Genomic DNA, 57,671 nt, shown 5'->3' on the forward strand with positions numbered 1-57,671 from the left:
TCTTATCGCGCTGCCCTATTTTCTGCTCCGGAACATCCGTGAAAAAACCCTTTCTGCTCCTCTTTCCAGCCATTGCGGCGCTCGCCCTGACCACCCAGTGCCAGACAAGCAAACCGGCCGTAACTACAACCTCGACAGCGCCCACGGCCGCCCCGCAGGCGCCGGTTCTGAAAGAGAAAGAATACAAATACGAAACCGTTGCAGGCGACCCGCTCAAGGCGCGCATCTACACCCTCGACAACGGGCTGACGGTTTACCTCTCCGACTACGAAGATGCCCCGCGCATCCAGACGTATCTGGCCGTGCGTGCCGGCTCCAAGAACGACCCGAGCACGGCCACGGGCCTCGCCCATTACCTGGAGCATATGGTGTTCAAGGGCACCTCAAAGCTAGGTACCCAGAACTGGCAGGCCGAAAAGCCAGAGCTTGACAAGATTGAAGCGCTCTACGAGAAGTACCGCGCCCAAACCGACCCCGCCGTTCGCAAGAAGCTGTATCACCAGATCGACTCGGTTTCGAGCGTGGCGGCCAAGTACGCCGTAGCCAACGAGTACGATAAGGTGATGGGCGCCATCGGCGCGAAGGGCTCCAACGCTTACACCTCGGTGGAACAAACGGTGTATCAGGAAGATATTCCGTCGAATCAGATTGAGAAGTGGGCGGCCATCCAGAGTGAGCGGATGCGCGAGATGGTGCCGCGTCTGTTTCACACCGAGCTGGAAGCCGTGTACGAGGAGAAGAACCGCGGCCTCGACAACGACTTCTCGAAAGAGTACGAAGCGCTGAACGCTAGCCTCTACCGCAAGCACCAGTACGGCACCCAGACCACCATCGGCACGATTCAGCACTTGCAGAATCCGTCGATTACGGAGATTAAGAACTACTTCGGCAAGTACTACGTGCCCAACAACGTGGCGCTTTGCCTGAGCGGCGACCTGGACTACGACCAGACCATCCGCATCATTGACAAGTACTTCGGGCAGCTGCCGAACAAGCCGGTACCTGGCTTCACCGTCGCGAAGGAAGAGCCGATTACGGCTCCCATCGTGAAGGAAGTGGTGGGGCCTAGCTCCGAGAACGTGATGATCGGCTTCCGCTTTCCCAGCACCGCGTCGAAAGATGCCAACGTGCTGCGCATGATCGACAAGATCCTGACCAACGGGCAAGCCGGCCTCATCGACCTGAATCTGAACCAGAAGCAACTCGTGTTGCAAGCGGCCTCGTTCACCGATTTAAACAACGACTACTCCTCGCACATTCTGTATGCCACGCCGCGCCAGGGCCAAAAGCTGGAAGCTGTACGCGACTTATTGCTGGCCCAGCTTGATCAGGTAAAAAAGGGCAACTTCCCCGATTGGCTTATTCCGGCCATCATCAACAACGAGCAGCTGCAACGCACCAAGAGCTACGAGAGCAACGAGGCCCGCGCGGGTGCTTTCGTGTCGGCGTTCATTGCCCGCGAGGATTGGAAGGATTACCTGAAGCAAATCGACGACTTCTCGGAAATCAAGAAGGCGGATGTGCTGCGCGTGGCCAACCAATATTACGGCAACAACTACGCTCTCGTGTACAAGCGCACGGGCAAGGACACCAGCACGCCCAAGGTGATTAAGCCGGCCATCACGCCAGTGCCGGTGAACCGGGAAGCCTCGTCGGAGTTCTACAAGGAAGTAACCGCACTGCCCACGCCGCCGCTGGAACCGGTGTTTCTGGATTACAAAAAGGATATTCAGGAGCTAGCCCTCAAGCCGGGCCTGCCGGTGTTCTACACGAAGAACACCGAAAACAACCTGTTCAACCTGTTCTACGTGCTGGACATCGGCACGAACAACGACCCCAAGCTAGGTCTGGCCGCCGACTACCTCCAATACCTAGGCACCGACAAGTACACGGCCGCCCAGCTTCAGCAGGAGTTCTATAAGCTAGGTTGCTCCTTCGGCGTATCGAGCGGCCAAGACCGCGTGTTCGTGAGCCTGAGTGGCCTCGACAGCAACTTCGAGCCGGCCTTGCAGCTCTTCGAAACACTGCTAGCTAATCCCAAGCCCGATGCGCAGGCGCTGAACGCTATGGTGGCCGGCGTGTTGAAGTCGCGCCAGGATGCCAAGCTTAACAAGCAGGTGATTCTGAGCCAAGCGATGGTGAACTACGCCAAGTACGGCACGAAAAACCCGTTCACAAGTCAACTTTCCGAGAAAGAGCTGAAGGCTCTGAAGCCGGCTGACCTTACGGCGCTGACCAAGAAGTTGACTAGCTACCAGCACCGGATTCTATACTACGGTCCGCGTCAAACGGATGGCTTATTGACGGTACTTAACACGGGTCACCGCATTCCAGCTAAGCTCACGCCCACCCCGCCGCAGAAAGATTTCGCCGAGCAGCCCATGAAAGACCGCAAAGTGTATTGGGTGGACTACAACATGGTTCAGGCCGAAATCCTGTTCCTGACCAAAGGCGACGTGTACGACAAGAGCCTGGTGCCCACGGTGAGCCTCTACAACGAGTACTTCGGTGGCGGCATGGGCAGCATTGTATTTCAGGAACTGCGTGAAAGCAAGGCCCTAGCTTACTCGGCTACGTCGCGCTACGCAAACGCCGACAAGCAAGGCCGCTCCAACTACCTACTCTCCTACATCGGCACGCAGAATGACAAGCTGCCCGAGGCCATGGCCGGTATGGAAGCTCTGCTCACGGATATGCCGATGGCCGAGGCCAACTTGCAAATCGCCAAGAACGCCATTCGCAACAGCATTGCCACGGAGCGCATCACCAAGTCGGACGTACTGTTCAGCTACGAGCGCGCCAAGCGCCTCGGCCTCGACTACGACGTGCGCCGCGACGTGTACGAAAAGACCCAAAACATGAGCTTCGACGACTTGAAGAAGTTTCAACAAGCCAAAGTGAAAGGCCAAAGCCAGACGATTCTGGTTATTGGCTCGAAAGATCGGCTAAACTTTAAAGAGCTGGCCAAGTATGGTCAGGTACAACAGCTTACCCTAAAAGAGATTTTTGGGTATTAATCCAAGCGGGCGCCCCACCCCTAGCCTACTCTCCTTCCAGGGAGTGGCTAGGGGTGGGGCCCACCGTTGAACAGTGCTAACGTAATTCATCACTCTACATTACCGTCACCTAATCCCTGACGCGACCTTTTAAAATGGCAGGACAAAAGATCACCATCAAAGACGGCAAGCTGAACGTTCCCGACCAACCCATTATTCCCTTTATCGAGGGGGATGGCACGGGGCCAGATATTTGGGCAGCTTCCGTACGCGTACTTGATGCCGCAGTAGAAAAAGCCTACGGTGGCGCACGTAAGCTGGTGTGGAAAGAGGTATTGGCAGGCGAGAAGGCATTTAAGCAAGTCAATAACTGGCTGCCAAACGATACGCTGGAGGCATTTCGCGAGTATCTGGTGGGGATCAAAGGTCCGCTGACGACGCCCGTGGGTGGTGGTATTCGTTCGCTGAACGTGGCTTTGCGCCAGGAGCTAGACCTGTACGCGTGCGTGCGCCCGGTGCGCTGGTTTGAAGGCGTGCCGTCGCCGGTGAAGCGCCCCGAGCTGACCGACATGGTGATCTTCCGCGAAAACACCGAAGACATCTACGCGGGCATCGAGTACATGAACGGCACCCCACAGGCCCAGAAAATGCTCGAATTCCTGCAAGACGAGATGAGCGTGAAGAAAATCCGCTTCCCCGAAACTTCGTCGTTCGGCATCAAGCCGGTGTCGAAAGAGGGCACGGAGCGGTTGGTGCGAGCCGCCATCGAGTACGCCATCGAGCACAAGAAGCCTTCCGTAACCATCGTGCACAAGGGCAACATCATGAAGTTCACGGAGGGCGCCTTCAAAACCTGGGGCTACGAGCTGGCCGAGCGCGAGTTTGGCGACAAAGTGTACACCTGGGCGCAGTACGACAAGGTGTTAGCCAAGCAAGGCCAGGAAGTAGCCGACGCCCAGCAGAAAGCAGCCCTCGACGGCGGCAAAATCCTCATCAAGGACAGCATCGCCGATGCCTTCCTCCAGCAGATCCTGCTCCGCCCCGCCGACTACTCGGTAATCGCCACCCTGAACCTGAACGGCGACTACATCTCCGACGCCCTGGCGGCCATCGTGGGCGGTATCGGTATTGCGCCGGGTGCTAACATCAACTACACCACCGGCCACGCCATCTTCGAAGCGACCCACGGCACCGCGCCCAAGTACGCGAACCAAGACAAGGTGAACCCCGGCTCGGTGGTTCTGTCGGGCGCCATGATGCTGGAATACCTAGGTTGGCAGGAAGCCGCCGACCTCATCTACAAAGGCCTCGAAGCTGCTATTGCCTCGAAGCGCGTCACCTACGATTTCGAGCGCTTGATGGAAGGCGCCACCCTGCTGAAGACCTCGGAGTTTGGGGATGAGATTATCAAGGATATGTAATACATGGGCTTAGGCCAATTACAAAGAAACCCCGCGTTGGCTGTGAGGCTGGCGCGGGGTTCTTTGTTAATAGCCGCATATACTTTTTGAAACAATTACAAACTATACCCGTATAATTATACTAAATATACAAGTTAATCAATTATTTAATAAAATTAATATGAGCTACTATCTAATAAGTTTAGACATCAGCACGAGACCACATACTGCAATGGTATATACGAGGTATATACATGACGATATGTTTTCAAGAATATCTATAAATAACAAGAGGATTTAATTAAGAGAGGCTAGCATAATTAACTATAAAATGGCATGCGAAAATTTAACAAAATATAACATAATTTTTCTTACTATAAATACTTTGAATGACGTAAAAAGCTACTCTGTAACAGGTGGAATAGCTCTCGTAGAGCAACAAATAGCAGAGACTTATTTACCAGCCCTAATCAAAAGGGGCCTCTATGGTTTCGAAGAAAACAAGCCTAGAGCAAGCAAATACAATAGCAGATTTGTAACAGGAGATTACAAGAGGAAGCTACTGGAAAGAGATGAAAACAAATGCATGATTTGCAAGGCAAATCCAAAGAAAAACAAGCATGTATATTTACAAATGCATCATATAATTCGATGGACAGATAAAGGGATTTCAAACCCCGAGAATATTATTACTCTATGCAAAATATGCCATGACAAAGTACATAGATCTAAAGCTCCTTTAGAAGAGATTAATAGATTGCATAAAATAAATAAAAACACATACAATTTTAGTGAATACGAAATGACCATAAAACTGCATACACAAGATCATTTTACAGATGAAGATATTGATAGAATGATGTTCATTAACAATATCAAGTCTAATTGCATTTGTATACAAGAACACGGAAAAACAAAATTTTTCCACAATATAAACCTCAACTAGCGCGAGTTTAGCAAAGCGTAACTCGTGCCTAGTTTTGAGGATGAGGTTATACCTCATCTGCCGCGTAGCGGCAAGGGGTTTGCATGGTCAGAAGGTCTGGGGAAAATTGACCTTTCTTCACAGCTTTCGTATGTTTGCAATGCAGTACTATACAGCAGGTCTAGCACACAAACGGCGGCCAGCACCTAGGTACTAACCGCCGCCATCCTACGGATGTCCGAGCCAGTGACTCACCACGGCTCGAATTGCTCCTCCTACTGCTGCTTTGAGCAGTTCCAAGGAGACGTGAAACCAACTAGCTTTGCTAGTGCGTTTCACTTTCGCACGTTTCCTCATAACTGATCGGGTTGTAGGGTGTGCATGCACCCACTTCCTGAAGCCCTGGCTGTCGCAACCAGCCGGGGCTTCGTCTTTTTACAGACGACGCGTTGGCGGGGTGACGACCGTGCGAATGGCTCAAAGATACCACGCCCGCCACAACCGTAACTAGTAAGAGTGAACCTCGGTAGTACATAAGTTTCTCGCCAACCTTTCAAAGCTGCGAATGGTCATCCGTGAAATACAAGCTGACCTTGAGGCTATAGAGCGGAACGCTGCACTCTACGAGGAAATAAATTTCGATAGCCGGGTAGAAGCCTTGGACTTCCTAGATTTCCACGTCCTTGATCGGCTTGAAGGGCTACTTCAAGCGTTAAATCCCTCAACAGAACTGCTCCCGCTACAACGGCGTGCAGAGGACGTAAAGCGCCAACTAGAAGCCGTTGATGCGGCCTTGTTTCAGCGGTTGCGGGCAGATATTCGCGCGGGCCGTTGCCGAGGGGCCTCCCTCCTAGCCCTGATTAATACGTATGTCGGGCGCGGCGCCAGTGGCGAGCAGGCACAGCAGGAGATTGGGTATGATAACCTCGATGTGTTTACGAACGGCTTGTTTCCTAACCTAGCTTTTCCGTTGGAGACGCAGGAGCGAGAACCGGAGATGGTATTTTACCAGAAAACGCCCGCCCGTATCATTCTCGAATTGGTAGAGCAAGCCCAGCTTACCAGCGCAGACGTGTTGTATGACCTAGGTTCTGGCTTGGGGCACGTGCCTACCCTAGTGAATCTGCTCAGTGGCGCTACCACCAAAGGCGTGGAAGTGGAGCCCGCTTATTGCGTGTATGCAAACGCCTGTGCGACCGACCTAAACCTGTCGCGGGTAATGTTCATCCAGGCCGATGCCCGCACCGCCAACTACTCCGATGGCACCGTTTTCTTCCTATACACGCCCTTTCAGGGCCGCATCCTACAAGAAGTATTGGCAAGACTGCAAGCAGAAGCACGCAGCAGAAGTATCAGGCTCTTCACGTACGGGCCTTGTACGCTCCACATAGCCCAGCAACATTGGTTGAAGTGCGTGGACTCAGTGGACCATACGATCTATAAGCTGGCTGAATTTAGCAGCTTACCCTAACGAAAGCGCATCAAAAAAGCCCATCTGGCGACCAGATGGGCTTTTTCGTTATTGACGCTTAACGCTTACTGACCTAGCTTGGCTTTCAGGTTTTGGTCGAGAGCTTCCAGGAATTCCTCGGTGTAGAGGTAATCCCGGCCGTGCTCCACTTTGTTGCCGTGGATACAAACGGCGAGGTCTTTCGTCATTTTGCCACTTTCTACGGTCTCAACGCACACTTGCTCGAGAGCGTGGCAGAAGTCGATGAGCTCTTGGTTGCCGTCGAGCTTGCCGCGGAACTCCAGGCCACGCGTCCAAGCGAAAATCGAGGCGATGGGGTTCGTAGAGGTAGGCTTGCCCTTTTGGTGGTCGCGGTAGTGGCGGGTTACGGTGCCGTGGGCAGCTTCTGCTTCCATCACCGTTCCATCGGGGGTTACCAGTGTCGAGGTCATCAGACCTAGCGAGCCAAAGCCTTGCGCAACGGTGTCGCTTTGTACGTCGCCGTCGTAGTTCTTACAAGCCCACACGAAGTTGCCATTCCACTTCAGCGCCGAGGCCACCATGTCGTCAATCAGACGGTGCTCGTAGGTGATGCCAGCAGCTTTGAACTTCTCTTGGTAGTCTTGCTCGTAGATCTCCTGGAAGATGTCCTTGAAACGACCATCGTACTTCTTCAGGATGGTGTTCTTCGTGGAGAGATACAGGGGCCAGCCTTTCATCAGGGCCTGGTTGAAGCACGAGTGCGCAAAACCACGGATCGACTCGTCGGTGTTGTACATGGCCAGGGCCACGCCATCGTTCTTGAAGTTGAACACTTCAAACGACTGCACGTCGCCACCGTCTTCGGGGGTGAAGGTGATGGTGAGCTTGCCTTTGCCTTTGGTGACGAAATCGGTAGCGCGGTACTGGTCGCCGAACGCGTGACGGCCGATGCAGATCGGAGCCGTCCAGTTGGGCACCAGGCGGGGTACGTTGTTCGTCACGATTGGCTCGCGGAACACGGTGCCGTCCAGGATATTGCGGATCGTGCCGTTCGGCGACTTCCACATTTGCTTTAGGCCAAACTCTTCTACGCGCTGCTCATCGGGGGTGATAGTGGCGCACTTGATGCCCACGCCGTACTGCTTCACCGCATTGGCCGCGTCGATGGTTACTTGGTCGTTGGTTTCGTCCCGGTACTCCATGCCTAGATCGTAGTACTTGATATCCAGATCCAGATACGGGGTAATCAACTTGTCCTTGATGAATTTCCAGATGATGCGCGTCATCTCGTCGCCATCCATCTCCACAACGGGATTTGCTACTTTAATTTTTGCCATTGTCCTCTAGGGGTTGTTTATACTGACTACTGTTCACGTTGGGGCCGCTGCCGGCTGTGCGCGTGCGCCAAAGATAGAAGGTCAGGGGTAAAATGCCTTGTGCAAGTTTATCGGTTGTGTAAGGCAATACCTAGGCTCACCTCTTTTTCCGGATGTTGCCTATGCTTGTATTGTCATGACAAACAACAGGTCTGTGATACACAAACGGCGGCCAGCACCTAGGTCCTGACCGCCGACATTCTAGCGGATGTCCGAGCCAGTGACTGTTGGCGGGATGACAACCGGACGAATACATCAAAGACAAACGACAAAAAATCCCTGCCGATTGCCTGCTTGGGCTCTCGACAGGGATGCTCATCGTACCTTCTCTAAAGCTAGGTTGTTGCGTAAGCTGGCGCTTTGGCTTGTCTCAGCCACGCATCCAGCTGCACGGCATCGGCGTAGCGGCTAGTTGGCGGGAGGCGTCGAATCTGGGAGGGCGTCACGCCAAACTTGCGCCGAAACGCCGTAGCGAAGTGCGCGGGGTTGGAGAACCCCACCGACTCGGCCACTTCCTGAATTGGCTGCTCGGTGAGAGTCAGCAGCTGCTGGGCCACGCGCAGGCGCTGCTCGGCGATGTAGCCGAACACGGTGGTGCCAAACACTTCCCGAAATCCTTTTTTGAGCTTGAAGTCGTTGGTACCAAACAAGCGAGCCAGCTCCAGCAGGCTGGGCGGATCGGCGTAGTTTTTATCCAGGAAGTCGCGGATGCTATAGAGCAGTTCCCGCTCGCGGGAGCTAGGTTTTGGCATTCGGCGGCTCAATTCGGCTTGCTGTTCCATAAACAGGTCCAGAATACGTGCTTCCAAAAACATCTTCTTCAGGGGCCCGCTGTAGGGGCACTGCACAATTTGCTGAATGAGTGCATGTTGCGCAGGACTGATGGCCGTGCCGGGCGGCAGCATCACGAAGGGCTCTGAGCGACCTAGGTGCTTTTCGTGCAGCGCTATCCACTCGATATTGCTGGCCAGCAGCTCGGTAAAGAACTTCGGCGTGAGGTGCAGGCAAAAGTTGCGGAAGCGTGTTTGCTCGCCCCGAAACGTGTAGGTGTTCACCGGCGCCTCGTCGGCCATTACGTTCTGGTGCCCCTTGCCTACGTGCAGCGGCCGTAGCGCGCACCGGCGCGACGCCATGTCACCTTCGAGCTGATAGTAGAACGCAATCCAGGGTTTCTCGACCAGCAGTTCGGCTTGTAGTGGTTTATCGAGCTGTCCTTCCAAATAGGTCATTTGCAGCCCATCCATGAAGTAGTCCGTGAAGTTCAGCGAACCACCGTCGGGGCTGCGCCACGTAGTGTCTGCCTGGAGCAGACCGGTTTGCTGCTGAAGGTTGGTTTGGCAATTATCCAGCAACTCCGCCGTACGAAACTGAAAGAAAGGCTCCATGAAGGCGAGCAAGTATAACTAGTTGATTAGCAACGATGTCATAAACATCCGCAATCTTCAGCAGGGAACAAAAATCCGGCAGAGAAAAAAATAAAATCCGTTTCACGAAAGTGGTTTATCGGGCGAAATGCCACTTTTGTCGTGCAATTAGCACTTGTCACCTAGCTATACCACTCTTTCTACTGCTATGAACCAAACGAGTCTTTCCTCCGTCTCGCGTAGCCAGTCGATGTCGCAGTTGCTGCGCTTCGTAAGCACGTGGCGCGTGGCCCTACAAAACGTCTGGGAACCCGAAATTTCAAACCGGCTGCACTATTCGCCTTACTCCACAAAGCTCCGCCAACAGCTTATCCGCGTAACCCGAATTTTCTGGCTGGCCACTTGCCTGTTGGCGGTTGCCATGCTCATCAGTTGGGCGCTGCTGTAGCTGTTTTGTCTTTCTCAACAGTTTTTACCTACTCAGCGTCCGACGCTCTATCACCTTATTTAATTATTCACAAACAACGCTCCGACCGAATGTCAACCTAGCTTGGTGGCATTCGGTCGGAGCGTTGTTCGTGGTAGACTCTCACAAAACCTAGGTTTGTACCCGCCGCCCTTGTTCCAGCTGCAACGTCTGCGTCACGCTGGCCGGAATTTCCTGCTGATAGTGGCTCACATAGATCAGCGTGGCATTGCTGACCTGGCAAATGGTATCCAACACGTGCTTGAAGTGCGCTTGCTGTCCCGCATCCAGCCCCTGACAAGGCTCGTCGAAAATGAACAGGGGCGGATTTTTGACCATCGCGCGAGCCAGCAGGCTCAAGCGCTGCACGCTGGCCGATACCTGCCGGAACGGGGTAGCGGCGTACTGCTCCAGGGCCAGCACCCGCATCCAGCGCAGGGCCACGGCGGCGTTGGCGGCCTCGCTTTTCCGGAGCAGCCCGAGCGTGTCATAAAAGCCGGATTCGATGACGTGCAGGCAGGTATTCTGGGCCGGGAAGTACTGAAAAAGCTCCGGCGACACAAACCCGATCTGCTTTTTGATGTCCCAAATAGATTCGCCGCTGCCGCGCTGGCGGTCAAACAGCTTGATCTGCTTGCCGTAGGCTTGGGGGTTGTCGCCGTTAAGTAGGCTCAGCAAGGTCGATTTGCCGGCCCCGTTCGGCCCGACCAACGCCCACCGCTCGCCCTGCCGCACTTCCCAGCTGATCTGGTCGAGCACGCGCTTGCCGCCGTAGGTCACCGATACATTTTCCAGCCGCGCAATTACCTCAAACGCTGGCGCGGTGGTAAGCGACAACAAGGCGCGCAGCTCTTCCGTGTCCAGCGGCGGCAGTTCAGTGGTAACGGGTTGGCGGGCCTGAAACGCCTGCCGGGTGCTGGTTGCCACAATCCGGCCGCTCTCCAGCTCGGCTACGTGCGTGATGCTGCTAGGTATTTCGTGGGGCGACGTGGCCATAATCACGGCAGTGCCCGATGCCGTAATGGCGGTAAGGATGTCGTCGAAGGCGGCGCGGGTTTGCTTGTCCAGCCCGGTTAGTGGGTTGTTGAGCAGCAGCAGCAACGGATTCTTCAGCAGCGCCGCCGCGATGAGCAGCCGCTTCGTTTCGCCATTGGAAAGCTTGATGAGCTGCTGCTGCTGCAAATGACCTAGGTTCAGCGTGTCAATGGTGCGCTCGTAGGTCCAGAAGGGCTCGTCGGCGTACGACTGAATGGTTGCCAAATAGCCCTGCACGGTCAGCGCGTCTTCCGAGTCGTGAGCATTGAAGCGCTGCTGGTAGTAGAACTCGGTGGTGTTGGAGAGGTTCCGAAACGCGTACTTCGCCCCGACCCGCCCAATGAGCTTACGCGGCGTCAGGAACGGATCGGTGGCCGTGTGCTGCTGCACTACCTCTTCCAACCCAGGATAGCTGACCCGGCCGCCCATGATGTTGAAATTGCCGGCAATCGTGTCCAGCAACGCACTTTTGCCCGAACCACTTTTCCCGATCAGCGCCCAGTTTTGCCCTTGCTCCACCCGAAAAGTAAGGTCGGCGAATAACGTCTGTTGCAGGTGCCGAACCGTGATATGCTCAAACGAAAGAAGCGTCGTACTCATAAGCTAGCCTGGTAATACAGGGCGCAAAGCTACATGCCCCGGCAGGAATGCAACAAAAAAGCCCTTCCAGTGGAAGGGCTTTCTGAGTTTGAATAAGCTAGGTTTTAGCGGATGCGGCCTCGGCCACCGCCGTTATCGTTGCGGCCGCCACGATCATCACCGCGCCCACGGTCGTTGCCGTTGTCATTGCGCCCGGCGCGGTCATTGCCGTTGTCGTTTCCACGGTTGTCGTAGCCGCCCCGATTGTCACCGTAGCCAGGGCCGCGGTTGTCGTTGCGGCGGTTATCATAGCCGCCCCGATTGTCGCCGTAGCCGCGATTATCGTAGCCACCCCGGTTATCAACGTAGCCGTTGCGGTTGTCATAGCCGCGGCCGTAGCCGGGGCCCGGATTATAGCCTTGGTAAGGACGATTTATGATGACAGGCGGACGATTGCCATAAACCCGCGTCGGAACGGGGTAGCGCCAGCCTGGTGCGCTGGCATAGCCGTAGCGCGTGTAGTAAACCGACCGGTGGTTGCCGAGGTAGCTCCAGGGCTGCCGGCCTCGGTAGTCAATCACGACGGGATGGAAGAAACGGGGGTCGTAGCCGGCGTAAATCGGCGGCAGATAGGGCGAGCTAACCCAATAGCCGTTGTCGAGGTACACGTACTGCTGCGAGTAGATATTATAGTAGCCGTCGATTTCGGGGATGTAGTAGTACTCCACGTTTGGGCCTACGGCCGGACCCCAAACCGGCGCCCCGACGTTGACGTTTACCCGAACCTGCGCCTGCGCGGTGCTACTGGCCAGCAGCACACCCAGTGTCAGGGCCAGGAACGATTTTATGAGCGGTTTCATACGTGCAAAAGGTGAAGTGAGAGACAGGTATACTACAGCAATTTCAGCGCCATATTCCCGTTTTTCATAGGAAATATCCAATCGTGCTTGCCTGTCCGTATTGTTCTACAAACGAGGTTTTTGGACGGAAGTTGTTTTAGCGCCGATTGCCTAGCAGCAGCCTGACTTATGGCTGTTTAGACTGAATTTATGGGTCAAAGATTAACGTGGCCTGAGAGATTTTTTAGCTGGGTTTATAACCTAGGTTAGACGAGTGTGAGCAGAAAGCAAAAAGGCCATTATACTGAGCTGACCGGAGCAGCTTTATCACTTCGCTGAACGTCAGATACTGAGGCTTACGCGTTCCTTCGGCTCGGCCAACGAAACACGCCAGACTTGATTGTTGCTACTTTTACCGCTCGCCTATCTCCTCTCCGGTGCGCAGGGCGCTACTGTGAAAGCGTTATTACCAGCTAAAGCAATTCCTTCTTCAAAAGAACTCTTATGGCCTCAAGTCCAGACCTCTACGCCTTCGTTCGTGGTGAAATCGTGCCGCTGACCCGCGCTTATCTGCATGTGAGCGACCTGGCTATTCAGCGAGGCTACGGCATCTTCGACTACTTCCGCGTGCACGAAACGCAGCCGCTGTTTGTGGAAGATCACCTCGACCGTTTCTACGAATCGGCGCGGCTGATGCAGCTCGCCGTGCCGCTCACCCGCGCCGCACTTCACGAGGTGATTCTGGAACTGGCCCGGCGCAACGACCTAGCTTTGTCGGGCATTAAGATCCTACTGACCGGCGGCTACTCGCCCGATGGCTACACGCCCACACCCGGCGAAGCTAGCTTGGTCCTGATTCAGCAGCCCCTGACGATGGTGGAGCAGGCAGCCGTCGACTGCGGCATCCGGATTATGAGCCACGAGTACGTGCGCGAGGTGGCGCAGGCCAAAACCATCAACTACACGATGGGTATTCGCCTGATTCAGCGGCTTCAGGAAACCGGGCTGGATGATGTGCTCTACCACCAGCAAAGCGTGGTGAGCGAGTTTCCGCGCAGCAACTTCTTCATTGTGCGTCAGGATAATACCGTCGTGACGCCCGCGGAGAATGTGCTGTTTGGCATCACGCGCAAGAAGGTGTTGCAGTTGGCCAGCCGCCGCTACCCGGTGGAGGAAGGGCCGGTTACGCTAATGGATATCTGGCAAGCCAAAGAAGCCTTCCTGACCAACACCACCAAGCGCCTGCTGCCCGTAGTGGAGCTGGATGGCAAGCCCATCGGCACCGGCAAGCCGGGCGAGGTGACGCTAGCCTTGCTGGCTGCGTTTCAGGAGTTGGAGCAAGCGGAGCTGCACGTGGTGCGGCTGTAGCGCGAAGCTCCCGCTTCGCGCATCGTTGAACGACTGAAGCTAGGTTCGTAGCAACGATTTCGTTCAACGATACGCGAAGCAGAGCTTCGCGCTACATCGACACGGCACGCAGCAGCCGGGCCGTTACGAGCAACTGCCCCAGGTGACGCATCGTGTGCTCGGCGGCGTGCACAAACAAACCTAGCTTGGTAGAAGGCAGTTGCGCCCGCCCGACGCCGCGCCGCTCCGTGAGCGTGGCCTCATCGGTGGCACGTAGCTCCGCCAAAGCGAGGTCTACCTGCTGGTCGAAGGCGCGTACCAGATCGGCCACGCGGCAGGGCGGCTGCGGGCACTTGCCTTCGGTAGCCAGCGCTTCCAGCTGCGCAGGTGTTAGGGCTTGCTGCCGGGCGTAGGTGAATAGCCGGCTGAGGACGCCGGTAAGATGTTGCAGGTGAAAGCCCACCGAGGCGACGCCCGCAGGACGTTGCCAGAGCAGCTCTTCGGGGAAATCGTGCAGCAACGCGTCCAGCTCTTCGCGGGCTTGCAGGAGCGCGTGCGCAACGGGTTGGAGCAGCGGCAGCATGTCGGGCAGCGGGCCGCGCAGCCACACTTCGCGGGAATCGGTAGGAGTCATAAGAAGGTAACCAGAAAAGCTAGGTTGGGTTGGCCTGTAGCGCGACTATAGCGCGAAGCTCCGCTTCGCGCTATAGTCGCACGACCAAGCTAGTACGACAACCTAGGTATCATCCTAACGATTTCGTGCAACGATACGCGAAGCGCAGGCTCCGCGCTACAGTTGGGTATAGACCTCAAAATCGCACCAAATTCCTACTTTGAAATACGATTCACGACGAAGGTTAGCGGCAATCCTCGTATTTTTCGGAGATTTTTGGCTCTTGGCCCTTTAGTACGAGCATGTTAGAAGTATCTCAGCGCGGCCGCGCCATGCCGGTGTCGCCTTATCGAAAACTGACCCCCTACGCTGACGAAGCAAAGCAGCGGGGCGTTCAGGTATATCACCTCAACATCGGGCAGCCCGATATTGAAACGCCCCCGGCCATGATGGCGGCGGTGCAGCAGGCCGACATCCGGGTGCTGGAATACAGCCCCAGCGCGGGCAGCGTGAGCTACCGCCAGAAGCTGGCGGCCTACTACCAGCGCGCGGGCATGAACGTGACACCCGAGGATATTCTGGTGACGGCGGGCGGCAGCGAGGCCATTTTCTTCGCCATGATGAGCTGCCTCAACCCCGGTGACGAAGTAATTGTGCCCGAGCCATTTTACGGTGCCTACACAGCGTTTGCCATTGCCACCACCGTAACCCTCGTGCCCGTTACGTCCACGATGGATGAGGGCTTCGCCCTGCCGCCGATCAGCGAGTTTGAGCAGGTAATCACGCCGCGCACCAAGGCCATTCTGATCTGCAATCCCAACAACCCGACCGGCTACGTGTACAGCCGCGCCGAGTTGGAGCAGATGCGTGACCTGTGTCTGCGCCACAATCTGTACTTCCTCTCCGACGAAGCCTACCGCGAGTTCTGCTACGACAGCGAGTACTTCAGCGCGTTTCAGCTGGAAGGCGCCGAGGAAAATGTGGTGCTGCTCGATACGGTTTCGAAGCGCTACAGCGCCTGCGGCGCCCGCCTGGGTGCCTTGGTGACGAAGAATAAGCAGCTGCAAGCTACGGCTCTGAAATTTGCCCAAATGCGGGTGAGCGCACCGGGCTTGTCGCAGCTCATGGGCGAGGCCGCTACCGAGCTACCCGATTCGTACTTCGAGCACACCAAAGCCGAGTACATGGCCCGCCGCGACCTGATGGTGAGCCGGTTGCGTGCAATGCCTGGCGTTTATTGCCCCATTCCGGGCGGCGCTTTCTACGTGGTGGCCCGCCTGCCCGTCGACGACAGCGAGCGGTTCTGCCAGTGGCTGCTGGAGTCGTTCACCTACGAGAACCAGACCGTGATGCTGTCGCCCGGTGCTGGCTTCTACGGCACGCCCGGCCTAGGTCATGATGAAGTGCGCCTGGCATACGTGCTGAACGCAACCGACCTCAACGTGGCCCTCACGTGCCTGGAGCGCGGCCTGGCTGCGTATCCTGGCCGCACGCTTGCTCCTGTAGAAGCAGCCGTGTTGCAGGAAGCAAAATCGTAGGAACGCGCCACGGCGCGTTCGTCGTTGCACGATTACTGAACTGCCTTACCCCGAACGGGTATGCAAGCCAAGCGACCCAGACAACGAACGCGCCGTGGCGCGTTCCTACTGCATAATTGTTACTTTCATAGGCCGGCCTTTTGCCGGCCTATTCTTTTTCCTCCTGCTTATGCTTCAGCAAGCCCCTCTTGTCGGCGACATTCAGCGTAAAAACTCGGCAGCCTTGCGCATCTGGCACTGGGCCAGCGCGCTGCTCATTTCAGGCTTGCTGATCACGATTCTGTTTCAGTTTGTGATTGTAAAAGCTAGGTCGGCGGTGCCGCTGTTTCAGGAGACGTTGCAGAAGAGCAACATCACCCTCACTTCTGACCAGGCCAGGTCACTCACGCGCATCATCTCGCACCGCATCTGGGACTGGCACATCTACCTGGGCGTCGGGCTCTCGATCCTGCTTGCTTTTCGCATCATCACGGAAATGATGCAGCCGACCATGCAAAAGTTTTCCGCCAAGCTGCGGCAGGTGCGCAAGCTGTTCCGCGAAGTCGGCGCCGACAGCCCTGACTACCGCCACTCACTGTTCGTAAAATATTCTTACCTAGGTTTTTATCTTATGCTCGTCGTGATGGTAGTGACGGGCCTAGCCCTGATTTACGCCGACGATGTGGCATTCCTCCACCCCTTGGAGCACAGCATCAAAGAGGTGCATAACTTCACGATGTACCTGATTATGGCCTTCACGGCGTTTCACCTGCTCGGGGTGGTGCGCGCCGAGCTGACGAATGACAAGGGAATCGTGTCGGATATGATTAACGGCGGCGAGAGTAAGTAGCTTCTGAAAGTCGTCGACCAATCACAGGCGCTTAGCCGCCTAATCCTTATACCTTATGCTCTATCAGTTGTACGATTTCCTGCTCTGGAAAGTGACGACAGTTGATATTGTCTCTGTTGTGCTCCTGCTCTTGCTACCCTGGCTAACCAGAAGGTACTTACGAAGAATAGTATACTGGTTTGTCTTACTCACAGCCCTTGGCAATGGCTTCTTTAAGCTGCTATCAGCTTCGCCTGGTGTAGTGGCTAGTACGCCGGTTCAAGCCATAGCTACGAGTAAGAACTTCCAGCTATTTCGTACTTTTTATTACGTAGTAAAATTCAAAAAACCTCGCTTGAGCAATCTGTCTGACAAGGCGCCTAGGGTACAATGGAAAGAGCAGATGGTTGGCTATAGCGCGACAACAACCTTCGACATTGAAAACAGCCGCTTTTTCATCGTGAGAAAAATCAATGGAGAGTGGTGGTTTAAACCCACCGTCCTGATCAACGACACACTAGTAGCTGACCTAGATACCGGTTTTCTGCCAGACCACAGTGGCGAAATGGAGCAAGCAGTCAGGAAATATCAAACGCGAGAAATCGGCAGCTATTTATCGACCTTCCTTACGGTTGTACTTGTTATTCTATTGATTAACCGGTCCAGGCACCTAGGTTCAGGAGCTTCGGCAACTGCGCTGGCCACAACCCTGCGGCAGCCTAGCCTCTCTTGACTGAACAGCGAAACGCCCAAATATCTAGCACAAGCCAAGTGCTTTGCTTCCCTCCTCGTCACTGGTTCTCTCGGGAGAGTTAGCTCCCTCTGCTCGTTTCCCGTATGGTTCTCAAGTTCTTACCCACTCAACCATACCCCTTATGGAAACGACGACTACTGATAGCATTGCCGCCTGGGGCGATTCTCTAACGGCGGGCACGGGTGGCACGCCCTACCCTACCTTCCTCACGCAGCTCAGTGGCCGAGCTGTTTACAACGGCGGTGTCGGTGGTGAAACTTCGGTGCAAATCAAAAACCGCATGTTGGCTGCTACCGACAAACACGCTTGGCCCACCATCATCTGGGCAGGCCGCAACGATTCTGACCAACGCGAGCAGGTGAAAGCCAATATTGCGGCCATGGTAGAAGCCTTGCCGCACCAGAATTATCTGGTTCTGTCCATTCTGAATGGGGCCGGCGAAGGCCGGGGCACGTACGGTTACAACGTAGCGGCTTCGCTGAACGCTGATCTGGCGGCGCTCTACGGCGCGCACTACCTCGATGTGCGGGCGTACCTGGTTTCGCAGTACAATCCTAGCCTCGCGCAGGACGTAGCCGACCACGAGGCGGACATCCCTCCTACCTCGCTCCGCAGCGACTTTTTACATCTGTCTTCGGCTGGCTACGCGTTGGTCGCCAATTACCTACAGGCCAACAGCCGCCTGCTGCTGGGTGAAAATGCCACCATCACCACCACTTCTTCGACGGTGCTTAACGAGCCCTGTATCCTAGGTAAGATCACCCAGACGGCCATTCATGAGGAGCAAGACCTGGCGGTGTGGCGCTCCACCAACGGCGACACGGTGACGCTGGGCAAAGACGCCAACAGCCTCGCTACTTCGGGCACGCTCTACCTCAATGGCGGCAGCAATACGGTACTGCAAGCGGCCAGCACAACGGCCATCGAAATAAGCGCTAGTGCCTTGTACGTCAAGCAGAACATTATCCAGGAGCAAGGCGACCTGGAATTCAATAACACGGCAAACGGCGTGATTTTGAAGGCGCCGGGCGGCGCACGCTACCGCATTACGGTGAGCGACACGGGCAACCTGACGGCAGTAGCTTTGTAGCGGCAATAGAGCAGCAACAGCACAAAAAAGCCCGGCTTCTGCGAAAGAGAAGCCGGGCTTTTTATTAATGCAGCGCTGACAACCTAGGTTACAGCGTTGCGATGTCGATTACGAAGCGGTATTTCACATCGCCTTTCAACATGCGCTCGTACGCATCGTTGATGTCGGCGATGTTGATCAGCTCGATGTCGGACATGATGTTGTGCTCGGCACAGAAGTCCAGCATTTCCTGCGTTTCGGCAATGCCCCCGATCAGCGAGCCGGCAATGCGGCGGCGGTTGCTAATCAGATTAAACGCATGAATGTGTGGCGCTTCCGTGGGCACGCCCAGCAGAATCATCGTGCCATCGCGGCGCAGCAGGTTCACGTAAGTGACCAGGTCAATCTGGGCCGATACGGTGTTGATGATGAAATCGAAGTAGTTCGCTACGCCTTTCAGCTGCTCCTCGTCCTTTGTCACCACAAACTTGTGGGCACCTAGGTCTTTGGCGTCGGCTTCCTTGTTGGGCGACGTGCTGAGTACCGTTACTTCGGCGCCCATGGCGGCGGCCAGTTTCACGGCCATGTGGCCTAGGCCACCTAAACCGAGCACCGCTACGCGGTGACCAGCACCCACTTTCCACTGGCGCAGGGGCGAGTAGGTCGTGATGCCAGCGCACAGCAGCGGCGCCACGCGGGCCAGATCGAGCTTGTCGGATACTTTCAGCGTGTACTTCTCATCCACCACAATCTGGTTGGAATAGCCGCCGTAGGTCGGGGCACCGCTCTCGATTTCGCGGCTGTTGTAGGTGCCGATCATGCCGGTGGTTTCGCAGTACTGCTCCAGGCCTTCCTGGCAGCTGGGGCAGGTACGGCACGAGTCGACCATGCAGCCCACGCCGGCCAGGTCGCCCACTTTAAAGTTCTTTACATGGTCGCCGACTTTGCTGATGCGGCCCACGATTTCGTGGCCGGGCACCATTGGGAAGATCGAGCCGCCCCATTCGTCGCGCACCTGGTGCAAATCGGAGTGGCACACGCCACAGAACTGAATGTCAATGAGTACGTCGTGAGGACCTACTTCGCGGCGCTCGAAATTAAACGGTGCGAGCGGCACTTTCACGGCTTCGGCCGCGTAGCCTTTTACTGGAATCATGAATAGAAAGTAAGGTACTTGGTAAGAAAACGCAGTTCTTCTTAACAGCCCGCCGGCCCGGAGGTTTTGACCGGCTCTCCGCTTTGACTAACCTAGGTTAGAAAACTGCCGCTCTGGTGACCGGCTCTCCGCGCGGGCCTGACGCTGGCCAACCTAGCTTCGGGCGCGTCGATGCTTCTGTTGTTGCGGACCTAAGAATGCAAATAGCCAGCTCCCGAAGGTGGCTGGCTATCCGTGCTTTTGAGCCGCTAAAACTTGTAATACAATAGCTTAACGTACCAGGAAGCCTTTAGCTTCCCAGGCTTTTACATTTTGGGCACGCACAAAGCGCGTTTCAATATGGCCCCAGGCATCTTGTTGGTACATCACCACTTTACCGGCTTCGCGGGCCTGCAAAGCAGCCATGTGCTCGGCGTGGGATAAAACAGGAGCGGGGGTCGCTTCGACGGTTTTGCGCGTGCGTGCGCGCTTGGTAGTATCTGACATACGCCAACAACACTACTTCACCCTAAAAAAATTCGCTCACAACGGAACTTCTTTTTAATTTATTCAAACAAACGTCGCTGGCGGCCATTTTTCGGTAGCTAAAGCAGCGTATTCTTGGTGCCGAAGGACGGCTCAAATGGTGAATAAAGTCATTACTGACTCTAGCTTCCACCAGCCACTTTTTCCTGTTTAGTTTTTGTAATAAACTCTTTATATACAGCTAATAACACCCGGCTTTTTTCGTACCTTATACGCCTGGGTTTCGGCCAGAATATATAAGGTAACCTTGCTTTCCCCACCCGTGTGTTATGCAAAACATCCTTGTTCCCACCGATTTTTCTCCGCAGGCGCACAATGCCTTTGAGGTAGCGCTGCAATTGGCACACCGCACCGGCGGACGCCTGATTCTGCTGCACGTTGTGGATGCGCCCCAGGTTTCGGCGATGGTGACCACCGGCGGTGTGGCCGGCAACTCGTCGATGGAAGGCGTGTATATGGTGCAGCTGCTCCAACGCACCAAGCGCCGGATGCACGAGCTGCGCGACGAAGTGGCCGGCAAGTGGCCGGAGGTAGCCGTGGAAGACCGGATTGCTACCGGGTCCGTCGACGAGTCTATCCTCGACGTTGTCCGCGAGCAGCACATCGACCTGGTAGTGCTAGGCGCTCAGGAACACGCCCCTGGCATTCACCTCTTTACACCTGATTCGCACGCCGAGCGGCTGGTGCGGCTGGCGCCCTGCCCGGTGCTCACGGTGAAGCACCCTGCGCCCGATTTTGCGGTACGCTCAATTGTCTTTGCATCCGATTTCTCTGAGGAAGCCGGCCGCGCCATGAATAGCCTGCGCCAGCTCAGCACCGCTTTTCCCAACGCCAAGCTGCACCTGCTCGACGTGGTGACGAGCGCTCATGCGGCCACCTCAGCCCTCGACCGTATTCATGCGTTTGCTAAACGCCACCAACTAGTCAACTATCACCCCGATGTGTTCACGGCCGGGGAAGTTGGCGAGGGTATTCCGACGTATGCCGCCCAAACCCACGCTGACCTGCTGGTGATGCTCACCCACGGTCATACCGGCTTAAGTCATTTGTGGCACAACAACCTGGCCGAACACGTAGCCGTGCAGGCCGCTACGCCCGTGCTCACGGTGCATACCTAGGTTTATAGAAAATTAATAATCAGCTGATTATTATGCTATGCGCTACCTCTGGGTTTTGGCCGAATCGGTGGCGGACAGCACCAGCACCGGCACCGGACTATGCAGCACCAGCCGGGCCGTGACGCTGCGGTGAAACAGCCGCCCCAATAGAGTATGCGGCCGGGCAATAACCACCAACAGATCAGCCTGCTGCTCCCGAACGGCATCCATAAGCCCCTCCGCCGGCTCGGCCTGGCATACGTGGCAGGTGTGCACCGCTGGCAAGTCGCGCGTGAGGCCCGTGTGCTCCACCGATTCGCGGGCTTGCTGAGCCGTGTGCCGGGTCGCCGATTCGGTGACGTGCACCACGGTCAGCTCGGCGTGCAAGGCACTCAGCAAGTGGCGCATAGCATCCACATCGGACGCGCCCAGGCTGAACTTGCCGCCGTCGGCGGCCAACGCCACGCGTTTTGGAGGCGTCGTGGCGGGTGCGGCCGGCGGCACCACCAGTAGCGGATATGGACTGGTGCGCAGCAGATTCAGGGCCGTAGTCGTCACCAGCTCGTCGGGCGTGGGCGAATCCTGCGGCCGGCTCAGCACAATTAGGGCCGGGTGGTGGCGCTCCACCGCATCGCGTACTACGTCTTCCACCTGCCCTACGCCTAGCTCCGCCACTACCGGCACTGCCAGCTGACGGGTGAGGCTGTTCAGGGCCAACGTCATATCCTCGGGACCTAGGTTCGACAGCTTGCCGGTGAAGCGCTCCGGGTCGAGCAGGGAGGCGCGGTGCACATGCAGGAGCACCAGCCGAGCGCCCAGCGGCTCCGCCAGGTTGGTGGCATAATCCAGCGCCCGGTTGGCACCCGCAAAAAAGTCGGTCAGGATAAGCAGGTTTGGAGCCATAGCTGAGTGAAAGGTTAGATAACAAGTAAATATAACCTGATTTCTAACCCGTTATACCTGCATTCAATCAGGAAAAAGCCCGATTTTAATCAGCTTTCCACGCCAACGCTGCCGCCGTAAAACCTAGGTTCTTGGCCGCTCACTACTGCACATCGAGCACCTCATGCACCAGTTCCCAGCTGTGCTTCGCCCCGCGTTTCCAGATGCGCAGAAACGGGCCCTTTTTGCGCTCTATTTCGCTGTAGCCATACGTAAAACCTAGGTCGCCGGAGGTAGCCACCACAGCGCGAAGCGGCGTGTAAGTAGCTGGCTGCGTCTGAGTAGCAGCAAAAGCCGTAGCCGCTGGCCCCACGTAAGGCAAACTGCCGGCGCGGTAGAGCCGCACGGCGCGGGTGGTGGATAGTACCGATTTGTAGGCCGCTTGCTGCGACTGCGTGGCGGCTATCTTGTCCAACGCTTGTTCCGCGTTCAGCAGCTCTCGGCGGCGGGCGGCAGTGTCGGCTGCTATGGCCGTTCGGGCCGGAAGCGCTTCAAAAGGCAGCAGCGCCGCCGTTTGGGGCGGCACATTAGGCGCCGGATACGAGATACCTACGTCAGCTACTACCTTCCACTCGCCGGTGCTGGTTTTGCGCCAGATGCTGGTGTATTGCCCAAAGCCCGCGGGTGCCGCGGTGGCGCGTGGGCGCACTTCAAAAGGGCCGGTGGTGTAGCCAAAATCGCCGGACGCGGCAATGTCGGCGTACACAGGCTGCCAGGAAAGTACGGTGGGCTGCTCGGGCACTTGCTCGTACACCGGCTTGCCCAACCGGAAGCGGCCCTGCGCAACTACCAGCGCCTCGTCGGCCAGAAAGCGCGTGAAGCCGGCCCGAATGCCATGCTTGCCGGTAAAGTCCGAAAATGCCCGCTCGGACGCCACTAAGCTCTGGTAATCAGCAGCTATAGTAGCCGGACCGAGTGCAGCGCGCCACCACGGTGCCCCCAGGTAGCTGGTGCCAGCAAGCACCAGCGTTGCAAAGAATTTGTTCATCGGAAAGAAGGTAAGTGCGTGAGCGCCGCCCGCAACCTAGCTTTTGCCAGAGCTCTGACGACGAATTGGCCTGCAAGTTCTCGGTGGCGGCGGCCCGCGAAAAGGCGAAAACGACGAGTTGAGGAAAGTGCCGCTTCAAGTCTGTTTTTCCGGGTTTCAGCGGCGAGCGAGCCCAGGCAGCAGTGCCCGCTCGTGCTGAGCGGTGCGGCGCACCTTTAGGCTACGCGGCGACAGTTGAAGCGCGCTTTTCCTCAACTCAACCTAGCCTTCAGGTAAACTAAACAAGCCAGACTTTCGCGGCACCTAGGCTGGCTGCTATATTTGGTAAAGAAGACGTACGCTCATGCAACCTCAACGCGCAGAACAACTTGACGACCGCTGGATTCGGCTAGGCGGCATTGCCTTTTTCGTGTTGCTGGCCGGTTACACCTACAAAGCGTATGAGGATCCCTTTAGCCTTGCCACGGCCAAGCTGCTGCTGGAATCCATCGTGAATTCTACCGCCACCTGGGAGGCCGACCGATGGATTTTAGTCCGGTTTCAGCGCAAGTATCCGTCGCTCCCCCAGGCCCGCAAGCGGCTGCTCTTGGCTATTCCGCTGTGCTGGCTTGTCAACGTGCTGCTGGACTGGCTGGTCATGTGGGTCGTGAATATCACGCACTTCCGTCCGCCGTATTCGGAAGCCGTGTTCCTCCAAACTATTACCAGCGGCCTGATTATCGCCTTTCTGATTACGGGTATTCAGGAGGCTGTGTACTACTTCGCGCGCCTGCTTCAGGCCGAAAGAGAAACGGAGCAGCTCAAAAAGGAAAACCTTCAGACCCAGCTCGATAGCCTCAAGCAGCAGGTCAATCCGCACTTCCTGTTCAATAGCCTCAATACCCTTTCCTACCTCATCGGCGAAGACGCGGAGAAGGCGGAGGAGTTTTTGGATGAGATGTGCAAAGTATACCGCTACCTGCTGCGCAACAACGAAAACGAGCTGACCAACCTAGCTACCGAGCTGCAATTTATCCGCTCCTATTTCCACCTGCTGAAAACCCGCTACGGCGACAATCTGCACCTGAACCTAGCTATTGAGCCCTGCTACGAGCAAAGCCTGCTGCCCTCCCTCACGCTACAGCTGCTGGTGGAAAACGCAGTAAAACACAACGTTATCCACAAAGATTATCCCCTGACGGTGCACATCAGCACGCAGCCCAATGGGCAGCTGCTGGTGAAAAACAACCTGCAAAAGAAGGTGCAGAATGTGTCCTCCAATCAGGTCGGCCTCAGCAACATTGCCAGCAAATTCAACCTGCTCAAGCAGCCCGAAATCGAGGTTACCCAGACCGAAACCGAGTTCATGGTCAGCGTGCCGCTCATCCAGCCCAGCCACTGATTTTCTATTGTCGACCCTAGGTTTTACGCGCTTACTCCCATGAAAATCCTGATCGTTGAAGACGAAGAAATGGCCGTTAAGAAGCTCACCAAAACGCTCACGGCCGTGGAGCCGGCGGCCGAAGTAGTAGGTGTGGCTGGCAGTATTCGCGAAACGGTGGCTTGGCTGAAAGCGCACCCGGCGCCCGAATTGATCCTGATGGACATTGAGCTGGCCGACGGGCAAAGCTTCCAGATCTTCGAGGAAACGGAGGTGAAAAGCACCGTCGTGTTCACCACTTCCTACGACGAATACGCCATTAAAGCCTTCAAAGTCAACAGCATCGACTACCTGCTCAAGCCCATTCAGAAAGACGACCTGCGGGCGGCGCTGAATAAGTTTTCAACCGTCAAGTCGCTCTACCAAAGCGCCGCGGCCGAGCCCGCGCTCAACGTGAGCAGCCTGATCCGGGAGCTACAACAGCTTCAGCCGAAGGAGTACCGCCAGCGGTTTCTGGTGCAGTATGCGCAGAAGCTGATTTCGGTGGAAATCCAGCAGATTGCCTACTTTTTCAGCGACGAGCGCCTGAACCTGTTCCGGACCTTCGACGGCAAGAAAATGGCGGTCGACTACTCGCTCGACGAGTTGGAAGCCATGCTCGATCCGAGCCGTTTTTTTCGCGTGAGCCGGTCGTTTCTGGTTTCCGTTGGCAGCGTAGACCAGATTCAGCCGTATTTCGGCAATCGCATTGCCTTGCAGCTCAAGCCCGCCATCGACCGGGAAGTGGTAGTGAGCCGGGAAAAGCTGACGCCGTTTAAGACCTGGATGGGCAAGTAGCACGCGCGCAGCAATTCCAGATTATCTGCCGGCGTGTCGCTACCTAGGTCGTTAGGCCAAAAAGTTATAATTAAAAACCAGAACCGGCCAGCGTTTCGAGCACTGTCGAGGTTCCAACAGTAGTATCTTTGGGCGTTGTTCCGTTGTTTCGTTAGTGGGGTCAGAGCTGCTCCTGGCCCTGCTTTTTTTGCCCGGTTCCAGGTGCGCTTATGCACAGCTCACCCATTCCCGGAACACCTACCTAGGTGCCAGAGGCTCGCCGGTTTTCCAACCTAGCTTCTCGCAGCACAGCCGGAACCTGGCCTGAAGCCTAATTGCCATCCGGGCTCTACAAATTCTTTTGTCAGGCAAGCTGGTTTCGCTGAACGCGGCCATTATTCTGCTGGCCGACTACCATCGGCACCCGCAAAGGCACTACCCCGTTCTCTTCACAGTGAGCGGCTACGGCGTTGATTATCAGCATTATTCACACTCGATGAGCACGGATACGCTGCCCGCCATGCCGATAGACACGCTGGCGTGCATTCGCGTGTATCTGGATGGCGATTGTTCGCTGGGTCATAGCGTGTACGCTAATAGCGACAACCACGGACCGGTTGGCGATGCCTTTGTCACGGAATTTCTGCCGTTGCTCGACCAGCAATACCGCACCAACGGTGGGCGTGTTACTCTCGGGTTTTTGAGCACTGGAAGCGCTACGATATGACGCAGTACATCATCGGGCACTGGGCGCAGCTCAAGCCGGACCTGAACGGCAAGCTCCGGATTTCGGTGGGTAATGAAGATACGTACTATCTGAATCTTCCGGTGATGCTGATGGAGAAGGAAATGAAAAAGCCAGGTGCCAACATGCCGTTCGCCTATTATCCGGGCACCCACTTTACCGTCGCCACCCCCGACTACCGCAAAGCAGAAATCATGAGGCTGAAGCAAATGTATCTGCGGTGGCTTGCTCAGCACCTGGCGGCGCAACCCTTGCTATTACACACTGATATTCTGATCATTATGTACCATACCCACTAGCCCAGCCCAACGGCAGCACGCTTCATCGCCGAACACGTGAGCCGCGGGGCTAGGTTTAAACGATTGTCTTAGTGGCTATCGTAGGCGATATTGCTCCACTGCATCCACTGGCCCGGCGCGGCGGCCACGTAGATGCCCTGCCAGTCGCCGGAGGCCGGGGCGTTGGCCGCGCCGTTGCCGTTCGAGTCGCCGCCCACGGTATCGTCCTTCACGGAAGTATACCGGATGCCCGCGCCCGTTGGGTTGAGCAGCTGGTCGCCGCTCTCGCGCATGATGAGTTCTTTGCCGGGCATAAACCGAAGTTCCAGCGGTAAGAGCTGGCATTCTGCGAGCTGTTATTGATGGTAACGGGGCAGTTGCTCTGGCACTCGCCGCCGGTGTAGGTGAAGGCCGCGACGGGGCGCGGCTCCGGCTCCGGATCGGGGTTGCAGGCCGCAAGCAGGGCGCAGGCCGGCAGCGCAAGCCTCAGCAGGCAGCTGGCCGGCAGAAAGGAAGAAGGTTGCATAAAAGGAGTGGAAAGGAAGGTTGGAAAGGCAAGCAGAAGCCAGGGCAGCTACTGAAAGCAACTGCCGGGCGGTCAGAGGCCAGGTCAGGCTATGAATCTGACCTAGCTTAGAGAGCAGGAAAACCTAGGTTTTGATCAGGCGGCGCACCACGAAGCCCTGGGGCGTGGTGAGGCGCAGCAGGTAAAAGCCGGCGGGTTGGCTTTGCAGGTCGAGGGTGCGCGGCTGGGCATTGCCGAGCGGCGCCTGGCGCAGAATAGCGCGCCCCTGGGCGTCGGTCACGGTGAGGCTGGCGTGGGCCAGGTCTACCTCGGGGCCCGCAGCCGTGAGCGTGAAAAGACCCGACGTGCTCGGGTTCGGGTAGACTTGCAGGGCGGCGGCCAGCTTGGCGTCGTGCGTGGCCGTCACCTCGTCGGCGAAGGCCATGTCGTCGAGGTAGAGGGCATTGCCAACGGTGTACGTTTCGCCGGTAGCAGTCTGAAACAGCACAAAAGCGGAATCGGGTGCCAGCGCAGACTGGTAGTGCAGCGGCAGGCGCATCAACGTGTAGGAGCTAGGTCCGTCGAGCAGCAGCGAATCGGCGCCGGCTATCACCTGCCGCCTACCATTTATGGTGCGGGTAAGCGACACCACCACGTGCGCCGAATCGCCGGCAATGTCGTAGCCCGTTTGTTTGTACTGAAACTGAAAGTGGGAAGGCCGGCCCGTGAACGGCACCCCACCAAGCTTGTCGTGGTCGAAATCAGGCAGTTTGCCAAGTGAGAGGATAGCTGGCAGCCAGGTACTAAACACAAATTGTGTTTGCAGCTTCACGGCGAAGCTGCCGTTGTGCTTGTCCTGGGTTTTGGTCACGGTGCCCGTGTTGATTCCCGACGTCCCCTCCCGGTGCAGCCAGTCGTCGGTCGTAGACCAGCTGGCGGGCCGCTCCGAACCGCGACGCTGCAACCAAGTTTCGAAGTTGCCGTTCGGCAGGCTTTGGGCCGATGCCGTAGCCGTTGCGCACAAGCTCAGCCCAGCAACAGCCAGGTTGTAAAAGATCGTTTTCATAGCAAAGGAATGGGGGAAGAGTGGAAGTTGATTTTGCAGCAGTTACCGCTCGGTACCGCTAGGCCGAATTTGCAATCTGGCCTATGGAGCAGCGGATTTGCAATCCGTCGGAGCCGCTCCGCCAGAAATTAGCGTGCAGGTGTAATGGCCCGCGCTGCGGGCGAGGATTGCACATCCTCAGCTCCTTGCAACCGGACTATAAATCCGGCTAAGCATGGTTATCAATATCTTATTCAGACAGACCTAGGTGCGGACCTAGGTTTTTGGCCTCACACTTGGCGCTGATCATCCAGCCAGCGCAGTATCACGGTCATGAACTCGAAATTGCGCTCCGGATTCGTGGCATCCGTCAGGCGCATACTTTCCTGCTGGGTTTTGGCTCTGGCAAATCCGTGGTCGACGTTGGGCAGCCGCTGAAACGTGGCCTGGCCGGGATGCTCGCGGTTCACGATGTCGACGATGAGCTGGTGGTCCTCGTTGTAGGAGATATAATCGGCCTCGCCGCGCAGGGCCAGCACGCGGGTATTCAGCTTCTTCCAGACGGCAGCCAGGTTCACTTCCTGCCACTGCTGCATGTAGGTGTAGTGCTGCGGAAAGGAAATCAACGGCTTGGCGCTGGGGTACTTAGCCAGCACCTGAGCGGGCGTTTGCTTTTCAGTGAGCAGCAGGTGCAGGGCCGCCGTGTAGGTCTTCATCAGGTTGGTAATGGAGTCGTAGGGTAGCTGCTGAAGCTGGGCTTGGTTGCGCTTGTTCTGCAACGCGTACTCGATAAAGTTGCGGCTGGCCGTGCCGTACACCACCACACCCTTCACCGACTGGCCTTCCGCCACAAGCGGCGCCATGATGCCGCCAATGCTGAAGCCGGTGATAAAGATGTTCTGCTGATCGACGAAAGCTAGCTTCCGGATAGCGGCCAGGCCAGCTTTGTAGCCGTTGGCTTCGGTCCGGAAGTCCGACTCCAGGCACGGCTGGCCTTTGCTGTCGCCCATGCCGGTCTTATCGACGCGCATGGTGGCGTAGCCGTGGCGCGAAAGCGAGTCGATGATGCGGTTTGTGGTCTCAGTCGGCATCAGTGGGTTATCCACCGAAAAGCAGCCTACGCCCTGGATAAACAGCACCATCGGAAACTTCTGTCGCTTCAGACCTTTGGGCGTGGTGATGATGGTGCGCAGCTGATTGCCACCCACTTGCACCGACGAATACTGCGCCTCGTACAACGGGCTTTGGTCCCGCGGAAAAGCCGTAAACACCACCTGCTTGCGGATTTTTCGGCCGTCGCGCAGCACCGTGAACGTGCTTTTATCGCCAGTACGGTACTGCTTCAGCAAGCTGATAAACTGACTGACCTCCGGACCTAGGTCGACGGCATCAATCCGCATAATAATATCGTGGGCTTGCAGACCAGCCGCCTCAGCCGAAGACTGCGCCCGCACGTCGCGGATGAAGATGCCGTTCTTGCCAGGCAGTTTGTAACGGCGCTGAAGGCTGTCGTTGAGGCCCTGCAACCCGATGCCTACGTACGGACGCCGGGGCAGTTCCTGGGCTTGCGTTGGGTAAGCCACAAGGGCAAGCAGAACCAGAAAGGCAGCAAAGAATCTCATATTGAAAGCGGCAGTAAGTAGTTCGTTATCAAAGATAAAAAGACTGCTAACCTAAGGCTGCCTAGCCAGCACGCCGTTTTTCCTCCTCGGCGCCATCTGAGCGCTTGCGCGTGGGCACGAGCTTGTCGTTGCCGAAGCGGTAGGAAAAGGCGAGGGTAGCCACCCGCGTATCCTGACGCTGGTAAATGGTTTCGGCGTAGTTGTCGTAGGTGGAGGCGGCGCGCACCTTGCGGGTGTAAAGCACGTCGCCCAGGTTCAGCTTGATGCTGCCTTTCCGGTCCCACACCATCTTCTGAATACCTAGGTTCAGCTGCCCGTAGGGTTGAATGAGGAAGAAGCCATACTGGCTTTTGGCTTGATAGCGGGCGGTCAGCTCAGCGCTCCACGTTTTGCCCAGCGTGAAGGTGTTATTGCTGGTCAGGTTGAAGGTGGCGCGGGCGGCATTGAGCGCCGTGCCAGCCAACGTACCCACAAACCGGTTGCGGTAGAACACGCCCGTGTTGTGCATCGTCCACCACCTGGCGGGTTGCAGCGGCGTGGTGATGGTGAGGCCCAGGTAGCGCTGCCGACCTAGGTTTGCGGGCCGCGCAATCACGGTGCTGTCGGTTTCGGGCTGCACCGTGTTCACGATGGGCCGGTAGGTGCTACTGTAGCTCAGCCCAACGCTGATTTTCTGCTTGTAGGTGTGCGTCAGCTCCACGTTGTAGCTGGTTTGGGGGCGCAGGTCGGGGTTGCCGGAGCCGGAAGTCGTCGGGTCGATGATGACGCGAAACGGGTTGAGCTGGCCGTACGAAGGCCGGTCGATGCGGCGGCTCAACGACACAGCCACTTCGTGCTTGTCGGTAAGGGTTTGCTTCAGACCTAGGTTCGGAAACAGCTGCACGTAGCGGCGGCGGAAGCCAACATCTCCCCCACTGCGCATCAGCTGCCGGCCCGTCACGTCCGTTTGCTCGCCGCGCAAACCGGCCTGCACGCTCAGCTTCGCCAGCGTCTGGTTGACGCTCACATAGGCCGCCGTGATGTTCTCGTCGTAGCGGAAGCGGTTGGTGCGACCCAGGTCCACGGTGGTTTCGCCGTTCACGGTGTTCTCAAAACGCACATCGTTGTCGGCCTGCACGCGGCTGGCTTTCACGCCCGCTTCCAGGCGGGCCGTTTTCGAAAGCGGATGCAGGTAGTCGGCCTTCACCGATTGAATGGTCAGCTTCCCGCGCTGGTTGCCGGCAACCAGCACCGCCGGCCGCCCCGAAAGCTCAAAGAACGTGGTCAGCGCCTGAGGTCGATGGGTGTCGTAGCGGGCGTAGTCGAAGTCGGCGGTTAGCTCGCGGCTGCCGCTGGAGTCGCTCGGGAACGAATGCTTGACGTTGAGGTTGGCGGCCGTGTTGGGCAACGAGTAGCTGCGGCGCGAAACCGTGTGGTAAATATCAACAGGCTGATTAGCAGCGTCGAAGAACGTGACATACGTATTGCTTTCCCGCTCCGGTCCGCGGTCCGACAACCCGCTGACCACCGCGCCCAGCACCGTGTTCTTACCTAGGCTGTAGTCGGCGCCCGCTTTCCAGGTATGGCTTTGGTTGCTAACGAGTTGCACACTGCGCTGCGCCATGCGGTCCGACTCCTGCCGCACGCCGTCCTGCTCTTTGTAAAAGCGCCGGTTGATGTCGAGTTTATCAAAGCCGTTGCGGTCGGCGTAGGCGTAGTTGCCAAACAGGTTCAGGTTGTTGTACCGATGATTCAGCGTCAGCCCCGTGGTAAGCTTGCCATATTGCCCCCGCCCGTAGCTCAGGTTGGCGGTGCCGTTGGTACCTAGCTTTTGATTTTTCTTGAGGTTAATGGCAATGATACCGGCGCTGCCCTGCGCGTCGTACTTGGCCGGTGGGTTGGTAATCAGCTCGATACTCTTGAGCTGTTCGGCCGGCAAAGCGCGCAGGTAGTCGGCCAGCTCGGTGCCGCTCATGGGTTGGCGCTTGCCGTCGATGAGCACCAGCAAACCTTGTTTGCCGCGCAAAGCCAGGTTGTCGTTGCCGTCCACCGTTACGCCGGGCGAGCGGGTGAGCACATCGAGGGAGTTGTTGCCAGCCGCTAGGGTCGAGCCTTCCACGTTCACGATGGTACGGTCGGCCAGCTGTTCGTAAAGTGGTTTTTGGCCCACAACCGTAACCTCTTTCAGCGTTGTGGCCGTGCTGGCGGGCAATGCCAACGCGGGCAGCTGCGTGGCCATTTGCGCGTCAAAAGCCTGGCTCCACTGCCGCACAAAGCCGACCTGCGAAGCCGAAACCAGGTAGCGCCCGGTGCCAGCCTCCAAGCGAAACGCTCCCTGCCCATCACTAAACTCCGTCCTGACCACCGCCGAATCGGCGGCGCGATGCAGCGTGATGGTTGCGTATTCGAGCGGCGCACCCGCGGCGGTGCGCACAGTGCCCGTAATGGCAGCATTTTGAGCCTGAGCCGCCGGACCAGCTCCCAGTAACAAAGCCAGGGGTAAGCCAACGGGTCGCGGTAAGCGAGGGAGTAGCAGATTTTTCACAGCAGAAAGAAGGATTAGTCGTGACCGAAAGAAGGCGCCAGTCAGGTCGACAAGTGGGCGAAAACCGGCTTCTACCAGGCTTCTCTCGCCTTTTTGTGCTGCTGACTGCTGTAAAAATATTGGGCGCCTTCAGGGCCGAAAATCACTTCTTGTCTGAATTGAGGATTGCGCTGCCTGAACTGAGAAATCCTTGGCCCTGAGCAAAACCACGCTTTAGGTCCCAACAAAAAAGTCCGCCGGAGCGGACCTTTTTATTGTATCGTTTGAGCTGGCTACTAAGCAGTTGGCACTAACCTAGCTTACGCGTTAGTCCTCCGCAACAGGCGCCCCGCGGAAAGAGGCGGCAACTAAAACAGCAGGCACCCAATTCCCGGAATCACCGCGCCGATGACCATCGACAACCTAGCTCCCTACCGGCAAAACCTGCTACGTCGAGCGGCCGGCTTCCCGGTTAAATTACCTCGCGCAGGTGCTTGTAGTTGGACTTCACCGTGTCAAGCACGTCGTCCATGCGGCCGCCCAGAATGAGCTTGCTCATGGAAAGCGCAAAGCCTTTCACCTGATCGAACTCGACTTTGGGCGGCATGGCCAGCGCGTTCGGGTCAGTCAGGACGTTGACCAGCACCGGGCCAGGGTGGGCGAAGGCTTGCTCCAGCGCCTGCTGCACCTGCCCCGGCTCGTGCACCGTGAGGCTGTGAATGCCCATGGCCTGCCCGATAGCCGCAAAATCGGTGTTGGGCATATCGGTTTGCCAGTCGGGTAGGCCAGCCACTTCCATTTCCAGCTTCACCATGCCCAGGGCGCGGTTGTTGAACACGATGATTTTGATGGGCAGATTGTACTGCACAATGGTCGACAAATCGCCGAGCAGCATGGTAAGGCCGCCATCACCGCACAGCGCAATAACCTGCTGATTGGGTCGCGCCAACGCCGCCCCAATGGCCTGCGGCATCGCATTCGCCATCGAGCCGTGGTTCCACGAGCCCATCATCACCCGCTTACCGGTGGCCTGGATGTAGCGGGCGCCCCACACGCAGCTCATGCCCGTATCGACGGTAAAAATGGCATCGTCGGCCGCCAGCTGGTCAATCACCACGCTTACGTATTCGGGGTGAATGGCGTCGTGCTGGCCCGTGTCTTCCACGTAGGCGCGCATGTTTTTCTGCACCTGCTGGTAAAAGTCGAGCTGTGCCTTGAGGAAGCTGTCGTCGGTTTTCTGCCGGATCAGCGGAATCAGCGCCTGCAACGTGGGCTTGATGGCGCCGCACAAACCTAGGTCGGCCTTCGCGCGCCGACCTAGCCTTTCGGGCCGAATATCAATCTGCACGATCTTGGGTTTCACCGGCATAAAGGCCGTGTAGGGAAAGTCAGTGCCCAGCAGCACCAGCACGTCCGACTCGTGCATACTGTGGTAGGCCGAGGGCATACCGAGCAGCCCCGTCATGCCCACTTCGTAGGGGTTGGCGTACTGGATTTCCAGCTTGCCGCGGAACGTGTAGCCGATGGGCGACTGGAGCAAACCAGCCAACTGAATCAGTTCGGGATGCGCTTCGGCGGCACCCAGGCCGCAGTAGAGCGTCACCTTATTGTGCTCATTCAGCAGGCTGGCCAGGGTTTGCAGCTCCTGGTCGGAAGGCCGGATGATGGGGTCGGTGCGGAAGACCTGCATGGCCGTCATGCTTTCTTCAGCCTCGGCGGCGGCTACGTCGCCGGGCAGGCCCACCACGGCCACGCCCTTGCGGCTGATGGCGTGCTGAATGCCGGCCTGAAACATGCGCGCAAACTGCTGCGGCGTGCTGGCAATCTGGTTGTAGCAGCTGCAATCGTCGAACAGCTTAATGGTGTTGGTTTCCTGAAAGTGCTCGGTACCAAACTCAAAGCTAGCCTCGGTGGAAGCAATGGCGATAACCGGCGCGCCGGAGCGGTGCGCGTCGTAGAGCCCGTTGATGAGGTGCACGTGGCCGGGTCCGCTGCTGCCCGCGCAACACGCCAAGCCGTTGAGCTGCGCCTCGGCACCCGCCGCGAAAGCACCGGCTTCTTCGTGGCGCACGTGTACCCACTGGATTTCGCCGTTGCGCCGCACGGCGTCGTTCACTTCGTTCAAACTGTCGCCCGTGACGGCATAGATTCTTTTCACACCGGCCGCTACCAGCATTTCCACAAGTTGTTCTGCTACTTTTTTAGCCATGATATTTTGCTACGCGCTAAGGTGAGGGGAGGTAGTAAACCCTGACTATACGCCGCAGCCTGCCGTTTGACTATCAGAATTAAACGGGATTTTCGCGCAGCTACTACTGATAGCCAATATCTTGCACCTCGGGCAACTCTATACGACATCTATATAATAATATACCTGGCGCGGCGTGGCACCACAAGCTTAGACCGCTCAGTATGAGTCGCCTAGGTTGGCACAGTTGGTAGTGCTGCGCTAAGCCTGCCGGGGCGCCGAACAACTCTAGGCACGCCATTTGGTAGTGTAGCGCTTATAACAGCTCTTACCGCCATGAACGCAACGACCAACTGCCATTTACTTGTCGAGTGCGAAAAAGTAACTCCGCACGACGTAACCGTAACCGTTACAAACCCTTACAGCCGAGCGGTGTGGCGCATCGACGGTGTGCGCCGCGTGTGGGCCCAGATGGGTGCCGAGCGAGTTGCTTCTTTTATCGTGGAGCGCTACATCTACGACCATTATCCTCTGCGAGACCAAATCAACTTCAAGGGCTTACAGAGCGCCATAACCCGCATTCTCCCCCTTCCGAGCAGCTGTAGCTACGAGGAGCTAGTGTAGCCGCTCAGCCGATTTCGTCCAGCAAGCCTGCCAAAGAGCAGGCTTTTCTTTTTATAGTTATATAATACCAACTACTTAACCTTGTTTTCAGAAGCAATAAGCTGCTTTCGACAACAGTTATCCAATTTATACTTTATTTGTATTATTGAATTTTGCGATGATACAACCATTTACTTTCCTCATTTCTTCCACTTCTTATCCTTTTTCTATGAAGTTCCTGCCTACGCTGCTTGGCTTAGTTGCTCTTGCATCATCACCGGTATTAGCTCAGAGTCAGCAAGCTAGCCTGCAAAGCCTGGATGAAGCCTACGGCTTCCACGGTGCTCGTTTCGAGAAAGACACCTCCGCTTTCAAAGACTTGGCTTTGGCTGAGAAGGCTGGCAACACGCGCTATTACCGCCGTACCGGTGAAGTAAAGAAGCTAGGTGAGGGCGATGTAGCCGACATTACCTACGGTTTCTACAAAGGCAAGCTAGCCGTTGTGATGCTCAAAACGCAGGGAGCAAAAAACAGTAGAGCGGTGCTGGCTGCGTTGCGGCAGCAAGCTGGCCCCGGTGTGCAGGGTAGCCCATTTGCGCAGCGCTATTCGTGGAATGCCAAGCTGGTGCACATGAGCTACGAAGAAAACGCCATGAGCAACGACGCCGTTGTTCTGCTCACCTGCAAGAAGATGAAGGAGCAGGAGCTAAAGCAATCCTTGCGCACCCAGCCCACGACAATGGTGCGGTAAGTGGCGAGGTGGTGAACTAATGAGGTGGTGGGTTCGACGTTCTGGCTGCCCGGTTTGCACAAGTAGAACGTCAAACTCACCACCTCACTAGTTCACCACCTCGCCACTTCCTCACACCAGAAATGCTTCCATTGCCGCCAGGGTTTCCAGCGGGGCGCTTAGGTGGGGACAGTGGCCGGTGGCTTGCAGCTTCACCATGGTGGCCTCGTGCAGGTGCTCCATCAGGTACTCTCCCACTTCTTCTGGGGCTACTGCATCCTGCGAGCATTGCAGCAGCAGCGTGCTGACCTGCAACTGCGGAACTTCGGCCCGGTTATCGGCGAAGAAGGCAACCCGGGCAAAATCCTTGGCAATAGCCGAATCTGTTTCACAGAAGTACTGGGCCAGCTCTTCACCTAGTGAAGATGGGTTAGCGGGGCCCACCAATAAGCCCGCAAACATATTTGCCCAGCTGTTGTAATCGGCCTCCATGAGCTGAAGCAGCTGCACCAGGTCTTCCTGCTCGAAGCCGCCGTAGTAGCCGGGTTTGTTGATGTAGCACGGCGAAGGCGCCAACATCACTACTTTTGCGAAGCGCTCGGGCGCCTGAATAGCAGCCAGCATCGCAATCATAGCCCCTACGGAGTGGCCCACAATAACGGCCTGCCGTAAGTTCAGCACTTGGCAGATTTCCACAATATCCTGCGCATAGCCTTCAAGACTGGCGTATTTTACCGGATCGTAGGCGTTCAGATCTGACGCGCCGGCGCCCACATGGTCGAAAAGAATCAGTTGGTAGCGAGCAGCTAATGCCGTGGTGAGATACCCCCAGATTTGTTGGTTGCACCCAAAACCATGACATAATAGCATCGGCGGCTTTCCTTCACCAATTATGCGCACTTTATTACGTTGTAGCACAGTCTCTTTGTGCTGTTCAGAACCCAATGCAGTTGCCATAGTTGAGTAGGAAGCAGTTGATTGATTGCCTTGCATCACGAGTACAGTAAATAACCTTATGCAAATAGGGTTTTAGTAAGAAAACTCCTCTAAGTTAGATTTGTTAAATGACTTATATAACTATTTATTTAAAAACAATATTTATCTGGACGCAAATGGGCATATATACCTAGGCTTAATTAGTACTTTATACGTATTTTTTCTACTATTTCATCAGTAGATATCATAGAAAGCGCACTTGCTAAATCCAGCTTTTAGTAATCTATATAATATAATTTATCTTATTTAAGTTTATCTTATTCTGCTCCCACTGGCTTATCGCTGGCTATCTGCCAGGTTATGCCCTAGGTCTTCTTGCCAAGAGCAACAGAATGGTCGGTTTGACAACGCCTAGCTTCTCCCATGACTATACCGTATAAACTCAAAGCTACCAACCCGACCCATGACGCCCTTCAAAAATCAGACGGCTCTTATTACCGGTGCCTCAAGTGGCATTGGGTATGAGCTGGCAAAACTGTTTGCCCAGAATGGCATCAATATGGTGCTGGTTGCGCGCCGCAAATCGTTGCTGGAGAAGCTCAAGCAGGACTTCGAGCAGCAATATCAAGTCGAGGTGGTGTGCCTTGATCTGGATTTGTCGATTCTTGGTCAGGCACAGGCGCTTTACGATGCCTGCAAGGCCCAGAACCTGCAAATCGACTATCTGGTCAATAATGCGGGCTACGGCGCTTACGGGCCGGTGCAGCAAGCCGACCCGGCCGGGTACGAGAATATGCTCAGCTTGAATATCATCACGCTCACGACGCTGACCACCTTGTTTGTCAAGGAGATGGTACAGCGCCGGTTTGGGCGCATTCTGAACGTTGGGTCGCTGGCGGCGTTTCAGTCGCTACCCAACCTGGCTACGTACGGCGCTTCCAAAACCTACGTGATGCACTTCACCGAAGGCCTGCACGCTGAGCTAAAGGGTACCGGCGTCACGGCAACTGTGCTGAACCCTGGCGTCACGAAAACAGGCTTTATCGAGCGGGCCGACCTAGGTCGGGCGTCCGCCGCGCAAGGCACCCTGCTGACGGCTAGCGCCGTAGCGCGGGCCGGCTACCGCGCCATGATGCGCGGCAAGCTCAACGTGGTGCCCGGCTGGAAAAACCGGCTGCTCGCTTTCACGGCCGGTATCACGCCTTCGCGCAAGCTGCTACTCGCCATTTCCTCGGTGGTGATGCGGGAAGCTGGCAAGCTAAAACCTGGTAATAAGCAGTAGCAGCAACGCTACTGCGCCTGCGCCATCGGCTGTCGTAGCAATGGCTGGAGCACCGCCCACACGGTGCGGGCGACTAAGCGGTGGCCTTCCGGCGTTGGGTGAATACCGTCGCGCTGGTTGAATTTGGCTACTCCGCCTACGCCTTCCAGCAGAAAAGGAATCAGGGTGAGCTTGTTTTTCTGCGCCAGCTCGCCGTAGAGCTGCTTGAATTGCGCGGCGTAATCGGCACCTAGGTTTGGCGGAATTTGCATGCCGGCCAGCACAATCTTCGCCTGCGGGCTGAGCTGGCGCACCGTGTCGATGATGGCTTGCAGGTTGCGGCGGGTATCAGTAAGCGGAAGGCCGCGCAGACCGTCGTTGCCACCTAGCTCCAGCACGAACACGGCCACAGGTTTGCGCAACACCCAACCCACACGGCTGCGGCCGCCGGCCGTGGTTTCACCGCTCAAACCGGCATTCACAACCATGTAACCTAGGCCCGCGGAGTCAATTTTTTGCCCAACCAAAGCCGGAAAGGCTTGCTCGGGGTCGACACCCAGGCCCGCCGTGATGCTGTTACCGAAGAACAGAATAGTTGGCTTACTAGCGGCTTTGGCTGGCGCGGGCTTGTCGGGCGTGGTAGTGGCGGCGGTGTCGGCAGCGGGTTGGGAGTTGTTGCCACAACTGCTTAGCAGCAGCCAGCAACTAAGAAGGATCGGGAGGGTTTTCATGCGGGCAATGATTTTTCCGGGTATACGCGTTACGGCAGAAAATATCGTAACGACTAGTGCGTCTTCGTAGTAACTGCTTATGCGTCTGTTATTCTGAGTGGCGCAAGGAATCTGGGTTACCAACCTAGGTAGCTAACCTAGAATGCTTATCTCATAACTCAGATTCCTCGCGCGGCTCGGAATGACAGCTACTTTTCTTTCGTATTCGCCGCCGCTCATTGAGCGGCTTATTTGTTCTTGTTTCGTGCTCAAAGTAGAAAACCTCACTAAATCGTACAGCAGCGGCGGCCGGTCGCTCACGGTGCTGGAATCCGTCAGCTTCGAGCTGCACGCCGGCGACACGTTCTCCATCGTCGGGCCTTCGGGCAGCGGCAAAACCACGCTGCTCGGTTTGTGCGCAGGCCTGGATCGGGCAGCGTCGGGCAGCGTGTGGCTGAATGGTATTCAACTCGATAACCTTAATGAAGATCAGCGGGCAGCCGTGCGCAACGAACATGTGGGCTTCATCTTCCAGAATTTTCAACTGCTGCCCACACTCACAGCCCTCGAAAATGTGCTGGTACCGCTGGAGCTACGCGGCGTGAAAGGCGGCGCCCAAACGGCACAGGCGCTGCTGGAACGCGTGGGGCTAGGTGGCCGCGGCCATCACTACCCAACGCAGCTTTCGGGTGGCGAGCAGCAGCGCGTGTCGCTGGCCCGTGCTTTCGCCAATCGACCCAAGATTCTGTTTGCCGACGAGCCCACCGGCAACCTCGACGCCGACACCAGCGCCACAGTCGTGGATCTGCTGTTTGGCCTGAACCGCGAGGCGGGCACCACGCTCATACTCGTGACCCACGACCTGGAGCTAGCCGCCAAAACCCAGCGCGTGGTGCGCATCAAAGGCGGCAGCGTTGTTTCCGATTCGCTTACTCAACGGACCACCGCGTCCACCCCGGCCCAATGAGCGGCTCGCTGAATGGTCCAATAAATGGCCCAGTGAACAGTAATTTACCTTCGGCGCGGCCGGGCGTGGGCTGGCTCTGGCGCATGGCCTGGCGCGATAGTCGTCGCAGCCGCTCGCGGTTGCTGCTGTTTTTGTCGGCTATTGTGCTGGGCATTGCGGCGTTGGTCGGCATCAATGGCTTCGGCGACAACCTAGCCCGCAGCATCGACGAACAGGCCCGCGAGCTGGTGGGTGCCGATTTGGTGTTATCCTCCACCCAACCTTTCCCGGCGGCGCTGCAACCTACATTGCAAAAGCTAGGTCGCACCCACAGCGATGAGGTAGCCTTTGCTTCACTCGTGCAATTTCCCAAAGGCCAAGGCGTGCGGCTGGCGCAAATACGCGCACTTACGGGTGGCTTCCCTTATTATGGCGATTGGGTAGTCGAGCCCACCGCGGCGGCAACTACGTTCCGGCAAGCCTCAGCTAATCAGCAACGTATAGCGTTGGTAGACGACGCGCTGCTGGTGCAGTTCGGCGCTAAGCCCGGCGACTCGATTAAAGTCGGCAACCTGATCTTTCAGATTGCAGGGCGCGTGCGCAAAACGCCGGGCCAGTCGGAGTTTAGTGCTTCGATTGCGCCGACCGTCTTTATTCCTGGTGCTTTGCTGGCCCAAACCGGCCTTGTGCAGCGCGGCAGCCGCATTCAGTACCGCCGCTACTATCAGTTTCCGGCCACCGTTAATGTTGATCAGCTTATTAAGCCGCTCGAACCTAGGTTTGATAAGGTCAACATCGATTCTGACACGGTAGCCAGCCGCAAAAAACAAACGGGCCGCTCCTTCGCCGACCTCACGCGCTTCCTGAACCTGGTGGCGTTTGTGGCCCTGCTGCTCGGCTGCGTGGGCGTAGCCAGCGCCGTGAGCTTGTATGTGCGCGAGAAAATTTCGGCCGTGGCCGTGTTGCGCTGCTTGGGCGCTAGTGGCTGGCAGGCGCTGCTGATTTACTTGCTTCAAATTGCTTTGATGGGTTTGGTCGGCGCTTTGGTCGGGGCAGCCATCGGCACGGCGGTGCAACTGCTGCTGCCTAAGGTGTTTGCGGGCTTTTTGCCGGTAGCGGTGAACGTGGCTATTTCGTGGATGGCCGTGGCGCAGGGCGTGCTGACGGGTGTGCTAGTGGCGGTGCTGTTTGCGCTACTGCCGTTGCTGGAAATTCGGCGCGTGTCGCCGCTCCGCACGTTGCGGGCGTCGTATGAGGAAACGACTGAAAAAACCGACCCGCTGCGCCTCACGGTGTACGCGCTGATTGCGGCGTTCATCACGGGCTTTGCCTACCTGCAAACCCGCGACTGGAAGCTAGCCCTAGGTTTTGCCACCGGTTTGCTGGTGGCCTTCGGTACGCTGGCCGGCCTGGGTTACTTGCTGCGCCGCGTGGTGCGCCGCTACTTCCCGAGTTCCTGGAGCTACATCTGGCGGCAAGGGCTAGCTAATCTGTACCGCCCGAATAACCAGACGATTACCCTGACCGTTTCGATTGGCTTGGGGGTATTTCTGCTCGCTACGCTTTACCTCCTGCAAGGCTTGCTGCTGGGGCGGGTGCAGGTGGCGGGCAGCGGGAAGCAGCCGAACTTAGTGTTGTTCGATATTCAGCCCCAGCAGCGCGCCGGTGTAGTGCAATTGGTGAAAAACCAGAAGCTGCCGGTGCTGCAAGAAGTGCCCATCGTGACGATGCGGCTGACGGCCATCAACGGCCATACGGGCTCTGAATTCAAGAAAGATAGTACGCGGGGCATTCCGAAATGGGTGTTCAGCCGCGAGTACCGCGTCACGTACCGCGATAAGCTGATTGCCTCCGAAAAGCTGGAAACCGGCCAGGCACCGTCGCTCGGCCCAGATGGCACGCCGCGCATCTCGCTGGAAGACGGCTACTTTAAGCGCCTCAAGCTCAAGCTAGGTGACACGCTGACCTTCAACGTGCAAGGCCTGCCGCTGACCACCATCGTGAGCGGCACGCGCACGGTGGATTGGTCGCGGGTGCAGACGAATTTCTTGGTCGTGTTTCCCAACGGTGTGCTGGAAGCGGCCCCACAGTTCTACGTGCTGATGACGCGCGTGCCCAACAACACGACCCTAGGTGCCGTGCAACGCGAGCTGGTGCAGCGCTTCCCCAACGTGTCGGCCATCGACCTAGGTCTGATCCTGAAAACCCTGGACGACATTCTGGGCAAAATCTCCTTTGTGATTCGCTTCATGGCGTTGTTCAGCATTGCCACGGGGCTGCTGGTGCTAATTAGCTCGGTGTTTGTGAGCCGGTATCAGCGGATAAAGGAGAGTGTGCTGCTGCGCACGTTGGGCGCGAGTCGGCGGCAGATTTTGCGCATAACATTAGTAGAATATGCACTGCTCGGTTTGCTGGCCGCTATTGCCGGCTTGGTGTTATCTGCCTTTGCGGGCTGGGCGCTGGCGCTGTGGGTGTTTGAAGTAGCCTTTACCCCAAACCTAGCTCCGTTGCTGATCTTGGCCGTTGTCACCACAGGCCTGACGATGCTGATCGGCTTGCTCAACAGCCGCGACGTACTCACGCGGCCACCGCTCGAAGTGTTGCGCAGCGAGGCGGGTTGATACCAAAGCAAAAGCGCGTATGTCATTCCGAGCGAAGCGAGGAATCTGAGTTACCGACCTAGGTAGCTAATCCAGATTCCTCGCGCAGCTCGGAATGACATACGCGCTTTTGTTTATACTAAAACGTTACAACTCTTAGCTTACCGACTCTTATAATGCACATCGGGCAGGCCGCGCAGGCGCTCGGCGGCGGCTTCCGGCGTGATGTCGCGCTGCGGATTAGCCAGCAGCTCGTAGCCGACCATGAACTTGCGCACCGTAGCCGAGCGCAGCAGCGGTGGCAGGAAGTGCATGTGCAAGTGCCACGACTCGTGCGCCTGCCCGTCGGTGGGGCGCTGGTGAATGCCGGCGGAATACGGGAAGGAGATTTCGAAGAGGTTGTCGTAGCGAATGGTGATCTGGCGCAGGATGCCGGCGAAGGCATCGCGCTCGGCATCAGTTAGTTGCTCGATGCTCGTAACATGGCGGCGCGGCACCAGCAGCGTTTCGAACGGCCACACGGCCCAGTACGGCACCAGCACTACAAAGTGCTCATTCTGAAGCACAACGCGGGTTTGCTCCTTCAGCTCAATTTCCAGGTAATCCGACAACAGGCTGCGGCCGTGCTCCTTGAAGTAGGCTTCCTGCTGCACGGTTTCCTTGGCGGGGTCGACGGGCACAGTGCGCTGCGCCCAGATCTGGCCGTGCGGGTGCGGGTTGCTGGCGCCCATCATCGAGCCTTTGTTCTCGAAAATCTGCACGTAGTTGATGTCGGGGCGGGCGCCGATTTCCTGGTATTGCTGCACCCACACGTCCACCACGCCGCGAATGGCCTTCACGTCCATTTCCGGAAGCGTCAGGTCGTGGCGCGGCGAAAAGCAGATGACGCGCGCCAGGCCCGATTCGGCCTCGGCGCGGAGCAGACCACCTAGGTTTACGGAGCCTTCCGGCGCGTCGGTTTGCAGCGCGGCGAAGTCGTTATCAAAAACGAACGTGCTGGTATACTGCGGGTTCACGATGCCGCCCACACGGGTGTTGCCGGGGCATAGATAGCACGTAGGGTCGTAAGCCGGTCGAACTTCCTGCTCGGGTTTTTCCTGTTGGCCTAGCCAGGGGCGCTTCGAGCGGTGCGGCGACACCAGAATCCACTCGCCCGTGAGCGGATTGTAGCGGCGGTGCGAGTGCTCGGTGGTATCGAAAGAAGACATGAGATGTGGTGAGATGGTGAAATGGTAGGTGGTGAGATGGTGAAATTGTGAGTGGTGAGATGGTGAAATTGTGAGTAAACAACAACGTCCTTACTCACTACTCACCGCCTCACTATTTCACCATCTCACCGGCCACCGCTTCTACGCCGCCGACAATAGTGGTTTTGTAGGTTTCGAGCGTGAGCTGGAGCTTATCCTGATACGCCTGAGTCATAGCTTCTACGAAGCTATCTACCTGATCGACGGCTACCAAGTTGATGGTGCAGCCCCCAAAACCACCGCCCATCATGCGGGCGCCAAAGACGCCGGGCAGTGCTTTGGCAGTGTCAACCAGCGTATCCAGCTCGCGGCAGCTCACTTCGTAATCGTCGCGCAGGCCGGCGTGCGAGCCGTACATATCCTGCCCGAACGCCCGCAAGTCGCCCTGCAACAAGTGGTTACAGGCCGATTCGACGCGCGCATTTTCCTCCACCACGTAGCGGCAGCGCCGATACACCACGTCACCTAGCTCGGTGCGGTGCGTTTCGACCTGCTCTCGCGTCACGTCGCGCAGCGTTTTAATGGAAAGATGCGGATAGTGCTTCTGCAAAATGGCCACGCCCTGCTCGCACTCTTCGCGGCGCGTGTTGTACTCGGAGCTAGCCAGGGCGTGCTTCACGCCCGAGTTGCAGAGCACGATATGACAGGCCTCGGTGCTGAAGGGAAAATACTCGTAGTCGAGCGAGCGGCAGTCGAGGCGCACCACGTTGCCGGGGCGGCCGAAGAGGCTGGCAAACTGATCCATCAGGCCGGAGCGGACGCCGGCGTATTCGTGCTCGGCTTGCTGGCCCATCTTGGCGAGGTCCATGCGGTTGATGTTGGTGCCGAGCAGCTCGTTTAGGGCAAAACCTAGCCCGCATTCCACCGCCGCCGACGACGACAGGCCTGCGCCAATGGGAATGTTGCCGCCGAACATGCAGTCGAAGCCAGGCACCTCAATGCCCAGTTTCTGGAACTGTGCTACTACACCTTTTAAGTAGTTGGCCCACTGCGTGTCATCTCGCTGGATGTTGGCTATTTCGGTCGTGTACGACTCATCCAGATCGTAGGAGTGCAGCCGGGCCGTAGTGCTGCCATTCAGGGCTACGGCGAAGTAAATTTCCTTGTCGATGGCCGCCGGCAGCACAAAGCCGCCGTTGTAATCCGTGTGTTCACCGATCAGATTAACTCGGCCTGGGGCACGCACCAGCAGCGGCTCGTGCCCAAAGTGGCGCTGGAACGCAGCAGCAATGGACTGTAGGGGCATAGGAAGGAGGTGGTAAGAAACACGTATACGAACTATACGAGGGGCAATGATAAAGTATTAAAATAACTTCCAAACAATGCCGTGTGCAATCGATTGCAAATCTGGTGGCTACTATTCCTTTACCCAGCACCTTAAATCCTATTTACCGGAACGCAACCAGCGCAGGAAGCCTGATGCCGCCTAAACCTGCCCACATGCTTGTTCGTTTAAAGGAGGTTGTCTGTTGCTATATTATAATTTATCAAACATAAAATTGCACTCAACCTCTTGATATTAGTCGCAATTACTGCTAAGATTACGGCAGCAAGTTGAATGAAAAAATTCGCTCCCGTTTCCTGACTACCCATTAGGACCGCCCTGCTCCGTCGCTATCCGACGACCACACCTCCCCTTCCGACCTAGCTCTGGTTTTCGATCTGGCTAACAGCTGGCCTTCCTAAACCAAAGATACCTGTGGTGCACGTGCAATCGATTGCACAGTTCAGCTATGCCTTTTCCCACTCAAATAATTATTTATGAAAAAGAATGTACCCAGGTTAGCGCGACTGGCGGTTCCGGTGGTGCTTTGTGGCCTGGCTGCCCAGTCGGCGGCGGCCGAAACGAACGAGCTTACTTGGCGAACCAGCGCCGCTAAGCTGCTTTACTTTCAAGCCGATAGCCCCGTCAGCGGGCGCGTGACCGATGAGAAAGGCGCAGGCCTGCCGGGCGTGAACGTGGTAGTGAGAGGTACCAGCAACGGCGGCCAAACCAACGCCGATGGCCGCTATACCCTCACGGCGCCCGCCAATGCTACGCTCGTGTTTTCCTTTGTGGGCTACACGGCGCAGGAAGTGGCGGTAAATGGGCGCGCAACCATCGATGTTTCGCTGGCGCCCGATACCAAAACCCTGAATGACGTGGTGGTGGTCGGCTACCTCACCCAGAACCGTCAGGAGGTAACGGGTTCGGTATCAACGGTTAGTGCTGCCGACGTGCGGCGGGCACCGGTGGCTACAGTGACGGAAAGCATCCAGGGTCGGGTACCGGGCGTGCAGGTCACCAACTCGGGGATTCCGGGGCAGGAGCCGGCCGTGAACATCCGGGGCGTGGGCTCGATTTCCAGCGGCGGCGGCCCGCTGTATGTCGTCGATGGCCTCTGGACGACCAGCATCCGCGACTTCAATCCGCAGGACGTGGAGAGCGTGCAGGTGCTGAAAGACGCTGCTTCGCTGGCCCCGTACGGCTCCAGCGGTGCTAACGGCGTGATTATCATCACGACGCGCCGCGGGAAGGCAGGAACGCCGGCCATCAACTTTACCGCCTCCGGCGGGGTGCAGAATATCCGCAAAACCTACGACCTGATGAACGCGCAGGAGTGGGCCGCTATTAATAACCTAGCCCACGACAACGGTGGCGTGGCCCGCCTGCCCTACGCCGACAGGCTGCCCGGCATCGACACCGACTGGCAGAAGGAGTTTATCAAGCAAGGCTCTATTCAGGACTACAACCTGAACTTTTCGGGTGGCAACAAGGGCGAAAACAGCTCCTCAAACTTCCTGATTGGCCTGGGTTATTTCAATCAGCAGGGCACCGTGGTGGGGCCGAAATTCGAGCGCTACAGCGTGCGCGTGAATTCGGGCTTTACCCGCGGGAGAATCCGGGTGGGCGAAAGCCTGCTGCTCACGCGCGCCAACCAAACCCGGCTGAACGGCACACCTTTCATCGACCTAGGTCGGATGCTGCCGGTGGTGCCGGTGTACGACCCCACGCACCCCGGCGGCTTTGGCTACGGCGACCTGAACGCGCAGACGTACGGCACCAACCCGATTGCTCAGCAAAAGCTGTTTACCACGCCTACTACCTCTAACCGCCTGCAAGGCAGCATCTTTGGCGAAGTCGACATCCTTAGCTTCCTACGCTACCGCCTCAACCTAGGTATCGAATACCTAGGTTACCACGACCGGGAACGGCGGCAGTACGGCTTCTGGCGCTACGGTGACCCCAATGTGCCTTCGTATTATGCCGAAAACCAGGGCAACAACTTGTTTGGACTGGCCTAGAATACGCTGACGTTTGACCAAAGCTTTGGTAATCATAACATAACGGCCGTGGCCGGCTACAGCGTGCAGCGCCAGCACAACGAGTTTACCCGCGGTCTGAACAATGGCTACGGCACCGGCCCGAACTACAACTGGCAGTTGAGCGCCGGCAGCACCTCGCCGCAGGTATCGGGCAATGACTACACCTGGACCAAGCAATCCTACTTCGGGCAGCTCACCTACGACTACAACCAGCGCTACCTGCTGACGGCCGCGATTCGCCGCGACGGCTCGTCGCGCTTCCCGACCAATGACCGCTGGGGCACGTTCTGGGCGACTTCCCTGGGGTGGCGCATCTCGCAGGAAGAGTTCTTTACCGGCCTCACTGACCGCATCAGCACCATGAAGCTGCGGGCCAGCTATGGGGCCTTGGGCAACGACTTTATCCGAGGCCCTTACGGCGGCTCTTACCGCTACCAGCCCACCATCAATCCCAACGTAAACTACCCGCTTGGCCCCGATCAAAACCTAGCTAACGGCCAAATTCAGACGCAGTTGCCGAGCGCCAATATTGCCTGGGAAGACCGCCGCACTATCAATGGCGGCGTAGATTTCGGCTTCCTGCAGGACCGCATTACTTTGTCGGCCGAGTACTACGTTTCGCAGACGCGCAATGCTCTGATTGACCCGGAAATTGCGCTGGTGCTCGGTAGCGCGGGCCTGCCCTACCAACGCCTAGGACAGCTGGAAAACCGGGGCTTCGAGCTGTCGTTGGGCTACAACGAAACGGAAAAGCCTTTCAAGTACAGCATCACCGGCAACCTGACCACGCTGCGCAACGAGGTGACGCGTCTGCGCGACGCCAGCGGCCAGCCGGTGTCGTTCCTGACGTATTCCAACAACTTTGAGGTAACCCGCACCGAGGAGAACTACGAAATCGGCTCGTTCTACCTGTATCAGTTCGACGGCATTTTTCAGCAGGGCGACAACATTGCGAGCAGCGCCCAGCCCACGGCCCAGCCCGGCGATGTGCGCTACAAAGATCTGAACGGCGACGGGCTCATCAATGAAAGCGACCGGGCGCACGTCGGGCGGGTCTACCCCAAGCTTCAGTACGGCCTGAACCTGACTGCCGGCTATGGCAACTTCGACCTGGCCGCTTTCTTCCAGGGTGTGACGGGCAACGACGTTCTGAACGCGACGCGATGGTGGCTCGACCGCATGGATGAGAACACCAACTACCGCCGCGACCTGAACCCCTGGACGCCGCAAAACCCTTCGGGGACGACTCCTAGGCCGGTTTTCGCGGGTGCTTCGGCGGGCAACAACTCACGGCTGAACTCGACGCGCTTTCTGGAAAGCGGCGCCTACCTGCGCCTGCGCAACCTCCAGCTGGGCTACAACATTCCGAAAGAAGCGCTGGCCTGGGCCAATGGCCTAGGTAGCGTGCGCGTGACGCTGACCGGGCAAAACGTTTTTACCATCACGCGCTACAAAGGATACGACCCTGAAACCGTGGGCTCCGGTACGCTCAACGAACGTAGCAATACGCTGATGCGCGGGGTAGACGAAGGCAGCTACCCGAACATTCGCACGTTCACGCTTGGCTTGCAAGTGGGCTTCTAGCTGGTCAGCCACTCACCCTCATTCTTCCCGACTTCCTATGAAACGCTATACCCTTCGGCTGGCCTTGCTGGCGGCCGGCCTGGCTCTTACCACAGCTTGCGAAAAGAACCTGCTGGATCAGCCTAACCCGAATGAAACCCTTACCGGCAACTACTGGCTCACCAGCACCGACGCCCTGACCGGCGTGAATACGACTTATGGCGGCTTGCAGCAGCTAGGTGCCTACAAGCGCTGGCTCAGCTTCGCCTACGACCTGCGCGACGACGAAGGCTTCAGCAACAGCCCGTGGAGCGAGCTGGCCAACTTCACCAAGTTCATCCAGACCAACTACAACTTTGAGCCTTCTCGGGACATCTGGCGCGACCATTACCGCACGATCTGGCGGGCCAATCAGGTGCTGGCCAACGTGCCGAACATCACCATGACCGATGCGCAGCTCAAGCAGCGAATACTGGCCGAAGCCTACTTCATCCGGGCGCTCTGCTACTTCAACCTAGCTTCGCTGTATGGCCGGGTGCCGCTGGCGCTTCAGCCCTCCGACCTGAACGTGACCCCGCCCCAGGCCACCGACGAAGCCCAGGTTTGGACCCAGATTTATGCGGATCTGCAAGCTGCCATCGGCACGGATGCGGCACCTAATCTGCCGGTTTCCTACACCGGCTCCGACCTAGGTCGCGTCACGCTGGGAGCGGCCCGGGCACTGCTCGGCAAAGCCTACATGCAAAACCGCCGTTGGACCGATGCCTCGGCGCAGTTTCAGCGCGTGATTGGCTCCGGCGTGTATTCGCTGACGGCCAACTATCGGGATAATTTTCGCCATACCTCAGAAAACAACTCGGAATCTATCTTCGAAGTGCAGTTTTCCGACCTCAAACTAGCTGGTAATAACGGAGATATAGCAGAGGACGCCAACACCTCCGAGGGTAACAACCGGCCGCAGTTCTTTGGTCCGCCCGGCGAAGGATTGGGCTACACCGACGCGGAAGTGCGCCCCTGGGTCGTGACGGAGTTTTTGCAGGAACCCACCACCACCGGCGCCCGCGACCCGCGCCTGGCGGCTACCGTGTTTTACAACCGTCAGCAGTTTACCACCGCCCTGCCCGTCGATGCCGACACGCTGGTATACGGCACCGGTTTTCTGACGCGCTACAAGCGCGGCACTGCCAACAGCCAGCGCGTGTACTGGCGTAAGTATCAGACGGATTACTACCGCCCTTCCGAAAACTTCGACTCGCCCATTAATCACCGCGTGATTCGCTACGCCGATGTGCTGCTGTTGCAAGCCGAAGCCCTGAACGAGCAAGGCCAGACTGCCACCGCGGTTCCGCTCATCAACCAGGTGCGCACGCGGGCGGGGCTCGCGCCGCTGGTGGCTGGCAACTTCACTCAGGAGACTCTGCGCACGCAACTTATGCACGAGCGCGTTACGGAGTTCACTGGCGAAGGCCTGCGCTGGTTTGATCTGCGGCGGTGGGGTCTGCTGGATAACCAAGCTACTCTAAACCAGCTGAGCGCCCACGACCCCGACTTCACCAACTTCGTCGTAGCCCAAAACAAGTCGCGCTTGCTGCCCCTGGTACAACAGGATGTTGACCTAGCTAGGTTGCAGCAGAACCCAGGTTGGTAAGCGTCTCCAGAACGTCATTCCGACCAGCGGGAGGAATGACGTTCTATGCTTTTAAACCTAGCTTTCAAAAAACCTCATCTTTACCGCGCCCCTCACGTTCCTTTTCGTCCAACCTCACCCTAGCTCCGTGCGCATCACCTCTGCTGAACTGAAACGTGGCCTCACCCTACTCACGCTATCCGCGGCCGTGCTAACTGCCTGCCAACGAACGCCGAAAGTCGAAAAAGCCGTGGCCAACACACCTACTGCCACCGACCCCGTACCGGCGGGCACGCCGCCCCCGGCCACCCCGCCCACTGATGCTTCCGTGGCCATCGTCAACCCGGTGCTGCCCGGCGACTTCCCCGACCCTTCCGTCACGACGGCCAACAACACTTACTGGGCCACCGCTACCACCTCCAACTGGGGCCCGATCTTCCCGCTGCTTACCTCTAAGAACCTGAACGAATGGAAGCTGGTCGGGCACGTATTCGACCAGCCGCCCGCCTGGGCCGATTACTACTTCTGGGCACCCGAAATCAGCCAGGAAGGCAAGAAGACGTACATTTATTACACGGCTCACAAGAAAGGCAAAGACCAACCGCTGTGCGTCGGCATAGCCAGCGCCGATAATCCCGCCGGCCCCTACACCGACCTAGGTCCGCTGGTGGGGCAACCCGACGGCTCCATCGACGGCTTCCCGATGCGTGACGAGAAAGGGCAGCTCTACCTGGTTTGGAAGGAAGACGGCAACAGCCAAGGCCGCCCCACGCCCATCTGGGCACAGCGCCTCAACGACGCGCACACGGCCCTGATCGGTGAGCAAAAAGAGCTATTTCGCAACGATGTCAAGTGGGAAGGCAACCTCGTGGAGGGCGTGGCAATGGAGCGCCACGGCGAATATTATTACGCTTTTTACGCGGGCAATGGCTGCTGCGGCGGCACCTGCACCTACGCGCTGGGCGTGGCCCGCTCGCGCAATCTGCTAGGTCCGTGGGAGAAATACAGCCGCAACCCGGTGCTGGTAAACAGCGAGCTGTGGAAGTGCCCCGGCCACGGCACCGTGGTGCAGCGCAACGACCATTGGTACCTGTTGCACCACGCCTACAGCGCCAGCAGCGGCGAATACGTGGGCCGGCAAGGCATCCTGAGCGAATTCAGCTGGGGCGACGATGGCTGGCCCGTGTTCAGTGCGGGCCGCACCCCGGGCGTGGCCCTGAAGCAAGCCACCCCGCCCGACGTGAAAGACGATTTCACGGGCAAAACCCTCGACCTAGGTTGGCAGTGGCCCATCGAAGAAAAGCCCAAAGCCGACGTGCAAGGCGGTAAGCTGCGCCTGGCCGCCAGCCCTGGCCATAGCGGCGCCTTGCTGGGACACCCCACCTACACGGCCGCCTACACCGCCACGACAACGCTCGAAACCAACACTTTACCCGTGGGCACCATTGCCGGCCTCGTTGCCATCGGCGACCCCGACAACACCCTGGCCCTGACCGCCAGCCACAACCAGCTCCAACTGTGGCAGCGCGAAAAAGGCAAGCAGAAAAGCCTCGGGGAAATGCCCCTGCCGGCCACTGCCAAAACCGTGATGCTGCGCATGCAAGTCACCGGCGGCCACCAGTTTCGCTTCGACTGGAGCGAGGACGGTAAGACGTGGCAAACCCTCCCCAACGCCAGCGCCCCCATCAACGGCAGCTACCTGCCGCCCTGGGACCGGGGCATACGTGTGGGCGTGGTCGCCCGCGGCAAGGCCGGCGCCACGGCGAGCTTTGAGCGGTTTGAGTTGGCTAGTCAGCTGTAAGAACGTCATTCCGACGAAAGGAGGAATCTCGCGTGCAGTGGTAACTTCAATCGGCAAAAAGTTACTACCAAAACCTCAGCACGCGAGATTCCTCCTTTCGTCGGAATGACGTTCTGACAAAGCACGCGAGTTGCTTAGACCAACTCCGCATAATTCATAAACCCTAAAAGCACCTAGCTTGGTTATACCACCACGAACCAGCCCGCACGCTACACAATGGAACAACAGATTCAGGAGCAAGTACAGGATTACTACGGCACGCAGCTAGCTTCCAGCCAAGACCTGAAAACCAATGCCTGCTGCACGGAAGATATTCCGGCGGCGCACAAGAAGATTCTGGCTTCGCTCGAAAGCGAGGTGCTGGAAAAGTATTACGGCTGCGGCGTGTGCGTACCCGCTGCGGTGGAAGGCTGCACCGTGCTCGACCTAGGTTCGGGCAGCGGGCGCGATGCGTTTCTGCTGTCGAAGCTGGTGGGGGAAGAAGGTCGCGTGATTGGCGTGGACATGACCGACGAGCAGCTTGCCGTGGCCCGGCGTCACGTTCAGACGCACACCGAGCGCTTTGGCTACGCGCAGCCGAACGTGGAATTTCGCAAAGGCTACATCGAAGACCTAGGTAGCGCCGGCATTGCCGATAACAGCGTGGACCTGGTAGTGAGCAATTGCGTGCTCAACCTCAGCACCGACAAAGCCGCCACGTACCGCGAGATTTTCCGGGTGCTGAAACCCGGCGGCGAGCTGTACATCTCCGACGTGTTTGCCGACCGCCGCGTGCCCGAAGCCTTGCGCCAGGACCCGGTGCTGTACGGCGAATGCCTGAGCGGCGCGCTCTACACCGAAGATTTCCGGCGCTTGCTGCTGAACCTTGGTATCCGTGATTATCGCCTCACCGAGCAGCGTCAGCTTACGATCAACAATGAGGAAATCGAGCGTAAAGTGGGCAACATCAAGTTCTACTCCCTCACGATTCGCGCCTTCAAACTCGATCTGGAAGACCAGTGCGAAGACTTCGGCCAGGTGGCCACCTACCTAGGTTCCGCGCCCGACGAGCCCCACGGTTTCCGCCTCGACGACCACCATTATTTCGAAACCGGCCGGCCCGTGCTCGTGTGCGGCAACACCGCCGACATGCTCACGCGCACGCGCTACGGCCAGTATTTCCGCGTCGATGGCAATAAGGAGCGGCACTTCGGCTTGTTTGCCTGCGGCGCCCCGGCGGGTAGCGCAACTTCGTCAACGGAAGCAGTCAGCTCCTGCGGCTGCTGACGCCTGCTGGTTCGACGCCTGGGCGTCGAACCAGCAGGCGTCAGCAGACTTCTCTTTAAACAGAAAAGCCTGCGGCGCATGCCGCAGGCTTTTCTGTTTGGCGTCAGAAGCTAGCTTACTTCTTGGCGTAGTTCTTATAGCGTACCGGGTCGGTTTTCTTGTCTTTTTTACGGCCAATCAACCCACCACCAACGGCGCCTGCGGCCGCACCAATAACGGCACCTTTGCCACCGCCGATTACGGCACCCGTCACGGCACCTGCACCGCCACCAATGGCAGCACCTTTGGCTTTCTTACTCCAGCCTTTTTTCGGTTCGGTTTGAGCCTGGGCGAAATTACTGCTTAGCATTACGAACGCCAACAGCATGACTACGAATACTTTGAAGACTTTCATGACGTTTGATCTTTAGCGTTGATTACTCACTGAAGAGTAATAGGGGAATTTCTAAAGGATTAAACGCGGTGCAATTTATCTTGGTTACGTTACATTATTGAAATTTTCAGCTCAACCATAAAGCATAGTCTTTATGAGGCAATTAGCCGTACAATCTGCTTCACAAAAGGCCTCACAGACGCGCTATGCAGACTTGGTTTATTGGGTGTTCCGGCTATCATTATCGGCATTGGAAGGAGCGGTTTTACCCGCACGGCTTGCCGCAGCGTCGGTGGTTTGAGTACTACAGTCAGCACTTCGATACGCTGGAGCTGAACGTGACTTTCTACCGCTTTCCGCAGGTGTCTTTTTTGCAGAACTGGTACGCGCAAAGTCCGGATAGCTTCCGCTTTTCGGTGAAGGCACCTAGGTTGATTACGCACTACAAGCAGTTTCACGAGGTGCAGCAGCAGCTCAGTGATTTTTACCAGACTATTCAGCTGGGGCTTCAGGAAAAGCTAGGTGCCGTCCTGTTTCAGCTGCCGCCCAAGATGGCGTACACGCCCGAGCGCCTCCAGCGCATCGTCGCCAGCCTCGACCTAGCCTATGCTAATGTGCTAGAGCCGCGCCACGCGAGCTGGTGGCAGCCAGAGGTTTACGCGGAGCTAGCCCAACATAACATCAGCTTCTGCGGCATGAGTCATCCCGACCTGCCCCGCGACGTAGTAGCCAACACTGATGTGCTGTATTACCGCCTGCACGGGGTGCCGGAGTTGTATAAATCGCCTTACTCCGTGGAGGAGCTGCGGCAGCTCGTGCAGCAGCTAAAAGCCGCCGAGCACGTGCGCGAGGTTTACATCTACTTCAACAATGACATTGATGCTTCGGCCATCCTAAATGCCAAGCAGTTGCAGGAGCTTCACCGGGAATAAAAGGGTTGCCGCAACCCGAGGACCAGCAAGCGAACAACAGAACGTCATTCCGACGAGAAGAGGAATGGCGTTCTGGCAAAGTGCGCGATATGCTTCGGCCAGGAAAGCGCTATTGCTTGCAGAACCGGGCGTAGCCAATGCCTTTCCCGGAAGTAATCAAGCCATTGTCGAGCGTCTTCATAGTTGAATAAATTGAAAAATACGCCGCAAACCTTGCTGCCGTATCTTGCTCTGCTGATGCTACTTCATCCTGTTTCTAGTACAACTGCTATCCGCGGACGCTTGGCCCCGACGCCCAGCGGCTACCTGCACCTGGGCAATGCCGTCAATTTCGTGCTTACCTGGCTGCTGGTGCGCCGGGCCGGCGGCACGCTGCACCTGCGCATCGACGACCTCGACCGCACCCGCCTGCGCCCGGCTTATCTGGCCAATATCTTTCAGACCCTGGAGTGGCTAGGTCTCGACTACGATACCGGTCCGCGCAACCCCGCCGATTTTGAGCAGCACTACTCGCAGCTTCATTACCTGGCTGATTATCAACAGATCCTGAAAAAGCTCCGGCAGCAACCGGGTCTGCTTTACGCCTGCACCTGCTCCCGCACCGATATTCTGGCCGTAGCACCCGATGGCCGCTACCCTGGCACCTGCCGCCACCGCCACATCCCGCTCGATACGCCCGGCGCCGCGTGGCGCATTCGCCTACCTGATGATCTGGTGGTGACCTTCACGGATGGCTGGCAAGGAACTATGGTTATAAACCTAGGTCGGGATATGGGCGACTTTGTGGTGCGCAAAAAGGACGGCTATCCGGCCTATCAAATCGGCTCCGTGGCCGACGACCTGCGGCTAGGTACCACGCTCATCGTGCGCGGTGCCGATCTGCTGCCCAGCACCGCCGCCCAGCTCTGGCTTGCCCAACAGCTCCCCGAAACAGCTGGCTTTACGGCCGCGCGCATTCAGTTTCTGCACCACCCGCTGCTGCCCGGCCCCGATGGGCAGAAGCTTTCCAAATCGCAGCAGCAACCCTTGGAGCGCGGCGTGCAGGCGCAGGCGCAGGGGCCGCAGGTGGTGTTCAGGGCCGTGGCGCTGCTGCTTGGGTTGCCTACCGAAGCTAGCTTATCGTTGGAGCAGTTGCGGCAAGGCTGCGTGGAAAGTCACTGGTAGAACGTCATTCCGAGCAGCGCGAGGAATCTGGCCTGCTTCGTCGGAACGTTATTGATAGAACATCATGAATAGAACGTCATGCAGAGCGTAGCGAACCATCTCGCGTGCTGACGTTGTGATGTAAACCCTGCCAATTGAAGTTACCATTGCACGCGAGATTCCTCGCAAGGCTCGGAATGATGTTCTATCAATAACGTTCTAACGAAGCACGCCAGATCTCTCGCGCTGCCCGGAATGACAAATCCGCTACCGCTTCGGATCAATAAACTCAACCTGCCGGGGCGGGAAGGCTTTATTGACCAGGTTGTTCAACCGATTCTGCGTGTTACGAACCTTCTTTTTAATGGGCAGCTGCTGATAATCGAAGGCGCTTAGTGCAGCCAGATCGGCTTCCAGCGTGCGGTTTTTCAGGTGCGATTCGAGTAGAAAAGCGCTAATGGCGCCGTTCCATTCGGTTTTCGTGCTCCAATAATGCCCAATGTGCGGGCGAGCTTCCTCCAACGTATAAGTTTCCTCCAGCGCCACCGACAGCGCAAACTGCTCGATGAGGCGCGGCGTTACCTGCTGGGCGCACAAGTCGTCGCAGATGCGCAGGGCCAGCGCAATGGCTTCCAAATTCCGTTGCGCGGGAATCCCGACCACGCCCGCGTTCCACATACCTAGCTTTTCCTGCATAGCTACGCCCCCGAACGTCTGGCCCTTCACTTGCTGCCACATACGGCGCTCCGTTTTGCTGGGCAGGCTGCTCAGAGCCCCTTCGGCTTCGTGCATGAACGCCGTGCCGGTCGCCAGTGCCTGCGCGAGCTGCGGCAACGAACCATGCAGAAATGTATCGGTATCCAGATACAGAAGGGCCGCCTGTGGGTGTCGCTGCGCCGCGTATTCCAGTGCCTTGATCTTGGCCCGCCAGAAAAATCTGTATTCGCCCTGCCATTCCAGCAGCGTATCGGCCGCTATAACTTCCGTTGTTACCAGCGGACCTAGGTGCTGATAAAACTCCGGCGCATCCGTCACGATTGTAATAGCTGTCAATAAATTCTCCTTCTGCCGCAGAAAGGACAGGATGGAAAAATTCGCTTGGAAATGGTTTTGTATGTTATTCCCAAATACCAGATAGAGGAGCTGCATGGCGGAAAGTGGATGCGTGATTTTGGCTAGAGTACTTAATTGACGTTTCTAGTTAGCATAGTTTTATTTATAACACTATGTGGCATCTACATTGTACGAGTAGACTTTATACCTGATTTACTCACAAAACCATTGCTCTACAAGATGCCTTTCTTATCCGATGAAAAGAAGGAGTTCATTCAGTCCAGAATTGTTGAGGCTTATGAATTCTTCTCTGAGGAAGAGTTAATGAGCGAAGATGGAGACGAGAAGATTACTCAACTTCAATTACAAAACCTTCAGGTATTGACTTCTCCTGAGGAACTACATTTCCTACTTAATCAGTGGAATTGGGACGAAGGCACACACATTCCTTATCGACTTCTAGCGCATCCAGCCTGTGATCATGGCACGGCTTTGATGGTTTATTGGCTCATGGACCCTGCTTATTACGCTACCTATGCTTCTGCTTCTCAGGTACCAGACTATCAGCAGGAGGACTTCATCGTCTTTAAAAAGTTAGAGGATCGGCTTCTCAATAATGATTTCAACACTTCCAGGATCAAGTTTGTACCTTCTGCTTTTGCCGGTTGGGAGAGTCAAGAAGACCCAAAAATTCCAGCTGCGCTTAAACTCGCCTCACCAGGGAAAGAATGGGAGGAATAAACCAGAAAATTAAAAAAAGCACTTAATAACAAAAGGGCCGACTACAAGTCCTAGTCGGCCCTTTTTAGGAAAGGCGCAATGCGTTATATAATTAACCCAAGTTGCGGATTAAGCGCCTAGCTCGGCGAGGGTGTGGGTGAAGACAAAAAGCAGGAGTTTGAGGGCAAACCCTTGTGCCGTGACAGCGTGAATGGACTTGGGAAGCGCGCCGTGAGTTGGCTGATAGTGGTTTCGACGCCTTTGCGAAAGCACTGAATCAGAAAGCTTTGCCAGGGCTCGTGCGGCCGTTTGCTGTTGGTCCTGCGGTCGGCAGCGAGCGTGACCTGCTCGGCCTCACGCCACGCATCTTCCAGGGCGTAATCGGTGTAGGCGGCGTCGGCGTACAACACACTCCCTTAGGGCAACTGCGGCCCTAGGGCTTGCAAGCCAGCGTGAGCCGCCGAGGGTAAGTGCCCTGACAATGCACAAGCCGATTTATGGGCCTGTTATGCTCTCCCACCCAAAACACGCATCCTTGGCGCT

The 57,671-nt window shown here is 57.1% G+C and carries 47 protein-coding genes and 2 pseudogenes (1 of these 49 running past the window's edge); 27 read left to right on the forward strand and 22 right to left on the reverse strand.

Annotation, left to right across the window (positions count from 1 at the left end):
• Positions 1-38 precede the first annotated feature (38 nt).
• From IEX74_RS14155 to IEX74_RS14170, 4 genes are all read left to right on the forward strand, one after another.
• Complete coding sequence (locus tag IEX74_RS14155; protein WP_229755301.1) at positions 39-3,017, forward strand: M16 family metallopeptidase; 2,979 nt, start codon at positions 39-41, stop codon at positions 3,015-3,017.
• Between the two features lie 134 nt (positions 3,018-3,151).
• On the forward strand, positions 3,152-4,417 hold the full coding sequence (gene icd, locus IEX74_RS14160) for an NADP-dependent isocitrate dehydrogenase (RefSeq protein WP_188814668.1): 1,266 nt from the start codon (positions 3,152-3,154) through the stop codon (positions 4,415-4,417).
• A 364-nt stretch (positions 4,418-4,781) separates the two neighbouring features.
• Complete coding sequence (locus tag IEX74_RS14165; protein ID WP_188814669.1) at positions 4,782-5,342, forward strand: HNH endonuclease; 561 nt, start codon at positions 4,782-4,784, stop codon at positions 5,340-5,342.
• Between the two features lie 637 nt (positions 5,343-5,979).
• Positions 5,980-6,792: a hypothetical protein gene (locus tag IEX74_RS14170; protein WP_188814670.1), complete on the forward strand. Its 813-nt coding sequence runs from the start codon at positions 5,980-5,982 to the stop codon at positions 6,790-6,792.
• Positions 6,793-6,857: 65 nt separating this feature from the next.
• Here the strand turns inward: IEX74_RS14170 and IEX74_RS14175 are convergent, their stop codons facing one another.
• Entirely contained in the window at positions 6,858-8,090 is a 1,233-nt protein-coding gene (locus IEX74_RS14175; protein WP_188814671.1) for an NADP-dependent isocitrate dehydrogenase, read from the reverse strand.
• A 374-nt stretch (positions 8,091-8,464) separates the two neighbouring features.
• Positions 8,465-9,514, reverse strand: coding sequence for a helix-turn-helix transcriptional regulator (locus tag IEX74_RS14180; protein WP_188814672.1), 1,050 nt, complete (start codon positions 9,512-9,514; stop codon positions 8,465-8,467).
• Between the two features lie 187 nt (positions 9,515-9,701).
• On the opposite strand from IEX74_RS14180, the gene IEX74_RS14185 reads away from it, so the two are divergent.
• Positions 9,702-9,941 (forward strand): hypothetical protein, encoded by a 240-nt coding sequence (locus IEX74_RS14185; RefSeq protein WP_188814673.1) that lies wholly within the window; start codon positions 9,702-9,704, stop codon positions 9,939-9,941.
• Between the two features lie 150 nt (positions 9,942-10,091).
• Here the strand turns inward: IEX74_RS14185 and IEX74_RS14190 are convergent, their stop codons facing one another.
• Together IEX74_RS14190 and IEX74_RS14195 are read right to left on the reverse strand one after the other, a co-directional pair.
• A complete protein-coding gene (locus tag IEX74_RS14190; RefSeq protein WP_188814674.1) occupies positions 10,092-11,594 on the reverse strand; it encodes an ATP-binding cassette domain-containing protein in 1,503 nt (500 codons plus the stop codon).
• A 104-nt stretch (positions 11,595-11,698) separates the two neighbouring features.
• Positions 11,699-12,433 (reverse strand): hypothetical protein, encoded by a 735-nt coding sequence (locus IEX74_RS14195; protein ID WP_188814675.1) that lies wholly within the window; start codon positions 12,431-12,433, stop codon positions 11,699-11,701.
• 483 nt (positions 12,434-12,916) lie between these two features.
• Here IEX74_RS14195 and IEX74_RS14200 point away from each other — a divergent pair, with 483 nt between their 5' ends.
• Positions 12,917-13,780, forward strand: coding sequence for an aminotransferase class IV (locus tag IEX74_RS14200; protein ID WP_188814676.1), 864 nt, complete (start codon positions 12,917-12,919; stop codon positions 13,778-13,780).
• Between the two features lie 91 nt (positions 13,781-13,871).
• Here IEX74_RS14200 and IEX74_RS14205 read toward each other — a convergent pair whose 3' ends face one another.
• The gene (locus IEX74_RS14205) at positions 13,872-14,393 is read right to left on the reverse strand and encodes a DinB family protein (RefSeq protein WP_188814677.1); all 522 of its coding nucleotides are present in this window, start codon (positions 14,391-14,393) and stop codon (positions 13,872-13,874) included.
• 281 nt (positions 14,394-14,674) lie between these two features.
• Between IEX74_RS14205 and IEX74_RS14210 the strand changes: the two genes are divergently transcribed.
• The 4 genes from IEX74_RS14210 to IEX74_RS14225 all read left to right on the forward strand — a co-directional run bounded on the left by IEX74_RS14210 (position 14,675) and on the right by IEX74_RS14225 (position 18,562).
• Positions 14,675-15,910, forward strand: coding sequence for a pyridoxal phosphate-dependent aminotransferase (locus tag IEX74_RS14210; RefSeq protein ID WP_188814678.1), 1,236 nt, complete (start codon positions 14,675-14,677; stop codon positions 15,908-15,910).
• Between the two features lie 169 nt (positions 15,911-16,079).
• A complete protein-coding gene (locus IEX74_RS14215; protein ID WP_188814679.1) occupies positions 16,080-16,739 on the forward strand; it encodes a cytochrome b/b6 domain-containing protein in 660 nt (219 codons plus the stop codon).
• Between the two features lie 55 nt (positions 16,740-16,794).
• Positions 16,795-17,451, forward strand: coding sequence for a hypothetical protein (locus IEX74_RS14220; RefSeq protein ID WP_188814680.1), 657 nt, complete (start codon positions 16,795-16,797; stop codon positions 17,449-17,451).
• A 142-nt stretch (positions 17,452-17,593) separates the two neighbouring features.
• Positions 17,594-18,562 (forward strand): SGNH/GDSL hydrolase family protein, encoded by a 969-nt coding sequence (locus IEX74_RS14225; protein ID WP_188814681.1) that lies wholly within the window; start codon positions 17,594-17,596, stop codon positions 18,560-18,562.
• Between the two features lie 88 nt (positions 18,563-18,650).
• Here the strand turns inward: IEX74_RS14225 and IEX74_RS14230 are convergent, their stop codons facing one another.
• Together IEX74_RS14230 and IEX74_RS14235 are read right to left on the reverse strand one after the other, a co-directional pair.
• A complete protein-coding gene (locus tag IEX74_RS14230; RefSeq protein WP_188814682.1) occupies positions 18,651-19,697 on the reverse strand; it encodes an NAD(P)-dependent alcohol dehydrogenase in 1,047 nt (348 codons plus the stop codon).
• A 270-nt stretch (positions 19,698-19,967) separates the two neighbouring features.
• The gene (locus IEX74_RS14235; protein ID WP_188814683.1) at positions 19,968-20,183 is read right to left on the reverse strand and encodes a hypothetical protein; all 216 of its coding nucleotides are present in this window, start codon (positions 20,181-20,183) and stop codon (positions 19,968-19,970) included.
• A 308-nt stretch (positions 20,184-20,491) separates the two neighbouring features.
• Here IEX74_RS14235 and IEX74_RS14240 point away from each other — a divergent pair, with 308 nt between their 5' ends.
• Positions 20,492-21,340 carry a universal stress protein gene (locus tag IEX74_RS14240; protein ID WP_188814684.1) on the forward strand — a complete coding sequence of 283 codons (849 nt, stop codon included), beginning with the start codon at positions 20,492-20,494 and terminating at the stop codon, positions 21,338-21,340.
• Positions 21,341-21,382: 42 nt separating this feature from the next.
• On the opposite strand, the gene IEX74_RS14245 is transcribed toward IEX74_RS14240, so the two are convergent.
• Both IEX74_RS14245 and IEX74_RS14250 read right to left on the reverse strand, forming a co-directional pair.
• Positions 21,383-22,222 (reverse strand): universal stress protein, encoded by an 840-nt coding sequence (locus IEX74_RS14245; protein WP_188814685.1) that lies wholly within the window; start codon positions 22,220-22,222, stop codon positions 21,383-21,385.
• Between the two features lie 142 nt (positions 22,223-22,364).
• Positions 22,365-23,249 carry a DUF4440 domain-containing protein gene (locus IEX74_RS14250; protein WP_188814686.1) on the reverse strand — a complete coding sequence of 295 codons (885 nt, stop codon included), beginning with the start codon at positions 23,247-23,249 and terminating at the stop codon, positions 22,365-22,367.
• A gap of 343 nt (positions 23,250-23,592) precedes the next feature.
• Between IEX74_RS14250 and IEX74_RS14255 the strand changes: the two genes are divergently transcribed.
• The 4 genes from IEX74_RS14255 (at position 23,593) to IEX74_RS14270 (ending at position 26,469) form a co-directional block, all read left to right on the forward strand.
• Entirely contained in the window at positions 23,593-24,630 is a 1,038-nt protein-coding gene (locus IEX74_RS14255) for a sensor histidine kinase (RefSeq protein ID WP_188814687.1), read from the forward strand.
• Between the two features lie 39 nt (positions 24,631-24,669).
• Positions 24,670-25,446: a LytR/AlgR family response regulator transcription factor gene (locus tag IEX74_RS14260; RefSeq protein WP_188814688.1), complete on the forward strand. Its 777-nt coding sequence runs from the start codon at positions 24,670-24,672 to the stop codon at positions 25,444-25,446.
• Between the two features lie 340 nt (positions 25,447-25,786).
• The gene (locus IEX74_RS14265) at positions 25,787-26,152 is read left to right on the forward strand and encodes a hypothetical protein (protein ID WP_188814689.1); all 366 of its coding nucleotides are present in this window, start codon (positions 25,787-25,789) and stop codon (positions 26,150-26,152) included.
• Complete coding sequence (locus tag IEX74_RS14270; protein WP_188814690.1) at positions 26,149-26,469, forward strand: hypothetical protein; 321 nt, start codon at positions 26,149-26,151, stop codon at positions 26,467-26,469. Before IEX74_RS14265 ends, IEX74_RS14270 begins: the two co-directional genes overlap by 4 nt.
• Before the next feature lie 68 nt (positions 26,470-26,537).
• Here IEX74_RS14270 and IEX74_RS14275 read toward each other — a convergent pair whose 3' ends face one another.
• From IEX74_RS14275 to IEX74_RS14295, 5 genes are all read right to left on the reverse strand, one after another.
• Positions 26,538-26,762, reverse strand: a complete 225-nt coding sequence (locus IEX74_RS14275; RefSeq protein ID WP_188814691.1) for a hypothetical protein — start codon at positions 26,760-26,762, stop codon at positions 26,538-26,540.
• A gap of 336 nt (positions 26,763-27,098) precedes the next feature.
• Entirely contained in the window at positions 27,099-28,019 is a 921-nt protein-coding gene (locus IEX74_RS14280) for a T9SS type A sorting domain-containing protein (protein WP_188814692.1), read from the reverse strand.
• 269 nt (positions 28,020-28,288) lie between these two features.
• Complete coding sequence (locus IEX74_RS14285; protein ID WP_188814693.1) at positions 28,289-29,620, reverse strand: CocE/NonD family hydrolase; 1,332 nt, start codon at positions 29,618-29,620, stop codon at positions 28,289-28,291.
• Between the two features lie 61 nt (positions 29,621-29,681).
• Complete coding sequence (locus tag IEX74_RS14290; RefSeq protein WP_229755302.1) at positions 29,682-32,144, reverse strand: outer membrane beta-barrel protein; 2,463 nt, start codon at positions 32,142-32,144, stop codon at positions 29,682-29,684.
• A 451-nt stretch (positions 32,145-32,595) separates the two neighbouring features.
• Positions 32,596-34,332 (reverse strand): thiamine pyrophosphate-dependent enzyme, encoded by a 1,737-nt coding sequence (locus IEX74_RS14295; protein WP_188814694.1) that lies wholly within the window; start codon positions 34,330-34,332, stop codon positions 32,596-32,598.
• A gap of 315 nt (positions 34,333-34,647) precedes the next feature.
• On the opposite strand from IEX74_RS14295, the gene IEX74_RS14300 reads away from it, so the two are divergent.
• Positions 34,648-34,935, forward strand: a complete 288-nt coding sequence (locus tag IEX74_RS14300) for a hypothetical protein (protein WP_188814695.1) — start codon at positions 34,648-34,650, stop codon at positions 34,933-34,935.
• Positions 34,936-35,143: 208 nt separating this feature from the next.
• Positions 35,144-35,665 (forward strand): hypothetical protein, encoded by a 522-nt coding sequence (locus tag IEX74_RS14305; protein ID WP_188814696.1) that lies wholly within the window; start codon positions 35,144-35,146, stop codon positions 35,663-35,665.
• A gap of 111 nt (positions 35,666-35,776) precedes the next feature.
• Here the strand turns inward: IEX74_RS14305 and IEX74_RS14310 are convergent, their stop codons facing one another.
• Entirely contained in the window at positions 35,777-36,601 is an 825-nt protein-coding gene (locus IEX74_RS14310) for an alpha/beta fold hydrolase (protein WP_188814697.1), read from the reverse strand.
• Positions 36,602-37,043: 442 nt separating this feature from the next.
• Between IEX74_RS14310 and IEX74_RS14315 the strand changes: the two genes are divergently transcribed.
• Complete coding sequence (locus IEX74_RS14315) at positions 37,044-37,862, forward strand: SDR family NAD(P)-dependent oxidoreductase (RefSeq protein ID WP_188814698.1); 819 nt, start codon at positions 37,044-37,046, stop codon at positions 37,860-37,862.
• Positions 37,863-37,870: 8 nt separating this feature from the next.
• Here the strand turns inward: IEX74_RS14315 and IEX74_RS14320 are convergent, their stop codons facing one another.
• Positions 37,871-38,572, reverse strand: coding sequence for an arylesterase (locus tag IEX74_RS14320; RefSeq protein WP_188814699.1), 702 nt, complete (start codon positions 38,570-38,572; stop codon positions 37,871-37,873).
• Positions 38,573-38,816: 244 nt separating this feature from the next.
• Here IEX74_RS14320 and IEX74_RS14325 point away from each other — a divergent pair, with 244 nt between their 5' ends.
• Both IEX74_RS14325 and IEX74_RS14330 read left to right on the forward strand, forming a co-directional pair.
• Positions 38,817-39,518 carry an ABC transporter ATP-binding protein gene (locus tag IEX74_RS14325; protein WP_229755303.1) on the forward strand — a complete coding sequence of 234 codons (702 nt, stop codon included), beginning with the start codon at positions 38,817-38,819 and terminating at the stop codon, positions 39,516-39,518.
• Between the two features lie 83 nt (positions 39,519-39,601).
• Positions 39,602-42,118, forward strand: coding sequence for an ABC transporter permease (locus IEX74_RS14330; RefSeq protein ID WP_188815017.1), 2,517 nt, complete (start codon positions 39,602-39,604; stop codon positions 42,116-42,118).
• Positions 42,119-42,258: 140 nt separating this feature from the next.
• Here the strand turns inward: IEX74_RS14330 and IEX74_RS14335 are convergent, their stop codons facing one another.
• On the reverse strand, positions 42,259-43,305 hold the full coding sequence (locus tag IEX74_RS14335; RefSeq protein ID WP_188814701.1) for a UDP-glucose--hexose-1-phosphate uridylyltransferase: 1,047 nt from the start codon (positions 43,303-43,305) through the stop codon (positions 42,259-42,261).
• Between the two features lie 112 nt (positions 43,306-43,417).
• The gene (locus IEX74_RS14340; RefSeq protein ID WP_188814702.1) at positions 43,418-44,590 is read right to left on the reverse strand and encodes a galactokinase; all 1,173 of its coding nucleotides are present in this window, start codon (positions 44,588-44,590) and stop codon (positions 43,418-43,420) included.
• A 515-nt stretch (positions 44,591-45,105) separates the two neighbouring features.
• Here IEX74_RS14340 and IEX74_RS23265 point away from each other — a divergent pair.
• From IEX74_RS23265 to IEX74_RS14365, 4 genes and pseudogenes are all read left to right on the forward strand, one after another.
• Positions 45,106-48,234 (forward strand): annotated as a pseudogene (locus IEX74_RS23265) (SusC/RagA family TonB-linked outer membrane protein).
• Between the two features lie 37 nt (positions 48,235-48,271).
• Positions 48,272-49,861, forward strand: coding sequence for a RagB/SusD family nutrient uptake outer membrane protein (locus IEX74_RS14355; protein WP_188814704.1), 1,590 nt, complete (start codon positions 48,272-48,274; stop codon positions 49,859-49,861).
• Between the two features lie 127 nt (positions 49,862-49,988).
• The gene (locus IEX74_RS14360; protein ID WP_229755304.1) at positions 49,989-51,641 is read left to right on the forward strand and encodes a family 43 glycosylhydrolase; all 1,653 of its coding nucleotides are present in this window, start codon (positions 49,989-49,991) and stop codon (positions 51,639-51,641) included.
• A gap of 216 nt (positions 51,642-51,857) precedes the next feature.
• On the forward strand, positions 51,858-52,907 hold the full coding sequence (locus IEX74_RS14365) for a methyltransferase domain-containing protein (protein ID WP_188814705.1): 1,050 nt from the start codon (positions 51,858-51,860) through the stop codon (positions 52,905-52,907).
• 115 nt (positions 52,908-53,022) lie between these two features.
• Here the strand turns inward: IEX74_RS14365 and IEX74_RS14370 are convergent, their stop codons facing one another.
• The gene (locus IEX74_RS14370; RefSeq protein ID WP_188814706.1) at positions 53,023-53,301 is read right to left on the reverse strand and encodes a YMGG-like glycine zipper-containing protein; all 279 of its coding nucleotides are present in this window, start codon (positions 53,299-53,301) and stop codon (positions 53,023-53,025) included.
• Between the two features lie 185 nt (positions 53,302-53,486).
• Here IEX74_RS14370 and IEX74_RS14375 point away from each other — a divergent pair, with 185 nt between their 5' ends.
• Positions 53,487-54,212: a DUF72 domain-containing protein gene (locus IEX74_RS14375; protein ID WP_188814707.1), complete on the forward strand. Its 726-nt coding sequence runs from the start codon at positions 53,487-53,489 to the stop codon at positions 54,210-54,212.
• Between the two features lie 237 nt (positions 54,213-54,449).
• Complete coding sequence (locus IEX74_RS14380) at positions 54,450-55,376, forward strand: glutamate--tRNA ligase family protein (RefSeq protein WP_188814708.1); 927 nt, start codon at positions 54,450-54,452, stop codon at positions 55,374-55,376.
• A 246-nt stretch (positions 55,377-55,622) separates the two neighbouring features.
• Here the strand turns inward: IEX74_RS14380 and IEX74_RS14385 are convergent, their stop codons facing one another.
• Positions 55,623-56,504: a hypothetical protein gene (locus tag IEX74_RS14385; protein ID WP_188814709.1), complete on the reverse strand. Its 882-nt coding sequence runs from the start codon at positions 56,502-56,504 to the stop codon at positions 55,623-55,625.
• A gap of 144 nt (positions 56,505-56,648) precedes the next feature.
• Here IEX74_RS14385 and IEX74_RS14390 point away from each other — a divergent pair, with 144 nt between their 5' ends.
• Positions 56,649-57,149, forward strand: coding sequence for a DUF4274 domain-containing protein (locus tag IEX74_RS14390; protein ID WP_188814710.1), 501 nt, complete (start codon positions 56,649-56,651; stop codon positions 57,147-57,149).
• A gap of 108 nt (positions 57,150-57,257) precedes the next feature.
• On the opposite strand, the pseudogene IEX74_RS14395 reads toward IEX74_RS14390, so the two are convergent.
• Both IEX74_RS14395 and IEX74_RS14400 read right to left on the reverse strand, forming a co-directional pair.
• Positions 57,258-57,577 (reverse strand): annotated as a pseudogene (locus IEX74_RS14395) (transposase family protein); the annotation flags it as partial.
• A gap of 92 nt (positions 57,578-57,669) precedes the next feature.
• A protein-coding gene (locus IEX74_RS14400; protein ID WP_188814712.1) for a T9SS type A sorting domain-containing protein crosses the window boundary here: on the reverse strand, positions 57,670-57,671 show a 2-nt sliver of it. The gene runs 3,046 nt beyond the window's last position; a 2-nt sliver of its 3,048-nt coding sequence is all that appears in the window; its start codon lies off the right edge, out of view; its stop codon straddles the right edge of the window (only 2 of its three bases are visible, at positions 57,670-57,671).

The organism is Hymenobacter cavernae (assembly GCF_014641455.1).
In the GTDB taxonomy this organism is placed as follows: domain Bacteria; phylum Bacteroidota; class Bacteroidia; order Cytophagales; family Hymenobacteraceae; genus Hymenobacter; species Hymenobacter cavernae.

Coding starts and splice junctions, on each gene's coding strand:
- icd (WP_188814668.1), top strand. CDS start 3,152: ATGGCAGGACAAAAGATCACCATCAAAGACGGCAAGCTGAACGTTCCC.
- IEX74_RS14175 (WP_188814671.1), bottom strand. CDS start 8,090: ATGGCAAAAATTAAAGTAGCAAATCCCGTTGTGGAGATGGATGGCGAC.
- IEX74_RS14180 (WP_188814672.1), bottom strand. CDS start 9,514: ATGGAGCCTTTCTTTCAGTTTCGTACGGCGGAGTTGCTGGATAATTGC.
- IEX74_RS14185 (WP_188814673.1), top strand. CDS start 9,702: ATGAACCAAACGAGTCTTTCCTCCGTCTCGCGTAGCCAGTCGATGTCG.
- IEX74_RS14190 (WP_188814674.1), bottom strand. CDS start 11,594: ATGAGTACGACGCTTCTTTCGTTTGAGCATATCACGGTTCGGCACCTG.
- IEX74_RS14195 (WP_188814675.1), bottom strand. CDS start 12,433: ATGAAACCGCTCATAAAATCGTTCCTGGCCCTGACACTGGGTGTGCTG.
- IEX74_RS14200 (WP_188814676.1), top strand. CDS start 12,917: ATGGCCTCAAGTCCAGACCTCTACGCCTTCGTTCGTGGTGAAATCGTG.
- IEX74_RS14205 (WP_188814677.1), bottom strand. CDS start 14,393: ATGACTCCTACCGATTCCCGCGAAGTGTGGCTGCGCGGCCCGCTGCCC.
- IEX74_RS14210 (WP_188814678.1), top strand. CDS start 14,675: ATGTTAGAAGTATCTCAGCGCGGCCGCGCCATGCCGGTGTCGCCTTAT.
- IEX74_RS14215 (WP_188814679.1), top strand. CDS start 16,080: ATGCTTCAGCAAGCCCCTCTTGTCGGCGACATTCAGCGTAAAAACTCG.
- IEX74_RS14220 (WP_188814680.1), top strand. CDS start 16,795: ATGCTCTATCAGTTGTACGATTTCCTGCTCTGGAAAGTGACGACAGTT.
- IEX74_RS14225 (WP_188814681.1), top strand. CDS start 17,594: ATGGAAACGACGACTACTGATAGCATTGCCGCCTGGGGCGATTCTCTA.
- IEX74_RS14230 (WP_188814682.1), bottom strand. CDS start 19,697: ATGATTCCAGTAAAAGGCTACGCGGCCGAAGCCGTGAAAGTGCCGCTC.
- IEX74_RS14235 (WP_188814683.1), bottom strand. CDS start 20,183: ATGTCAGATACTACCAAGCGCGCACGCACGCGCAAAACCGTCGAAGCG.
- IEX74_RS14240 (WP_188814684.1), top strand. CDS start 20,492: ATGCAAAACATCCTTGTTCCCACCGATTTTTCTCCGCAGGCGCACAAT.
- IEX74_RS14245 (WP_188814685.1), bottom strand. CDS start 22,222: ATGGCTCCAAACCTGCTTATCCTGACCGACTTTTTTGCGGGTGCCAAC.
- IEX74_RS14250 (WP_188814686.1), bottom strand. CDS start 23,249: ATGAACAAATTCTTTGCAACGCTGGTGCTTGCTGGCACCAGCTACCTG.
- IEX74_RS14255 (WP_188814687.1), top strand. CDS start 23,593: ATGCAACCTCAACGCGCAGAACAACTTGACGACCGCTGGATTCGGCTA.
- IEX74_RS14260 (WP_188814688.1), top strand. CDS start 24,670: ATGAAAATCCTGATCGTTGAAGACGAAGAAATGGCCGTTAAGAAGCTC.
- IEX74_RS14270 (WP_188814690.1), top strand. CDS start 26,149: ATGACGCAGTACATCATCGGGCACTGGGCGCAGCTCAAGCCGGACCTG.
- IEX74_RS14275 (WP_188814691.1), bottom strand. CDS start 26,762: ATGCCCGGCAAAGAACTCATCATGCGCGAGAGCGGCGACCAGCTGCTC.
- IEX74_RS14280 (WP_188814692.1), bottom strand. CDS start 28,019: ATGAAAACGATCTTTTACAACCTGGCTGTTGCTGGGCTGAGCTTGTGC.
- IEX74_RS14285 (WP_188814693.1), bottom strand. CDS start 29,620: ATGAGATTCTTTGCTGCCTTTCTGGTTCTGCTTGCCCTTGTGGCTTAC.
- IEX74_RS14295 (WP_188814694.1), bottom strand. CDS start 34,332: ATGGCTAAAAAAGTAGCAGAACAACTTGTGGAAATGCTGGTAGCGGCC.
- IEX74_RS14300 (WP_188814695.1), top strand. CDS start 34,648: ATGAACGCAACGACCAACTGCCATTTACTTGTCGAGTGCGAAAAAGTA.
- IEX74_RS14305 (WP_188814696.1), top strand. CDS start 35,144: ATGAAGTTCCTGCCTACGCTGCTTGGCTTAGTTGCTCTTGCATCATCA.
- IEX74_RS14310 (WP_188814697.1), bottom strand. CDS start 36,601: ATGGCAACTGCATTGGGTTCTGAACAGCACAAAGAGACTGTGCTACAA.
- IEX74_RS14315 (WP_188814698.1), top strand. CDS start 37,044: ATGACGCCCTTCAAAAATCAGACGGCTCTTATTACCGGTGCCTCAAGT.
- IEX74_RS14320 (WP_188814699.1), bottom strand. CDS start 38,572: ATGAAAACCCTCCCGATCCTTCTTAGTTGCTGGCTGCTGCTAAGCAGT.
- IEX74_RS14330 (WP_188815017.1), top strand. CDS start 39,602: ATGGCCTGGCGCGATAGTCGTCGCAGCCGCTCGCGGTTGCTGCTGTTT.
- IEX74_RS14335 (WP_188814701.1), bottom strand. CDS start 43,305: ATGTCTTCTTTCGATACCACCGAGCACTCGCACCGCCGCTACAATCCG.
- IEX74_RS14340 (WP_188814702.1), bottom strand. CDS start 44,590: ATGCCCCTACAGTCCATTGCTGCTGCGTTCCAGCGCCACTTTGGGCAC.
- IEX74_RS14355 (WP_188814704.1), top strand. CDS start 48,272: ATGAAACGCTATACCCTTCGGCTGGCCTTGCTGGCGGCCGGCCTGGCT.
- IEX74_RS14365 (WP_188814705.1), top strand. CDS start 51,858: ATGGAACAACAGATTCAGGAGCAAGTACAGGATTACTACGGCACGCAG.
- IEX74_RS14370 (WP_188814706.1), bottom strand. CDS start 53,301: ATGAAAGTCTTCAAAGTATTCGTAGTCATGCTGTTGGCGTTCGTAATG.
- IEX74_RS14375 (WP_188814707.1), top strand. CDS start 53,487: ATGCAGACTTGGTTTATTGGGTGTTCCGGCTATCATTATCGGCATTGG.
- IEX74_RS14380 (WP_188814708.1), top strand. CDS start 54,450: ATGCTACTTCATCCTGTTTCTAGTACAACTGCTATCCGCGGACGCTTG.
- IEX74_RS14385 (WP_188814709.1), bottom strand. CDS start 56,504: ATGCAGCTCCTCTATCTGGTATTTGGGAATAACATACAAAACCATTTC.
- IEX74_RS14390 (WP_188814710.1), top strand. CDS start 56,649: ATGCCTTTCTTATCCGATGAAAAGAAGGAGTTCATTCAGTCCAGAATT.